General features: G+C 71.8%; 49 protein-coding genes and 1 pseudogene (1 of these 50 cut by a window edge). 20 read left to right on the top strand and 30 right to left on the bottom strand.

Annotated elements, in window-relative coordinates; genetic code table 11:
- The first annotated feature begins 325 nt into the window (after positions 1 to 325).
- Complete coding sequence (trpS, locus tag ACFYW7_RS14160) at positions 326 to 1327, top strand: tryptophan--tRNA ligase (protein ID WP_389501605.1); 1002 nt, start codon at positions 326 to 328, stop codon at positions 1325 to 1327.
- 127 nt (positions 1328 to 1454) lie between these two features.
- Here trpS and proC read toward each other — a convergent pair whose 3' ends face one another.
- From proC to ACFYW7_RS14145, 3 genes and pseudogenes are all read right to left on the bottom strand, one after another.
- Complete coding sequence (gene proC / locus ACFYW7_RS14155; RefSeq protein WP_389501603.1) at positions 1455 to 2264, bottom strand: pyrroline-5-carboxylate reductase; 810 nt, start codon at positions 2262 to 2264, stop codon at positions 1455 to 1457.
- A 119-nt stretch (positions 2265 to 2383) separates the two neighbouring features.
- Positions 2384 to 3349 carry an ABC transporter permease gene (locus ACFYW7_RS14150; protein ID WP_389501687.1) on the bottom strand — a complete coding sequence of 322 codons (966 nt, stop codon included), beginning with the start codon at positions 3347 to 3349 and terminating at the stop codon, positions 2384 to 2386.
- Positions 3350 to 3502: 153 nt separating this feature from the next.
- Positions 3503 to 4309: pseudogene (locus ACFYW7_RS14145) on the bottom strand (ABC transporter ATP-binding protein); the annotation flags it as partial.
- Positions 4310 to 4614: 305 nt separating this feature from the next.
- On the opposite strand from ACFYW7_RS14145, the gene ACFYW7_RS14140 reads away from it, so the two are divergent.
- Positions 4615 to 6036 carry a SulP family inorganic anion transporter gene (locus tag ACFYW7_RS14140; RefSeq protein ID WP_389501685.1) on the top strand — a complete coding sequence of 474 codons (1422 nt, stop codon included), beginning with the start codon at positions 4615 to 4617 and terminating at the stop codon, positions 6034 to 6036.
- Here ACFYW7_RS14140 and ACFYW7_RS14135 read toward each other — a convergent pair.
- The 5 genes from ACFYW7_RS14135 to ACFYW7_RS14115 all read right to left on the bottom strand — a co-directional run bounded on the left by ACFYW7_RS14135 (position 6000) and on the right by ACFYW7_RS14115 (position 8434).
- Positions 6000 to 6824, bottom strand: coding sequence for a class I SAM-dependent methyltransferase (locus tag ACFYW7_RS14135; protein ID WP_389501601.1), 825 nt, complete (start codon positions 6822 to 6824; stop codon positions 6000 to 6002). The genes ACFYW7_RS14140 and ACFYW7_RS14135 overlap by 37 nt on opposite strands.
- A 101-nt stretch (positions 6825 to 6925) precedes the next feature.
- Complete coding sequence (locus ACFYW7_RS14130; protein ID WP_389501599.1) at positions 6926 to 7051, bottom strand: hypothetical protein; 126 nt, start codon at positions 7049 to 7051, stop codon at positions 6926 to 6928.
- A gap of 85 nt (positions 7052 to 7136) precedes the next feature.
- Positions 7137 to 7643, bottom strand: a complete 507-nt coding sequence (locus ACFYW7_RS14125; protein ID WP_389501597.1) for an EamA/RhaT family transporter — start codon at positions 7641 to 7643, stop codon at positions 7137 to 7139.
- Between the two features lie 77 nt (positions 7644 to 7720).
- On the bottom strand, positions 7721 to 8005 hold the full coding sequence (locus ACFYW7_RS14120; RefSeq protein WP_389501683.1) for an SH3 domain-containing protein: 285 nt from the start codon (positions 8003 to 8005) through the stop codon (positions 7721 to 7723).
- Between the two features lie 108 nt (positions 8006 to 8113).
- On the bottom strand, positions 8114 to 8434 hold the full coding sequence (locus tag ACFYW7_RS14115) for a peptidase (protein ID WP_389501595.1): 321 nt from the start codon (positions 8432 to 8434) through the stop codon (positions 8114 to 8116).
- 134 nt (positions 8435 to 8568) lie between these two features.
- On the opposite strand from ACFYW7_RS14115, the gene ACFYW7_RS14110 reads away from it, so the two are divergent.
- The gene (locus ACFYW7_RS14110) at positions 8569 to 10734 is read left to right on the top strand and encodes a PQQ-binding-like beta-propeller repeat protein (protein ID WP_389501593.1); all 2166 of its coding nucleotides are present in this window, start codon (positions 8569 to 8571) and stop codon (positions 10732 to 10734) included.
- A gap of 77 nt (positions 10735 to 10811) precedes the next feature.
- Here the strand turns inward: ACFYW7_RS14110 and ilvD are convergent, their stop codons facing one another.
- The 4 genes from ilvD to ACFYW7_RS14090 all read right to left on the bottom strand — a co-directional run bounded on the left by ilvD (position 10812) and on the right by ACFYW7_RS14090 (position 15743).
- Entirely contained in the window at positions 10812 to 12665 is a 1854-nt protein-coding gene (ilvD, locus tag ACFYW7_RS14105) for a dihydroxy-acid dehydratase (protein ID WP_389501591.1), read from the bottom strand.
- A 192-nt stretch (positions 12666 to 12857) separates the two neighbouring features.
- The gene (locus ACFYW7_RS14100; protein WP_389501588.1) at positions 12858 to 13475 is read right to left on the bottom strand and encodes a TetR family transcriptional regulator; all 618 of its coding nucleotides are present in this window, start codon (positions 13473 to 13475) and stop codon (positions 12858 to 12860) included.
- Positions 13472 to 14296 (bottom strand): sugar phosphate isomerase/epimerase family protein, encoded by an 825-nt coding sequence (locus ACFYW7_RS14095; protein ID WP_389501585.1) that lies wholly within the window; start codon positions 14294 to 14296, stop codon positions 13472 to 13474. Before ACFYW7_RS14095 ends, ACFYW7_RS14100 begins: the two co-directional genes overlap by 4 nt.
- 514 nt (positions 14297 to 14810) lie before the next feature.
- A complete protein-coding gene (locus ACFYW7_RS14090; protein WP_389501583.1) occupies positions 14811 to 15743 on the bottom strand; it encodes a Ppx/GppA family phosphatase in 933 nt (310 codons plus the stop codon).
- Between the two features lie 125 nt (positions 15744 to 15868).
- Between ACFYW7_RS14090 and ACFYW7_RS14085 the strand changes: the two genes are divergently transcribed.
- Complete coding sequence (locus tag ACFYW7_RS14085; protein ID WP_389501581.1) at positions 15869 to 16708, top strand: hypothetical protein; 840 nt, start codon at positions 15869 to 15871, stop codon at positions 16706 to 16708.
- 90 nt (positions 16709 to 16798) lie between these two features.
- Here the strand turns inward: ACFYW7_RS14085 and ACFYW7_RS14080 are convergent, their stop codons facing one another.
- On the bottom strand, positions 16799 to 18604 hold the full coding sequence (locus ACFYW7_RS14080; RefSeq protein WP_389501579.1) for a hypothetical protein: 1806 nt from the start codon (positions 18602 to 18604) through the stop codon (positions 16799 to 16801).
- Between the two features lie 623 nt (positions 18605 to 19227).
- Between ACFYW7_RS14080 and radA the strand changes: the two genes are divergently transcribed.
- On the top strand, positions 19228 to 20637 hold the full coding sequence (radA, locus tag ACFYW7_RS14075; RefSeq protein ID WP_389501577.1) for a DNA repair protein RadA: 1410 nt from the start codon (positions 19228 to 19230) through the stop codon (positions 20635 to 20637).
- A 79-nt stretch (positions 20638 to 20716) separates the two neighbouring features.
- Positions 20717 to 21841 carry a DNA integrity scanning diadenylate cyclase DisA gene (gene disA, locus ACFYW7_RS14070; protein WP_389501575.1) on the top strand — a complete coding sequence of 375 codons (1125 nt, stop codon included), beginning with the start codon at positions 20717 to 20719 and terminating at the stop codon, positions 21839 to 21841.
- Between the two features lie 213 nt (positions 21842 to 22054).
- On the opposite strand, the gene ACFYW7_RS14065 is transcribed toward disA, so the two are convergent.
- Positions 22055 to 22906 (bottom strand): hypothetical protein, encoded by an 852-nt coding sequence (locus tag ACFYW7_RS14065; protein ID WP_389501573.1) that lies wholly within the window; start codon positions 22904 to 22906, stop codon positions 22055 to 22057.
- Between the two features lie 190 nt (positions 22907 to 23096).
- Between ACFYW7_RS14065 and ACFYW7_RS14060 the strand changes: the two genes are divergently transcribed.
- The 8 genes from ACFYW7_RS14060 (at position 23097) to ACFYW7_RS14025 (ending at position 30692) form a co-directional block, all read left to right on the top strand.
- Positions 23097 to 24014, top strand: a complete 918-nt coding sequence (locus ACFYW7_RS14060; RefSeq protein WP_389501571.1) for an A/G-specific adenine glycosylase — start codon at positions 23097 to 23099, stop codon at positions 24012 to 24014.
- A gap of 317 nt (positions 24015 to 24331) precedes the next feature.
- On the top strand, positions 24332 to 24883 hold the full coding sequence (locus tag ACFYW7_RS14055) for a SigE family RNA polymerase sigma factor (protein WP_389501569.1): 552 nt from the start codon (positions 24332 to 24334) through the stop codon (positions 24881 to 24883).
- Complete coding sequence (locus ACFYW7_RS14050) at positions 24871 to 25521, top strand: hypothetical protein (protein WP_389501567.1); 651 nt, start codon at positions 24871 to 24873, stop codon at positions 25519 to 25521. The genes ACFYW7_RS14055 and ACFYW7_RS14050 overlap by 13 nt, the downstream gene beginning before the upstream one ends.
- 19 nt (positions 25522 to 25540) lie before the next feature.
- Positions 25541 to 26248: a two-component system response regulator CseB gene (gene cseB / locus ACFYW7_RS14045; RefSeq protein ID WP_389501565.1), complete on the top strand. Its 708-nt coding sequence runs from the start codon at positions 25541 to 25543 to the stop codon at positions 26246 to 26248.
- Between the two features lie 7 nt (positions 26249 to 26255).
- Positions 26256 to 27776, top strand: coding sequence for a two-component system sensor histidine kinase CseC (gene cseC / locus ACFYW7_RS14040; RefSeq protein ID WP_389501563.1), 1521 nt, complete (start codon positions 26256 to 26258; stop codon positions 27774 to 27776).
- 320 nt (positions 27777 to 28096) lie between these two features.
- Positions 28097 to 28801 (top strand): VanZ family protein, encoded by a 705-nt coding sequence (locus ACFYW7_RS14035; protein WP_389501561.1) that lies wholly within the window; start codon positions 28097 to 28099, stop codon positions 28799 to 28801.
- Positions 28802 to 28882: 81 nt separating this feature from the next.
- On the top strand, positions 28883 to 29596 hold the full coding sequence (locus ACFYW7_RS14030) for a response regulator transcription factor (RefSeq protein ID WP_389501559.1): 714 nt from the start codon (positions 28883 to 28885) through the stop codon (positions 29594 to 29596).
- Complete coding sequence (locus tag ACFYW7_RS14025; protein WP_389501557.1) at positions 29589 to 30692, top strand: sensor histidine kinase; 1104 nt, start codon at positions 29589 to 29591, stop codon at positions 30690 to 30692. The genes ACFYW7_RS14030 and ACFYW7_RS14025 overlap by 8 nt, the downstream gene beginning before the upstream one ends.
- A 328-nt stretch (positions 30693 to 31020) precedes the next feature.
- On the opposite strand, the gene ACFYW7_RS14020 is transcribed toward ACFYW7_RS14025, so the two are convergent.
- Positions 31021 to 32616, bottom strand: a complete 1596-nt coding sequence (locus ACFYW7_RS14020; RefSeq protein ID WP_389501555.1) for an MDR family MFS transporter — start codon at positions 32614 to 32616, stop codon at positions 31021 to 31023.
- 178 nt (positions 32617 to 32794) lie between these two features.
- Here ACFYW7_RS14020 and ACFYW7_RS14015 point away from each other — a divergent pair, with 178 nt between their 5' ends.
- On the top strand, positions 32795 to 33388 hold the full coding sequence (locus ACFYW7_RS14015) for a TetR/AcrR family transcriptional regulator (RefSeq protein ID WP_389501553.1): 594 nt from the start codon (positions 32795 to 32797) through the stop codon (positions 33386 to 33388).
- A gap of 177 nt (positions 33389 to 33565) precedes the next feature.
- Here ACFYW7_RS14015 and ACFYW7_RS14010 read toward each other — a convergent pair whose 3' ends face one another.
- Positions 33566 to 34249: a M23 family metallopeptidase gene (locus ACFYW7_RS14010; protein WP_389501551.1), complete on the bottom strand. Its 684-nt coding sequence runs from the start codon at positions 34247 to 34249 to the stop codon at positions 33566 to 33568.
- Positions 34250 to 35082: 833 nt separating this feature from the next.
- Between ACFYW7_RS14010 and ACFYW7_RS14005 the strand changes: the two genes are divergently transcribed.
- A complete protein-coding gene (locus ACFYW7_RS14005; protein WP_389501548.1) occupies positions 35083 to 38214 on the top strand; it encodes an NACHT domain-containing protein in 3132 nt (1043 codons plus the stop codon).
- An 81-nt stretch (positions 38215 to 38295) separates the two neighbouring features.
- On the opposite strand, the gene ACFYW7_RS14000 is transcribed toward ACFYW7_RS14005, so the two are convergent.
- Complete coding sequence (locus ACFYW7_RS14000; RefSeq protein WP_389501545.1) at positions 38296 to 40824, bottom strand: ATP-dependent Clp protease ATP-binding subunit; 2529 nt, start codon at positions 40822 to 40824, stop codon at positions 38296 to 38298.
- 430 nt (positions 40825 to 41254) lie between these two features.
- Here ACFYW7_RS14000 and ACFYW7_RS13995 point away from each other — a divergent pair, with 430 nt between their 5' ends.
- Complete coding sequence (locus ACFYW7_RS13995) at positions 41255 to 41989, top strand: SCO3374 family protein (RefSeq protein ID WP_389501543.1); 735 nt, start codon at positions 41255 to 41257, stop codon at positions 41987 to 41989.
- On the opposite strand, the gene ACFYW7_RS13990 is transcribed toward ACFYW7_RS13995, so the two are convergent.
- The 11 genes from ACFYW7_RS13990 to ACFYW7_RS13940 all read right to left on the bottom strand — a co-directional run bounded on the left by ACFYW7_RS13990 (position 41968) and on the right by ACFYW7_RS13940 (position 50625).
- On the bottom strand, positions 41968 to 42303 hold the full coding sequence (locus ACFYW7_RS13990; protein WP_389501542.1) for an Lsr2 family protein: 336 nt from the start codon (positions 42301 to 42303) through the stop codon (positions 41968 to 41970). The genes ACFYW7_RS13995 and ACFYW7_RS13990 overlap by 22 nt on opposite strands.
- 227 nt (positions 42304 to 42530) lie before the next feature.
- Positions 42531 to 43100, bottom strand: coding sequence for an amino-acid N-acetyltransferase (locus ACFYW7_RS13985; RefSeq protein ID WP_389501540.1), 570 nt, complete (start codon positions 43098 to 43100; stop codon positions 42531 to 42533).
- 9 nt (positions 43101 to 43109) lie between these two features.
- Complete coding sequence (locus tag ACFYW7_RS13980; protein WP_389501681.1) at positions 43110 to 43526, bottom strand: BlaI/MecI/CopY family transcriptional regulator; 417 nt, start codon at positions 43524 to 43526, stop codon at positions 43110 to 43112.
- Between the two features lie 183 nt (positions 43527 to 43709).
- Entirely contained in the window at positions 43710 to 43895 is a 186-nt protein-coding gene (locus tag ACFYW7_RS13975) for a hypothetical protein (RefSeq protein WP_389501538.1), read from the bottom strand.
- Positions 43896 to 43908: 13 nt separating this feature from the next.
- Positions 43909 to 44502, bottom strand: coding sequence for a hypothetical protein (locus ACFYW7_RS13970; protein WP_389501679.1), 594 nt, complete (start codon positions 44500 to 44502; stop codon positions 43909 to 43911).
- Between the two features lie 371 nt (positions 44503 to 44873).
- Positions 44874 to 45671, bottom strand: a complete 798-nt coding sequence (locus ACFYW7_RS13965; protein ID WP_389501536.1) for a type III pantothenate kinase — start codon at positions 45669 to 45671, stop codon at positions 44874 to 44876.
- Positions 45672 to 45679: 8 nt separating this feature from the next.
- Entirely contained in the window at positions 45680 to 46657 is a 978-nt protein-coding gene (gene nadC / locus ACFYW7_RS13960; protein ID WP_389501677.1) for a carboxylating nicotinate-nucleotide diphosphorylase, read from the bottom strand.
- 5 nt (positions 46658 to 46662) lie between these two features.
- Positions 46663 to 48444 (bottom strand): L-aspartate oxidase, encoded by a 1782-nt coding sequence (locus ACFYW7_RS13955; RefSeq protein ID WP_389501534.1) that lies wholly within the window; start codon positions 48442 to 48444, stop codon positions 46663 to 46665.
- A complete protein-coding gene (panC, locus tag ACFYW7_RS13950; RefSeq protein ID WP_389501532.1) occupies positions 48441 to 49433 on the bottom strand; it encodes a pantoate--beta-alanine ligase in 993 nt (330 codons plus the stop codon). The genes ACFYW7_RS13955 and panC overlap by 4 nt, the downstream gene beginning before the upstream one ends.
- On the bottom strand, positions 49430 to 50368 hold the full coding sequence (locus ACFYW7_RS13945) for a Rossmann-like and DUF2520 domain-containing protein (protein ID WP_389501530.1): 939 nt from the start codon (positions 50366 to 50368) through the stop codon (positions 49430 to 49432). Before ACFYW7_RS13945 ends, panC begins: the two co-directional genes overlap by 4 nt.
- Before the next feature lie 104 nt (positions 50369 to 50472).
- Positions 50473 to 50625, bottom strand: a complete 153-nt coding sequence (locus ACFYW7_RS13940) for a phosphopantetheine-binding protein (RefSeq protein ID WP_389501528.1) — start codon at positions 50623 to 50625, stop codon at positions 50473 to 50475.
- Positions 50626 to 51068: 443 nt separating this feature from the next.
- On the opposite strand from ACFYW7_RS13940, the gene ACFYW7_RS13935 reads away from it, so the two are divergent.
- Complete coding sequence (locus ACFYW7_RS13935; RefSeq protein WP_389501526.1) at positions 51069 to 52586, top strand: hypothetical protein; 1518 nt, start codon at positions 51069 to 51071, stop codon at positions 52584 to 52586.
- A gap of 12 nt (positions 52587 to 52598) precedes the next feature.
- Positions 52599 to 53585: an aldo/keto reductase gene (locus ACFYW7_RS13930; RefSeq protein ID WP_389501524.1), complete on the top strand. Its 987-nt coding sequence runs from the start codon at positions 52599 to 52601 to the stop codon at positions 53583 to 53585.
- Positions 53586 to 53632: 47 nt separating this feature from the next.
- Here the strand turns inward: ACFYW7_RS13930 and ACFYW7_RS13925 are convergent, their stop codons facing one another.
- The gene (locus ACFYW7_RS13925; protein WP_389501522.1) at positions 53633 to 53851 is read right to left on the bottom strand and encodes a hypothetical protein; all 219 of its coding nucleotides are present in this window, start codon (positions 53849 to 53851) and stop codon (positions 53633 to 53635) included.
- A 184-nt stretch (positions 53852 to 54035) separates the two neighbouring features.
- Here ACFYW7_RS13925 and ACFYW7_RS13920 point away from each other — a divergent pair, with 184 nt between their 5' ends.
- Entirely contained in the window at positions 54036 to 55142 is a 1107-nt protein-coding gene (locus ACFYW7_RS13920; protein ID WP_389501520.1) for a DUF5937 family protein, read from the top strand.
- Between the two features lie 76 nt (positions 55143 to 55218).
- Here the strand turns inward: ACFYW7_RS13920 and ACFYW7_RS13915 are convergent, their stop codons facing one another.
- Positions 55219 to 55246: the 3' portion of a response regulator gene (locus tag ACFYW7_RS13915; protein WP_389501518.1), read on the bottom strand. 644 nt of this gene lie beyond the right edge of the window; the window shows 28 of its 672 coding nt (coding positions 645–672); its start codon lies off the right edge, out of view; it ends in the stop codon at positions 55219 to 55221.

Below are 55246 nucleotides of genomic sequence, written 5' to 3'. Positions count from 1 at the left end.
AAAACGAGCCGACGACGAGTCGTCGATCGTTGAATGGTGGTGCGGAATGGCTGCCCGGGGACCGACCGGAGTCGACGCTCACGTCGGACAACTCGGAGAACATTACGTACGGGAGGCAGTCGTGTCAACTCCGGCCCGGACAGGGCGCCTCGGGCGTACGGTGGGCGCATGACTACGCGTACGTGCACCCAGCAGTGGTGGGCCGCCTGACGGCGGCCGTGCTCACGTATGTACCCAACGGCCGCCGCTCTCGGCGGCCGTTCTTGTGTCTCCCTCCTGGGGAGCCGGCCGGTGGGTGCGGCGGCTTCGACCAGGAGGTGGAGAGATGACGAGGATCTTCAGCGGGGTCAAGCCGACCGGGCATCTGACGCTGGGGAACTATCTGGGGGCCGTGCGGCGCTGGGCCGATCTCGATCAGCACCGGGCCGACGCCCTGTTCTGCATCGTCGACCTGCACGCGCTGACCGTGGACCACGATCCCGGGCGGGTCCGCAGGCTCAGCCGACAGGCGGCGACCTTGTTGCTGGCGTCGGGGCTGGATCCGGAGCTGTGCACCGTGTTCGTCCAGAGTCATGTGGACGAACACGCGCGGCTGTCGTATCTGCTGGAGTGCGTCGCGACCGACGGCGAGATGCGGCGGATGATCCAGTACAAGGAGAAGGCCGCGCTGGAGCGGGCGCGCGGTGGGAGCGTCCGGCTGTCCCTGCTGACGTATCCCGTGCTGATGGCGGCCGACATCCTGGCGTACGGGAGCGACGAGGTGCCGGTCGGGGACGACCAGACGCAGCATGTCGAATTGACCCGGGATCTGGCCGTTCGGTTCAACCAGCGGTACGGGCACACGTTCGTCGTGCCCCGGGCCACCCGTCCTGAGGTCGCGGCGCGGGTCATGAACCTGCAGGAGCCGACATCGAAAATGGGGAAGAGCGACGACGTCGGACCAGGTGTCGTCTATTTGCTCGATGAGCCGGACACCGTACGGAAGAAGATCATGCGGGCCGTGACGGACAGCGGCCAGGACGTGGCGTACGACCCGGAGAACCGGCCCGGGATCTCGAATCTGCTGGAGATCCTCGCGGCGTGTGAGGGGGCGGACCCCGAAACCCTGAGTGGTGTCTACGAGTCGTACGGCGCTCTGAAGAAGGACACCGCCGACGCCGTGATCGAGCTCCTCAGACCCCTGCGGGAGAGGCACAAGCGGTTGTGCGCGGATCCGGCGTACGTGGAGGGGGTCCTGCGGGACGGCGCGGAGAGGGCCAGAGCGATGGCCCGGCCGAGGGTGGACGCGGCCTACGCGGCGATCGGCCTGCTGCCGCCGACCGGCTGAGTACTGAGGAGAGCTGAGTACCCAGGAGAGCTGAGCGCCGGGCCGAGCCGAAGGGCGAGTGGCCGCGGGCCCGGCGGGCCGCCGCCTCGGCACCGGGCAGGCCGGTGCCGAGGGTCGGGCGGTCCGGTCAGCTGTTGCCGGAGGCGAGTTCGCGGCTGCGGTCGCGGGCCGCCTCCAGGGCCGCGATGAGCGCGGCCCGTACGCCGTGGTTCTCCAGCTCCCGGATCGCGTTGATCGTGGTGCCCGCGGGTGACGTGACGTTCTCCCGGAGCTTCACGGGGTGTTCGCCACTGTCGCGGAGCATCACGGCGGCGCCGATCGCGGACTGGACGATCAGGTCGTGGGCCTTGTCGCGGGGCAGGCCGAGCAGGATGCCCGCGTCCGTCATGGCCTCGACCAGGTAGAAGAAGTACGCCGGTCCCGAACCGGAGAGCGCGGTGCAGGCGTCCTGCTGCGACTCGGGGACGAGGAGGGTCTTGCCGACGGAGCCGAAGAGTTCCTCGGCGAGCGCGATGTGCTCGGCGGTGGCGTGGCTGCCGGCGGAGATGACGGACATGGCCTCGTCCACGAGGGCGGGGGTGTTCGTCATGACCCGGACGACGGGGGTGCCGGTCGCCAGACGCTCCTCGAAGAACGAGGTGGGGATGCCCGCCGCGCCGCTGATGATCAGGCGGTCGGCGGGGATGTGCGGGGCGAGCTCGTCGAGGAGGGTGCCCATGTCCTGGGGCTTGACGGTGAGGATCAGCGTGTCGGCGGTCTTGGCCGCTTCCGCGTTGCTGACCGGGGTGACTCCGTACCGTTCCCGGAGTTCCTCGGCCCGCTCCGGGCGGCGGGCGGTCACCAGGAGGTCGGCGGGTGCCCAGCCGCCCCGGATCATCCCGCTGAGCAGGGCTTCGCCGATCTTGCCGGTGCCGAGGACTGCGACTTTCTGAGACATGGCTGCGGGTGCCCTCCGAGGGTTGGGTCGTCCGGGTTCATCCTCCCACCGGGGTCACCGCGCCGGGCGCGTTGTCCGATGGGCGGACGGCGTCCGGGGCGGCCACCCCGTCGCGGGTCCTACGGCGTACGGCGCCGCAGCGTCGCCGCCCCGAGTCCCAGGACCAGCACCGCGGTCCCGGCCACGATCAGCGCGTCCCGGACGAAGGTCGCGGTCATGTCCGTGTGTCTGAGGACCTCGTTCATGCCGTCGACCGCGTACGACATGGGGAGCACGTCGGAGATGGCCTCCAGGACGGGGTGCATGTCGGAGCGGGCGGTGAACAGGCCGCAGAGGAGGAGCTGCGGGAAGATCACCGCCGGCATGAACTGGACGGCCTGGAACTCGGACGCGGCGAAGGCGGAGACGAAGAGGCCGAGGGCCGTGCCGAGGAGCGCGTCGAGGAGGGCGACCAGCAGGAGGAGCCAGGGGGAGCCCGTGACGTCCAGGCCGAGGAACCAGACCGCGAGCCCGGTGGCCAGGGCCGACTGGACGACGGCGAGGGCACCGAAGGCGAGCGCGTAGCCGGCGATCAGGTCGCCTTTGCCGAGGGGCATCGCCAGGAGGCGTTCGAGGGTGCCGGAGGTGCGCTCGCGCAGGGTCGCGATGGAGGTCACCAGGAACATCGTGATCAGCGGGAAGATCCCCAGGAGGGACGCGCCGATGGAGTCGAAGGTGTGGGGGTTGCCGTCGAAGACATAACGGAGCAGGAGCAGCATCACGCACGGGATGACGATCATCAGGGCGATGGTGCGCGGGTCGTGGCGGAGCTGGCGCAGGACGCGGGTCGCGGTGGCCGTGGTGCGGGCGGCGTTCAGCGCGCTCGGGCGTGAGGCCGGTCGCGCCGGCCCGGACGCGGCACCGGGGCCGGCGGGAGCCGTCGCCGGGGTGGGGCTCGTGGGTGCGGTGGGGCTCATCGTGCGGTCCTCGCGGGGGTGGGCACCGGCGGACCGGGGGTGGCCATGGGCGGCGGGCCCGGACTCGGACTCGAGCCCGGATTCCGCCCCGGACTCGGACCCGGACCCGGATTCGGCGTCGACGGTCAGCGGCTCCGTGCCGGGGGTCGCGAGTACGGCGGCCGAGGCCAGGGGTGTGTCGTCCGATGCCCGGGGGGTCGTGGCCGCCGTCCGGTGGTCCGTCGTCGGCGGCCCGGGGTCGAGGATGGTGCGGGTCTGTCGCGGGGTCGTCGGGCCCGGCGCGGAGTCGGACCGGTGCGCGGCGGCGACCGCCTCGTCGACGAGGTGGAGGAACGCTGCTTCGACGGTGTCGGAGCCGGTCCGTTCGCGGAGGGCGTCGGGGGTGTCGTCGGCGAGGATCCCGCCTTCGCGCATCAGCAGGAGCCGATGGCAGCGCTCGGCCTCGTCCATGACGTGGGACGAGATCAGGAGGGTCGCGTCGCGCTCCTCTGCGATGGCGTGGAAGAGGCTCCACAGGTCGCGGCGCAGCACCGGGTCGAGACCGACGGTCGGTTCGTCGAGGACGAGGAGCTCCGGGGTGCCGAGCAGGGCGACGGCGAGGGAGACGCGGCTGCGCTGGCCGCCCGAGAGGTTGCCGGCGAGGGAGTTCGCGTGGGAGGCGAGGTCGACGTCCGCGATGACCCGGGTGACGTCGGCGTGGCGGCGTTCGGCGGCGGTGCGGCCGGGGTCGAGGATCGCGGCGAAGTAGTCGAGGTTCTGGCGGACGGTCAGGTCGTCGTAGACGGAGGGGGCCTGGGTGACGTACCCGACGCGGGAGCGGAGGGCGGCGTCGCCGGCGGGGAGGCAGAGGACTTCGAGGGTGCCGCCGACTCTGGCCTGGGTGCCGACGGTCGCGCGCATCAGGGTGGACTTGCCGCAGCCCGAGGGGCCGAGCAGGCCGGTGATCTGGCCGCGCGGGACGGTGAAGCCGAGGCCGTCGAGGACGGTGCGGGTGCCGCGGACGACCGTGAGGTCCTGGGCGCGGACGGCGGGCGGTGAAGAGGGCACGGGTGTTCCTGTGGGGTCGGGCGGACGGGAACGATTAATCATCACTCGATGAATATTCCTCCCGCGGGACACGCCGGTCAAGAGCCGTGGCGCGACGGCCGAGGGGCGGAGCTTCGGGCGGCGCAGGCGCGCGTCGGCGCGAACGGAAGGAGGCCGTCCGCGGTGCGGCTGAGCATGCGCTCCCGCGTTCGCGTGACGGTCGCCCGGAGGGGCTGTGCGATCAACCGGCTTACCTGACAATGGATTTCACTGTGCGATACGGCCCGTGCCGTACCGCCGGAGCCGTCGCGCCCTCCCCCGGCGCGGCGCCCACGCATCTCTCGCCGTCGTCCGGAGGTGCCGTTGTGATCCGCAAAGCCGATGTCCTGGCGTCCGTTGTCGTCTTTCTGGTGGCGTTGCCCCTGTGTGTCGGGGTCGCCATAGCGTCCGGGGTGCCCGCCGAACTGGGGCTGGTGACCGGGATCGTCGGTGGGCTGGTCGCCGGGGTGCTGCCCGGGAGCAGTCTGCAGGTGAGCGGGCCGGCGGCCGGGCTGACCGTGCTGGTGTACGAGGCCGTGCAGTCGTACGGGGTCCAGGTGCTGGGTGTGCTGGTGCTCGCGGCCGGGGTGGTGCAGCTCGGACTCGGGGTGTTACGGCTCGGGCGGTGGTTCCGGGCCGTGTCCGTGGCCGTCGTGCAGGGAATGCTCGCCGGGATCGGGCTCGTGCTGATCGCGGGTCAGGTCTACGCGATGGGCGACGCGGCCGCGCCCTCCGGCGGGCTCGGGAAGATCGCCGGGCTGGGTTCGCTGGCCGGAGCCGCCGATCCGGTGGCGCTGGCGATCGGCGTCGGCACCGTGGCCGTACTGCTGCTGTGGCCGCGTTGGCGGCGAGGGGCCCGGGTGGTGCCGGCTCCGCTGGTGGCGGTGGGGCTCGCCTCGGCCGCGACCGGCGTGTTCGATCTCGCGGTGCGTCGGGTCGAGGTGCGGGGGCTGTTCGACGCCGTGCGGCCGCCGTCCCTCGCGGACCTCGGCCGGCTCACGGAAGTGGGCGTGCTCGGGACCGTCCTGGCGTTCGCGCTGATCGCTTCGGCGGAGTCGTTGTTCAGTGCGGCGGCGGTGGACCGGCTGCATCGGGGGCCGCGCACCGACTACGACCGTGAGCTCATCGCGCAGGGTGCCGGGAACGCCGTGTGCGGGATCCTCGGGGCACTGCCGATGACCGCGGTGATCGTACGGAGCGCGGCGAACGTGCGGGCCGGGGCCCGGACGAAGGTGTCCCGGGTGCTGCACGGGGTGTGGCTGCTGCTCTTCACGGCGGTGGTGCCCGCGGTGCTGGGGATGATCCCGGTGGCGGCGCTCGCGGGGCTGCTGGTGCACGCGGGGTGCAAGCTCGTGCCGGTTCGGGAGATCCGGACGCTGTGGCGTGGGCATCGCGGTGAGGTGATCGTCCTCGGGGTGACCGCGGTGGCCATCGTGGTCGGGAACCTCTTCGAGGGGGTGCTGGTCGGGCTCGCGCTCGCCGTGGCGAAGACCGCCTGGGACATCAGTCATGTGCACGTGGAGACCGAGGACCGGGGCGGCGCGGAGCTGGTCGTACGGGTCGTCGGCAACGCCACGTTCCTGCGGCTGCCGAAACTGCTGGACGCCCTGGAGGCGTTGCCGCACGACCGTGACGTACGACTGGAGCTGGGCGGCCTGCGGCATGTCGACCACGCGTGTGCGGCGGCCTTCGAGGGATGGGCCGCCGGGCGCGATCAGGAACGGGTCGCCACCAGCAGGTCCACCACGTAGGTCTCCTCCACCGTGCCCTCCGGGAACGCCCGGAGCAGGTGCTCGCGCTCCTCGGCGAAGTACGCCCCCGCGGCCTCCTCGCCGAGGACCAGGAACGCCGAGTGGCTGCCGATGTTGGCGAGCCGCATGTCGATCGGGACGCGCCGGCTCCAGCGGACGTGGCGACGCTCGAAGGAGAGGCGGCCGCCGGGTTCGGCGGTGAGGGGACGCGAGCCCCCGGACCGGGCGGCGAGGGCGAGAGCGGCGCGGGCGCCGCTGCCGTTCCTCTCGACCACCTGGTCGATCCCGAAGAAGCGCTCGGCGCGCCGGGCCGACGCCTCGATCCACGGGACGTCGAGCGCCTCGGTGTTCCACCACAGGGCCAGCGCCCCGCCGGGACGCAGCACGCGCAGCGCCTCCGGCACGGAACGGCTCGGGTCGGTCCAGTGCCAGGACTGGGCATAGGTGACGAAGTCCGCGGAGGCGGTCGCGAGGGGCAGGGCTTCGCCGCTGCCCCGGACGATCGGGAGGTGGGGGTGGACGCGGCGGAACTCGGCGGCCATGCCCGGGCCGGGCTCCACGGCGAGGACGTCGGCGCCGCGGGCGTGGAGGAGTCCGGTCGCTATACCGGTGCCCGCGCCCACGTCGACGACCTCGGCGCCGGTCAGGGGGCGGTCCGCCAGTGCCTCGACGGCGTCGAAGAGCGCGGGCGGATAGGCGGGACGGTTCGCGGCGTACTGCGCTGCGGCCCCGTCGAAGGAACGGGCGCGGGCGGCCTGCGAGGCCGCGCGGAAAGGATGAGAGGCCATGACTTCATGATCGGGGTGCGGGGGGTGCCGCGGTAGGCCGCCTCGTGGCCGGCACGGCGCTCATCGCACGCGCGGTTCTGGCCGTACGCGCCTCGCTCGCCTCACTCGCCGTACTCGCGGCCCGCACGGCAGGCGCGGCGCTCGCCGTACTCGCCGCCCGCACCGGACTCGCGGCGGAGCCGGACGCCGTACCGTACCGGTGCTGTCCGGCCGATCAACGGCTTCATCGCGCTCGTGCGCCCCGGTCCCGGTCCCGGTCGCGGTCGCCGGGCGGCACGAGTGCGCCCGTCCCCGGGGCCCGGACGCGGCCGGTCAGGAACGGCGGCCCTTCTTCGACGGGTTGCCGGTGCGGCGGGTGGTGCGGCGGGCGTACTGCTCCTTCGCGCTCTCGTACTCCTCGCGGTGGAGCTTCTCGCCCGGGGCCTCGGACAGGGAGCGGAGGCAGTAGGCGAGGAGGGACCCGACGAAGCCGATGGTGAGCAGACCGCGCAGGGAGGCCTGGCGGCCGGGGTCGGGGCGCTTGGTGAAGGCCTCCGAGGTGTGGCGGAAGGCCAGGGCGCTGCACACCGCGAACATCACCACGACCATGACGGTCACGGGGGTCCCGATGTCCGCGATGGCCAGGCCCTGGTAGGCGAATCGGAGCACGAGGCAGGAGGCCGCCGCGGCGGCGAGCGAGCCCGCGGCCACGCCGATCCGGCGGCCGGTGTAGCCGCGGTCGTGCTCCACCCAGGTCGTCCCGAAGAAACGCAGGGGCTCGGGCCGGGGCCCCGCGGGGGTGCCGGTCACGGTTCCGGTGCTGGTCTTCTCGTCGCTCACCCGACGATTATCGCTCCGGTCACCGCGCCGGCGGCCGCCGCGGGTGCCCACGGGGGCGGCGCGTCGGCGGCGGACGGTCAGGAACACTCCGGTGCGACGTAGCCGTCGCTGCCGGTGTTCACGTAGGCGTCCGCGACGAACTGGCCGTTCGAGATGTTGTCCCAGATCTTCGAGGTCCCGTAGTAGCCGCTGACCGTTTCCCCGGGGCACTGGCAGTAGATCGGGACTCTCGAGCCGGCCGCCAGGGTGCGGACGATGCTGAAGTGGGTGCCCGGGCCGCTGCGGACGTTGATGACGGTGCCCGGTGCTATGGGATACGTACGCAGCGCGGCCGACGCCTGGGACGTGGCCCCCGCCACCATCAGAAGCGCGGCAGCGGCTCCTCCGATGAGCGTGGCCCGTCTGCCCGACACGATCTTCAAGGTGGTCCCTTTCGTTGACGTCAGGTTCTTGCCGTCAGTTTCTTGCCGTCAGGAGCAGCGCGGCGCGACGTAGCCGTCGCTGCCCGTCTTCACGTACGCGTCCGACACGAACTGCGAGTTGGCGATGTTGTCCCAGATCGTCGAGGTCCCGTACGGTCCGGTGACGGACTCTCCCGGGCACTGGCAGCGGATGGGGACACTCGTGCCGGCCGCCAGGGTGCGGACGATCGGGTAGTGAGTGCCCGGGCCGCTGCGGACGTTGACGTTGGTGCCCGGTGCCAGCGGATACGTGCGGAGCGCCTGGGCGGCCAGCGGCTCCGCGTCCGCCGCCTCCGTCGAACTGCCGATGGTGATGTCTTCCGTGGCCATATCGGCCTCCCCCGTTGAATGGTTCACGCCAAATTCAAGGTGCGCGCAGAGGCTAGCAAGCCGCCGGGGTTTCGTACGAAGGATCGACTAGGCTCTGCGCGTCGCGCATGCGGAGGAACCCACGGGGGTGAGTTATGCCGCCACAGCGCAGCAACGGTACGGACTCGGAAGCGGAACATCCGCGCTATGCCGGGCAGTACCTGCTGGAGGCCGAACTCGGCTCCGGTGGCATGGGGATCGTGCATCTGGCGCGGTCCGCCTCCGGGTTGCGGCTCGCCGTCAAGATCGTCCATTCCGCCTACGCCCAGGACCCCGAGTTCCGGGGGCGGTTCCGGCAGGAGGTCGCGGCCGCCCGGCTGGTCAGCGGCGCCTTCACCGCGCCCGTGGTGGACGCCGATCCCGAAGCCGAACACCCGTGGATGGCCACCCTGTTCATCCCCGGCCTGACGCTCGCCGAACACGTGAAGCGGAACGGCGCGCTGCCGTCGGCGCGGCTGCGTCACCTGATGGCCGGACTCGCCGAGGCCCTGCGGGACATCCACCGGGCCGGGGTCGTCCACCGGGACCTCAAGCCCAGCAACGTCCTTCTGGCCGACGACGGGCCGAAGGTGATCGACTTCGGGATCTCGCGCCCTTCGGACAGTGAACTGCGCACGGAGACGGGCAAGTTGATCGGCACTCCGCCGTTCATGGCTCCGGAACAGTTCAGCAGGCCACGGCATGTCGGGCCGGCCGCCGACGTGTTCGCCCTCGGGTCGGTGATCGTGCACGCGGCCACCGGGAGCGGGCCCTTCGACTCGGACAGTCCGTATCTGGTCGCCTATCAAGTCGTCCATGACGAGCCGGACTTGACAGGCGTACCGGAGGAGATGGTCGAGCTCGTCTCGCGCTGCCTGGCCAAGGAACCCGAGGACCGGCCCACCCCGGACGAGGTGATGACGGCGCTGCGTTCCGTCTCGGCGTCGTACGACACCCGGGCGTTCATTCCCGAACAGCGCTCCGGGGCAAGGGAGTCGGTGTCTCCCGCGCCCCGCAGGCCTCGGCCGGGACCCGAACGTCCGGAAGGCTCCGAGGACAGCACACACGCGGTCGCGCGCAAGCGGTCCGGGCCGCGTTGGCGACTGCCCGTGGCCCTGGTTCTGGCGGGACTCGCCGTGGCCGCCGGCGCGGTCGCCCGGTTCGACGGACCGAAGACCCCGGCGGCGCGGGAACGGACGACTCGATCGACGCCGGCCGGTGCCTTCGCGCCGTGGGACGTGAAACTGACCGCACGGGGCGTGAAGACCTCGGGCCAGCCGCGATGCACGCACGACGCCCACAGGCTGTACTGCGTGCGGCCCGGCCTGCTGGCGGCCGCGGTCGATCCCTCGGACGGCAGGGTGCTGTGGTCCCGCTCCGACCCCCTGGCGCGCAGTGCGGACGTGACGAGCGAACCGGCCCTGTCCGGCGGGCTGCTCCACGTCCTCGGCGGGGGCGGACACCGGACGATCGCCCTGGACCCCGCCACCGGGAAGACGCGCTGGGAGCGGGACACCACACGCTACGAGGGCGGGATCGCCCACATCGGTGGCGCCGTCCTGCTCACCGACCGGAACTCCGAGGTCACCGCGCTCGACGCGGCGACCGGCAAGAAACTGTGGCAGCACACCGTCCCGGGGCAGACGTCGCCGAGGTTCTCGTCCTACGGGGACGGAACCGCGTACGCCGTCACCGCCACCCCCACCCCCGACCGGACCCGGACCACCGTGTCCGCACTGGATCCCAGGACCGGTGCCGTGAGCTGGCGGCGGAGCATCGACGAGGCCCTGGTTCCCCTCCACGCACAGGACGGCACGATGTGGTTCACCTCGTCGGACGCCTACGCGGCGACGGACGCCGTCGTGCGCTACGACGTCGCCGACCGGACGGTGCGGCGCACCGCGCTGCGCTTCCCGCTTCCCGGAGCGCAGGCCGCCGTACACGGGGACACGGCCTATCTGCTGGCCGACGGAGGCGCACTCGTCGCCGTCGACACCAGGACCTCGACCCAGAAGTGGCGGGTGGAGACGTCCGTCTCCTGGGCCTCGGCTCCCGTCGTGGCCGGTGGCCGTCTCTACCTGAGTGCCGCGGACGGACGGCTGCTAGCGGTGGACGCCGACCGGGGCACGCTGCTCGGACAGACCCGAGCACGGCTGGGTGACAAGCGGGGTTCGCTGGCCGACGTGCTCCCCGCGCCCCTCGTCGCCCACGGCAAGATCTACGCCACCGCCCCCGACGGCTCGCTCTTCGCGGTCGACGCGAAGGATCCCTCCGCCTGGTGACGCGCGGAGGGGCCGCCCCGGCAGGAGCGGCCCCTCCGCGCGATCGCGTGCCCGGGGTGCGGCCGGGCGTGGCGGGTTCAGCCCAGCTTCGACACGTCCCGCACCGCGCCCTTGTCCGCGCTCGTCGCCATCGCGGCGTACGCGCGAAGCGCGGCCGAGACCTTGCGCTCGCGGTTCACGGGGGCGTAGACGCCGTTCAGGGCGGCGCGGCGGGTGGCCAACTCCTCGTCCGGGACGAGCAGTTCGACCGAGCGGTTCGGGATGTCGATGCGGATGCGGTCGCCGTCGCGGACGAGGGCGATCGTGCCGCCGGACGCGGCCTCCGGGGAGGCGTGACCGATCGAGAGGCCCGAAGTCCCGCCGGAGAAGCGGCCGTCGGTGATCAGGGCACAGGTCTTGCCGAGGCCGCGGCCCTTGAGGAAGGACGTCGGGTAGAGCATCTCCTGCATACCCGGGCCGCCCTTGGGGCCCTCGTAGCGGATGACCACGACGTCGCCGTGCGTGATCTCCTTCTTGAGGATCTTGTCGACGGCCTCGTCCTGGGACTCGCAGACGACCGCGGGCCCCTCGAAGGTCCAGATGGACTCGTCGACGCCGGCCGTCTTCACGACGCAGCCGTCGACCGCCAGGTTGCCCTTGAGGACCGCGAGGCCGCCGTCCTTGGAGTAGGCGTGCTCGCTGGAGCGGATGCAGCCGCCCTCGGCGTCCTCGTCCAGCGCCTCCCAGCGCTCGGACTGGGAGAAGGCCTCGGAGGAACGGACGCAGCCGGGGGCCGCGTGCCACAGCTCGATCGCCTCGGGGGACGGGGAGCCGGCCCGCACGTCCCAGGTCTTCAGCCAGTCGGAGAGGGACGGGCTGTGGACGGAGTGGACGTCCTCGTTGAGCAGGCCCGCGCGGTGCAGTTCGCCGAGGAGGGCGGGAATGCCGCCGGCGCGGTGCACGTCCTCCATGTAGTACGTGCGGTCCTTGGCGACGTTCGGGGCGACCTTGGCGAGGCACGGCACCCGGCGCGAGACCGCGTTGATCTCGTCGAGGCCGAAGGGGACTCCCGCCTCCTGGGCGGCGGCCAGCAGGTGCAGGATCGTGTTGGTGGAACCGCCCATGGCGATGTCGAGGGCCATGGCGTTCTCGAAGGCCGCGTGGGTCGCGATGTTGCGCGGCAGGACCGACTCGTCGTCCTGGTCGTAGTAGCGGCGCGTGATCTCGACGACCGTGCGGCCCGCGTCCTCGTACAGGCCCTTGCGGGCGGTGTGGGTGGCGAGGACCGAGCCGTTGCCCGGCAGGCTCAGGCCGATGGCCTCGGTCAGGCAGTTCATCGAGTTGGCGGTGAACATGCCGGAACAGGAGCCGCAGGTCGGACAGGCGTTCTCCTCGATACGGAGGATGTCCTCGTCCGAGATCTTGTCGTTCACGGCGTCGGAGATCGCGTCGACCAGGTCGAGGGTGCGGACCGTGCCGTCGACCAGGGTGGCGCGGCCGGACTCCATCGGGCCGCCGGAGACGAAGACCGTCGGGATGTTCAGGCGCAGGGCGGCCATCAGCATGCCGGGCGTGATCTTGTCGCAGTTCGAGATGCAGATCAGCGCGTCGGCGCAGTGCGCCTCGACCATGTACTCCACCGAGTCCGCGATCAGGTCGCGGGAGGGCAGCGAGTACAGCATGCCGCCGTGGCCCATCGCGATGCCGTCGTCGACCGCGATCGTGTTGAACTCGCGGGCGATGCCGCCGGCGGCCGTGATGGCCTCGCTGACGATCCGGCCGACGGGCTGGAGGTGGGTGTGGCCCGGCACGAACTCCGTGAAGGAGTTGGCGACCGCGATGATCGGCTTCCGGCCGATGTCCGCGCCGGGTACCCCGGAAGCGCGCATAAGGGCGCGTGCGCCCGCCATATTGCGGCCGTGGGTGACGGTGCGGGACCTCAGCTCGGGCATCGTCGCTCGCTCCTTCGGGGAGGTATGAGGAGAGTTATGACTGATGCCGAGCGTACGCCGGTGCTCCAGGATCCGGACAGGCCGTCCGGATTACGGGACGCTTATCTCGAAAAGCGATCGCTTCCGTGCGGCGTCCGCGCACGTCAGCGGCGTTCCCCCGAGAGGAACCGCCCCGTCCGCGGGGCGGCTCGCTCATGGGTTCGTGAGGTGTCCCTGCACCACGGGCGCCACCCTGGCCACGATGCGCTCCATGTCCACCGAGGCCAGCGGCTCGACCTTGATGACGTAGCGGAGCATCGCGATCCCGACCAACTGGGCCGCCGCCAGTTCCACGCGCAGCTCGCCGTCCGGGACGTCGAGCCGGTCCGCGACGCGGCGCATCACCTGCGCGACCACGAGCCGGCGGAAGACGGCCGCCGCGGTGTCGTTGTGCACGGCCGAGCGGACGATCGCCAGCAGCGGGGTACGGCTCGTGGGGTTCTCCCAGATGCCGAGGAAGAAGCGTGTCAGCCGTTCGCCGATGCCGTCGAGCGACCCCTTGAGCACCATCTCGGGCGCGTCGAGGGCGGGGGCGAAGGCGACCTCGATGGCCGCCTCGAAGACCTGTTCCTTGGTGCCGAAGTAGTGGTGGACGAGCGCGGAGTCCACACCGGCGGACTTGGCGATGCCGCGCACCGACGTCTTCTCGTACCCTCGCTCGGAGAACTCCTCGCGGGCCGCCTCCAGGATGCGGTCGCGGGTGGCGGGGCCCGCCTCCGTCTGCGTACGGCTGGGCCGTCCCCGGCCGCGGCGGGGGGCGGCGTCCGTCATCGGCGGGGCACCTTGACGGCGGAGGCGAGGTGCAGCCGGGTGAAGGCGAGGGCCTCCGCGAGGTCGGCCTCGCGCTCGGCGCTGGACATCGCGCGGCGGGTGTTGACCTCGATGACGACGTGGCCGTCGAAGCCGGACTGCGCGAGGCGGTCCAGAAGTTCGGCGCAGGGCTGGGTGCCGCGGCCCGGGACCAGGTGCTCGTCCTTGCTGGAGCCGTTGCCGTCGGCGAGGTGGACGTGTCCGAGCCGGTCGCCCATCCGGTCGATCATCTGCAGGGCGTCGGTGCGGGCGGTCGCGGTGTGGCTGAGGTCGATCGTGAAGTGCCGGTAGTCGTCCTTCGTCACGTCCCAGTCGGGGGCGTACGCGAGCATCTCGCGGTCGCGGTAGCGCCACGGGTACATGTTCTCGACGGCGAACCGCACGTCCGTCTCGTCGGCCATGCGCCAGATCCCATCGACGAAGTCACGGGCGTACTGACGCTGCCAGCGGAACGGGGGATGGACGACGACGGTGCTCGCGCCGAGCTTCTCGGCCGCCGCCCTGGCGCGCTGGAGCTTGATCCACGGGTCGGTGGACCAGACCCGCTGGGTGATCAGCAGACACGGGGCGTGGACAGCGAGGATCGGGACCCGGTGGTAGTCGCTGAGGCGCCGCAGCGCGTCGATGTCCTGGCTGACCGGGTCGGTCCACACCATGACCTCGACTCCGTCGTACCCGAGGCGTGCGGCGATCTCGAAGGCCGTCGCCGTCGACTCCGGATATACGGACGCCGTGGACAGCGCGACCTTCGCATCCGGGATCCGCACGACTGGTTCTGCCACGAGGGACAGCGTACGGGGTGCCTCCGGCGGTCGGGCGGGAGTGGCGAGCTTGGCCGGGGGGCCCGTTCGGCCCCGGCGGGGCTTTCCCCGGCCTGCCGCCCGGGGGCGTACAGGTCTGCCGGCCTGGGACGCTCCGGCCTCGGGCCCGAGGACGGGTTCGGCTCCCGGTGGTGGGGGTGGGGGCTCGGGGCGGGGCGCGCTTGTGATCGATGCCACGGCCCTGCCGGGCGTTCCGGGGGCCGTCGCCGTGGGGGCGGGGGGCCGTCGTCGGACTCCCCTTGCGGAGGGCTGGGCGCGCCGTTCCCCGCGCCCCTTCAGGACGTCTGCCGCTCAGGGCGTTCCGAGGCGCCGCGCGGGAGGGCCCCGTCGCCGTGGGGGCGGGGGCCGTCGGCGGACTCCCCCTTGTGCCTGGCTGGGCGCGCCGTTCCTCGCCCCCTTTCGGGGCGCCTGCCGCTCCAGGCGTTCCGAGGCGCCGCGCGGGAGCGTCCCGTCGGTCTCGTGGGCGCGGGTCCTGTCACTCCGAGGCCATCTGGTCCAGGCGGCGCAGGATGACGCCCTCGCGCAGGGCCCAGGGGCAGATCTCCAGGGTCTCCACACCGAAGAGGTCCATGGCGGCCTCGGCGACCAGCGCGCCGGCGAGGAGCTGGCCCGAGCGGCCCGGGGAGACGCCCGGCAGTGCGGCCCGTTCGTCGGCCGTCATGGCCGCGAGGCGCGGAACCCAGTCCTCCAGGGAACGGCGCTTGAGCTCGCGCTGGACGTACAGGCCGTCCGTGGAGCGTGCGGCTCCGGCGATCCGGGCGAGCTGCTTGAACGTCTTCGAGGTGGCGACCACGTGGTCCGGGGCGCCGAAACGGCTGAACTCACCGACCGTACGGGCGATCTGGGCCCGCACATGGCGGCGCAGCGCCCGGACGTCGGCCGGGTCCGCCGGGTCGGTGGGCAGCCAGCCCGCGGTCAGCCGGCCGGCGCCGAGCGGCAGCGACACCGCCGCGTCCGGCTCCTCGTCCATCCCGTACGCGATCTCCAGGGAACCGCCGCCGATGTCGAGGACGAGCAGCTTGCCCGCCGACCAGCCGAACCAGCGGCGGACCGCCAGGAAGGTGAGCCGGGCCTCCTCGGCGCCGGTCAGGACCTGCAGCTCGACGTCGGTCTCGGCGTACACCCGGGCGAGGACCTCGTCGGCGTTGCTCGCCTCGCGCACGGCCGAGGTCGCGAACGGCAGCATGGCCTCGACACCCTTGTCCTCGGCGGCCTCCAGGGCGTCCCGGACCGTTTCGATCAGCTTGTCGACGCCTTCGGAGCCGATCGCCCCGCTCTCGTCGAGCAGTTGGGCGAGCCGCAGATCGGCCTTGTGCGAATGCGCGGGCAGCGGGCGGGCGCCGGGGTGCGCGTCCACCACCAGCAGATGCACCGTGTTCGAACCCACGTCGAGGACACCGAGTCTCATGCCCGGAACGCTACTGCCCGCAGGGCCGTTCACGGGGGGCGGGGCGAAGGCCCACATCGAACGGTGATCTTCGGGCGCGGACCGGAGCGTCCCCGGAGCGGTCGGAAGCGACTTACCCTGGACGCGTGCCAAAGACGAAAAAGGCGAAACCCGACAAATCGGCCACGGGTCCTTCGCAGACGAAGGCCACGAAGTCGAGGAAGCCCGTGAAGAAGAGCGACGAGAAGGGGCTCGACTTCGCTCGCGCGTGGGTGGAGTTTCCCGATCCGGCCGATGCCGAGCAGGTCTTCCGGTGCGATCTGACATGGCTGACCTCTCGCTGGAACTGCATCTTCGGAAGCGGCTGCCAGGGCATCCAGGCGGGGCGCGCCGACGACGGCTGCTGCACGCTGGGGGCGCACTTCTCCGACGAGGACGACGAGAAGCGGGTGGCCGGGCACGTGGCGCGGCTCACGCCGGAGATCTGGCAGAACCACGACGTGGGCGTGGAGACGGGCTGGGTCTCGCAGGACGAGGACGGTGACCGCCAGACCCGTCCGTACCAGGGCTCCTGCATCTTCCAGAACCGTCCGGGCTTCGCGGGCGGCGCGGGCTGCTCGCTGCACATCCTGGCCGTCAAGGAGGGGCGCGAGCCTCTGGAGACCAAGCCGGACGTCTGCTGGCAGCTTCCGGTGCGCCGGACGTACGACTGGATCGACCGGCCGGACGACACCCGGGTCCTCCAGGTCTCCATCGGCGAGTACGACCGCCGCGGCTGGGGCCCGGGCGGCCACGACCTGCACTGGTGGTGCACGTCGGCGACCTCGGCACACGGGGCCGGCGACCCGGTGTACGTCTCGTACCGTCCGGAACTGATCGAGCTGATGGGCAAGGCGGGGTACGACCGCCTGGTCGAGCTGTGCGAGGAGCGGCTGGCCTCGCAGCTGCCGCTGCTGGCACCGCATCCCGCGGACCCGGTGGACTGACCCGGCCGACCTGGGCCGGCCCCGGCCCAATCTCGGACATCCCGACCCCAGTGTCACGGGGCCCGGGACCTATGACCACGGGCTCGGCGCCTACGAGGAGCCCGGGTCGTCGCTGTCGTCGGGCGGCGGGATCGAGCCGCCCGGGTCCGAGGAGTCCGAGTCGGTCGGGGTGGGCGTGGGCGACGGGGCCGTCGGAGTCGGGGACGGGTCCGTGTCGGGAGGGGTCTGGGTCGAAGGCCCCGAGGGGGTCGAGCCGGTCGGGGTGGGGGCGGGGGTGTGGCCGGCGGGACGGGACGGGCCCGCCTTCCCGTACCCCCCGATCGTGACCACCGCGCCCGCCGGCGCGATCGACACCCGCGCGCTCCAGTGGCCGGCCGGCTCGCGGAGATGATCGACGTACACCTTGACCGTCACCGATTCGCCCGGTTCGAGCGTCCCCGACGACTGGCTGAGGTAGAGCCAGGACGCACCGGTGCGCGCGGACCAGTGGACCGGCGAACTGCCGGACGCGGCGAGCGTGACCAGGGTCGTGTCGCCGTCGCCGGCCGCCGTCACCGACAGGTGGCCCGCGTTCTGTCCCGGGGTGCTCCCGGACGCGCTCACGACCTCCACGGACACGTCCGGCGAACGGCTGCCCTTGGTGAAGTGGGGGTCGGGTCCGGGGCTGGCGTTGCCGGCGTTCTCGTAGCCGCCGGTCCGCCCGTCGTCCAGGCCGTCGGGGTCCTGCGCCTCGCTCGTGCTGGCCGGGCGGCCGTCCATGCCCTCACCGGTCAGCGGGGCGCCCCGGTACGCGGCCCAGAGGGCGAGCACGGGTGCGGCGACGACGGTGGCGACGATCGTGGTGGTGACGGCGCGGGCGCGCAGCCGGTCCCTGCGGGCGGCGTGGTCCTTGGGGTCCATCGGGAAGCCGCGCCGGTCGAAGCGCGGAGCGCTGCCCCGCGCGCGGGGGGCGTGCCCCATGGCGACGCGCAGGGCCGCCTGCGGGGCCCGGAGGACGGGGAGCGCCGCGGGCGTGACGCTGGTGCCGGGCCAGGAGCCGGGAACGGCGCGCTCGGCGGTACGGCGGCAGCGCGGGCAGTCGTCGACGTGCCGGACCAGCTCGCCGCGCAGGGTGGTGCTCAGCACCAGCTGGTTGTCACCGGTGAGCCGGGCGACGCTGGGACAGGCGCCGGTCTCCACGACGGCGAGCGCCGCACGGGTGCGCTCGACCTCGCAGGCGGCGGAGGCCAGCAGCTCGCGCGCCGCGACGAGGTCCATGCCCAGGACGGCGGCCACCTCGTGGGCGGCGAGCTGGTGGCGTACGGCGAGTTCGAGCGCCTCCCGTTGCTCGGGGGTCGTGCCGGCGGCCTCCGGCCAGGCCAGCAGGCCGAGTTCGTGTCGGCGGTGGGTCTGGACCTCCTCGGTGACCGGGGCGACGCTCAGCGCCCCGGCCGCGCGCCGGTCCGCCGCGGCCCTGAGCGCGTCCTCGGAGCCGGCCTCCTCGCGGGGACCCTTGCCGGCGCCCCGGAGGTCGCCCCGCTGCGGCGAGTGCCGTCCGGTGGCGTGCGCGGCCTGCCGCCTGCGCCGTGCCTCGGTGAGCTTGCGCAGGCAGGACCAGCGGGCGAGCGCGTAGAGCCAGGCCCTGCGATCGGCGGCGGACTCCGGGCCGCGCGGGCCCCGCCGCTCGGCCAGCGCGAGGGCGTCCCCCAGGGCCGCGGTGGCCGCGTCGTGGTCGCACAGCACGGACAGGCAGTAGGTGAACAGGCCGTCCAGGTAAGGCTCGTAGCGCGCGGGGGGACGCTGGACCAGGGTGCGCGGGGTCGCACCACGGGGCGCGACCGCCCACTTGCGCGCGCCTCCGTGCGCCCGGTGCGCGCCGGTGGTGTGCGTGGAGGTCTCCGAACTGCTGCTCATCACCCGTGCGACCGTAGGTGCCCGAGGGTGGGCCCTTCCTGCACCTTGAGGACTTTTAATCCGTACGGGTGAAACGATCCCTCATAAGAGGACAGGAACCTCGGACCCCTGGCCTGGGCCGTCACCGGTGGCGATGGCAGTCGATGGCACTCGATGGCAGATCGGCCGCCGAGGACCGTACGGAAACCCGGTCGCGGGGGCGGAACGGGGGGCAGGGCGGGGGCCCGGCTGCGGGCCGACGACGGGAAGGTCCGGCGCACGGCCGCACGGACCGAGGCGTCACGGGACGGCCGTGCGGACAGAGGTGTCACGGCACGGGCCGCACGGGCCGCACGGACCGGGTGACGGAGCGCGGGGCCGTGGCGACCGGGTTCCAGGGGCCGGCCTCAGGACGCCCGGAGAGCTCGGCGCCCCCTGACATCAGCGGTTCGGCCGACTCGGCTCGGAGTGCGCGAACGGGCGGCCCGGAACGCGGCGCGGAGAGCGCGGGCGGGTGGCGGACGCCCGGAGGGGAAGGCGCGGGCGGGCGGCTCGGAGGGCGGGCGCGTCGGCGCGGGGGCGGGGGGATCGGCGCCGGTCGTACCGGTGCGTGCCGGGTTGTCGGTGGGGGCGGTTACGGTTCGTCCATGGCTGCCCGTACGAAAACCGCGAAGGACCGGCCGTCCTACCGCTGCACCGAGTGCGGCTGGCAGACGGCGAAGTGGCTCGGCCGCTGCCCCGAGTGCCAGGCCTGGGGGACGGTCGAGGAGTACGGCACGCCCGCTGTCCGCACGACGGCACCGGGACGCGTCACCACGTCCGCGGTGCCCATCGGGCAGGTCGACGGCCGGCAGGCGACCGCCCGCAGCACCGGCGTGCCCGAGCTGGACCGGGTCCTGGGCGGCGGTCTCGTGCCCGGAGCCGTCGTCCTCGTCGCCGGCGAACCGGGCGTCGGCAAATCCACCCTCCTCCTGGACGTGGCGGCCAAGTCGGCGAGCGACGAGCACCGCACGTTGTACGTGACGGGCGAGGAGTCGGCGAGCCAGGTGCGGCTCCGCGCGGACCGCATCAAGGCGATCGACGACCACCTCTACCTCGCGGCGGAGACCGACCTGGCGGCCGTCCTCGGCCATTTGGACGCGGTGAAGCCGTCGCTGCTCATCCTGGACTCCGTCCAGACCATCGCCTCCCCGGAGATCGACGGCGCGCCGGGGGGCATGGCGCAGGTCCGGGAGGTGGCGGGCGCGCTGATCCGGGCCTCCAAGGAGCGGGGCATGGCCACCCTGCTGGTGGGCCATGTCACCAAGGACGGCGCGATCGCCGGACCCCGGCTGCTCGAACACCTCGTGGACGTCGTGCTGTCGTTCGAGGGCGACCGGCACGCCCGCCTGAGGCTCGTCCGGGGCGTCAAGAACCGCTACGGGACGACGGACGAGGTCGGCTGCTTCGAGCTGCACGACGAGGGCATCACCGGCCTCACCGACCCCTCGGGGCTCTTCCTCACGCGTCGCACCGAGCCCGTGCCCGGCACCTGCCTGACCGTCACCCTCGAAGGCCGCCGGCCGCTGGTCGCCGAGGTCCAGGCGCTCACCGTGGACTCCCAGATCCCCTCCCCGCGCCGTACGACATCCGGTCTGGAGACCTCCCGTGTCTCGATGATGCTCGCCGTCCTGGAGCAGCGCGGACGGATCAGCGCTCTCGGGAAGCGGGACATCTACTCGGCGACGGTCGGCGGAGTGAAGCTCTCCGAGCCCGCCGCGGACCTCGCCATCGCGCTCGCCCTGGCGTCCGCGGCCAGCGACACCCCGCTGCCCAAGAACCTCGTGGCGATCGGCGAGGTCGGGCTCGCGGGCGAGGTCAGACGGGTCACGGGGGTCCAGCGCAGACTCTCCGAGGCACACCGTCTGGGCTTCACCCACGCGCTCGTACCGACCGATCCCGGCAAGGTCCCGGCCGGTATGAAGGTGCTGGAAGTGGCCGACATCGGCGCGGCGCTGAGCGTCCTTCCGCGCTCGCGTCGCAGAGAGGCCCCACGGGACGAGGAGCAGCGCCGGTAGACTTTGCCCTGGTCTCGCCCGCCCGTACGAACCGAGTGTGCGCGAAGCGGGCGTCCAGAACCTCGACCGGAGGAGTGCAGTGGCAGCCAACGACCGGGCAGCAGCTCCCGGAAAGTCCGGTGGGAGCTCCGGTGCCGATGGCCTGATGCGCGCCGCCCTGAGCGCCGTCGCGCCCGGCACGGCGCTGCGCGACGGGCTTGAACGGATTCTCCGCGGCAACACGGGCGGACTCATCGTGCTCGGCTCCGACAAGACCGTCGAAGCGATGTGCACGGGCGGGTTCGTCCTGGACGTCGAGTTCACCGCGACCCGTCTGCGTGAACTGTGCAAGCTCGACGGCGGCATCGTTCTCGACAAGGACATCACCAAGATTCTCCGGGCGGGCGTGCAGCTGGTGCCCGACCCGACGATCCATACGGAGGAGACGGGCACCCGGCACCGCACCGCGGACCGGGTGAGCAAGCAGGTCGGCTACCCGATCGTCTCGGTCTCCCAGTCGATGCGTCTGATCGCCCTGTACGTCGACGGTCAGCGCCGCGTCCTGGAGGACTCGGCCGCGATCCTCTCCCGGGCCAACCAGGCCCTCGCCACGCTGGAGCGCTACAAGCTCCGTCTGGACGAGGTCGCGGGCACGCTGTCGGCGCTGGAGATCGAGGACCTCGTCACCGTCCGGGACGTCTCCGCGGTCGCCCAGCGTCTGGAGATGGTGCGCCGTATCGCCACCGAGATCGCCGAGTACGTCGTCGAGCTGGGGACGGACGGGCGTCTGCTGACCCTCCAGCTCGACGAGCTGATCGCCGGCGTCGAGCCCGATCGCGAGCTGGTGGTCCGGGACTACGTGCCCGAGCCGACCGCCAAGCGTTCCCGCACGGTCGACGAGGCGCTCTTCGAGCTGGACGCGCTCAGCCACGCGGAGCTCCTCGAACTGTCCACGGTCGCGAAGGCCTTGGGCTACACCGGCTCCCCCGAGGCGCTCGACTCCGCGGTCTCCCCGCGCGGCTTCCGGCTTCTCGCCAAGGTCCCGCGGCTGCCCGGCGCGATCATCGACCGGCTCGTGGAGCACTTCGGCGGGCTCCAGAAGCTGCTCGCCGCGAGCGTGGACGATCTCCAGACGGTCGACGGCGTGGGCGAGGCACGGGCCCGCAGCGTCCGCGAGGGGCTGTCCCGGCTGGCGGAGTCCTCGATCCTGGAGCGCTACGTCTAGGACGGGTCGGTCCCCGGGGCTTTCCGCCCCCGTCCGGCTCGCTCCGCGGGTGCGGGGCCCGGTCCGTGGTCGGGAACGGCCGACGGGCGTACCGCCTCCGGGCACCGGACCCGGTACGCCCTCCGAGCCCGAGATCGAGCCCCGGACGAGCCTGATCCCGAGATCGAGCCCTGGCCGAAGGCCTTCGGCCCTCCGGCCAGGGCCGGCCGGTCCTCAGTCCTTGGAGAGGACGAACGACGTCTGCGCCTTCGCCAGGCCCGGCGCCTTGGCCTCGACCAGGTACGTTCCGGCGGGGGCGGAACCCGCCGGGGGCGTCGCGCACTCCGGGGCTCCGGGCTTGCGGTCCCACTTCACGGTGTAGGTGACCTGGCTGCCGGCCGGAACTCGGTACAGGGCGCCCGCCGTTGCCTTCGGGCAGTCGTCCGAGGCCCAGATGTCGTCGTCGTCGCCCGCCTGAGTGATCGTCAGAACAGTGTCCTTCGGGCCGAGATCGACCTTGCAGTCGCCGCCCGAGGAGTTCTTGACGAGGATCTCGATGGTGGGCCGCTCACCGGGGGCGTACGAGTTGCGCTCGCTCTTGAGCGTCAACTTCACACTGTTCGCGGTGCAGTTGGGGAGCGTGGAGCCGACCGGGAGCTGATCGCCCGAGCCGACCCCGATCCCGGAGCCGTCCCCGGCCCCTTCGCCGGAACCGCCGCCGGTGCTCGCGCCGGAACCCGTGGACCCGTCGTCCGAACCGTCGCCGGAGTCGTCACCGGAACCCCCGTCGCCCCCGCCGCCGGACCCCTCACCGTCGCCGCCGTCGTCAGCGGCGCCGCTCGACTCGTCGCGGCCGCCCGGGTGTTGACTGATCGCGGGACCCGAACCGGAAGGACCGGGAGTGATCGAGGACGCGGGGTTCTTGCCGTTCGACCCGCTGCCGTTGTTGTTGCCGGCCCCACCGCCGGTCCCGACCACCCAGACCGTCAGCAGCGCCAACAGCCCTAGTACGGACAGCAGAACGGCCCTCCGACGCCAGTAGATGGTGGAGGGGAGCGGCCCGACCGGATTGCGCAGAGATCCCACGGCGCAAACTGTACGAGAGATCCGCCCCGCCGTTCGCTCCACCCGCCGCCTCGATCCAACTTTTCCGGATCATCATTCCGGCGGGCGGCCTTTCCGGCGCCAGGACGGCCGCCCGGGACCGTCTTCACCACCGCCCGCCCCCGGCGTCGTGCCCGTATCCCCACCGTCGCATGGCAGGATCGACAGAGCCATGACTGCACCCACCAGACTCACCGAGCCCACCCGGAACGCTCCCGGCGAGAACCTCCACACCCCCGTCATCGCCTGGTTCGACGAGCACGCCCGCGATCTGCCCTGGCGGCATCCCGATGCCGGCCCCTGGGCCGTGATGGTCAGCGAGTTCATGCTCCAGCAGACCCCGGTCAACCGTGTACTGCCCGTGTACGAGCAGTGGCTGGCCCGCTGGCCGCGCCCCGCCGACCTGGCCAAGGACGCTCCCGGCGAGGCCGTCCGGGTCTGGGGACGGCTCGGTTACCCGCGCCGCGCCCTGCGCCTGCACGGCGCCGCGGTCGCCATAGCGGAACGGCACGGCGGCGACGTACCCACGGAGCACGCGCAGTTGCTGGCGCTGCCCGGTATCGGGGAGTACACGGCGGCGGCGGTCGCGTCGTTCGCTTACGGCCAGCGGCATCCCGTGCTGGACACGAACGTCCGCCGGGTCTTCGCCCGTGCCGTCACCGGTGTCCAGTACCCGCCGAACGCCACCACCGCCGCCGAGCGCAGGCTCGCCCGCGCCCTGCTGCCCGAGGACGAGAGCACGGCCTCGCGCTGGGCCGCCGCCTCGATGGAGCTCGGCGCGCTGGTCTGCACGGCGCGGAACGAGACGTGCCACCGCTGCCCGATCGCCGCGCAGTGCGCGTGGCGGCTGGCCGGCAAGCCGGAGCACGAGGGGCCGCCGCGCAAGGGCCAGACGTACGCGGGCACCGACCGTCAGGTGCGCGGCAAGTTGCTGGCCGTCCTGCGGGAGGCCCATGTGCCGGTTCCGCAGACCGCGCTGGACCGGGTGTGGGACGAGCCGGTCCAGCGGGCCCGGGCGCTCGACGGACTCGTCGCCGACGGACTGGTGGAGCCGCTCCCCGGCGGTCTGTACCGGCTCCCGACCGCATAGCCGTCCCACAGGGGCGGCACAGCGGCTGCACGGCCGCGGCACGGCTACGGCTCGGCCGCGGCACGACGGCGACCCCGAACCGGCGCCAAACCGGACGAACGTCCCCCGCGCTTTACCCCGCGCCTACAACCGTTACACAACCGACGGACAGCCGAGTGCTGGCCGCAGGCTGTCTCGGACAACCCCGTGACAACCCCTCCGTAGCTTCATTGCCGTACCGCAGGAAGGGCCGCAACCAGCGGCCGCGGAAAGGCGGTTCGCAGGCAAGGGACAACCGGCGGGGGTCAGGCCGGAAACGGGGATGGAGGCGGTTGGTCATGGCGCACGGTGAGGTGCTCGAATTCGAGGAGTACGTCCGCACCCGGCAGGACGCGCTGCTGCGCAGTGCCCGCCGCCTGGTCCCCGACCCGGTCGACGCCCAGGACCTGCTCCAGACCGCCCTCGTACGGACGTACGGCCGCTGGGACGGCATCGCCGACAAGCGGCTGGCCGACGCCTACCTGCGCCGTGTGATGATCAATACGCGCACCGAGTGGTGGCGCGCCCGCAAGCTCGAAGAGGTGCCCACCGAGCAGCTGCCGGACGCGAGCGTGGAGGACGCCACCGAGCAGCACGCGGACCGCGCGCTGCTGATGGACATCATGAAGGTGCTGGCACCCAAGCAGCGCAGTGTCGTGGTCCTGCGACACTGGGAGCAGATGTCCACGGAGGAGACGGCCGCCGCGCTCGGCATGTCGGCCGGAACGGTCAAGAGCACACTGCACCGGGCGCTGGCGCGGCTCCGCGAGGAGCTGGAGAGCCGGGACCACGAGGAGAGCGCCGCCCGCGCGCTCGAAGCGAGTAAGGAGCGGGAGCGTTGCGCGGCCTAGGAGTCCGGGCCAGAGGTGCCCTGAAGGCGGGGAGTTCGGCTGCGGCCGGGTTCACCGCCCTCGGCCTTTTCGTGACCGCGTGCGCCACCGGCGGCACCGGCGCCCGTGACGAGGGTCCGGCGGGCAGCGACACGGTCGCCAAGAGCGGTTCCACGCCGGTCGTCTCCGGCTCGCCCAGCCGGGCGCCCCGGCGGGTCGACGCGGTCAGGATCGTCAAGGCGGACCCGACGGTCAGCCAGGCCGTCAAGCGCGACCTGAAGCCGTGTGTCGCCGACGAGTACCCGGTCGACGTGTCGTACGGGAGCCTGACCGGCGGATCGTCGAACGACATAGTGATCAACGTGATGACCTGTGCCGACGCCGTGGGCATCGGCTCGTACGTCTATCGCGCGGAGAACGGCGGGTACCAGAATGTGTTCAGGGCCGAGGAGCCGCCGGTCTACGCCGAGATAGACCGGGGCGATCTGGTGGTCACCCAGCAGCTGTACGAGAAGGGCGACCCGGTGTCGTACCCCTCCAGCGAGGAAGTGATCACCTACGGCTGGTCCGCGACCCGCTTCGTCGAGCGGTCCCGGATCCACAACGACTACAGCAACGCGGTGGGCGGTGCGAGTTCGTCCGCCCCCGACGCGAACTGAGAGCGGACGGAACAGCCGGATGGCAGAGCAGACCCACGTCCTGTTCGTCGAGGACGACGACGTCATCCGCGAGGCCACACAACTCGCCCTGGAACGCGACGGCTTCGCGGTCACGGCCATGCCCGACGGGCTCTCGGGCCTGGAGGCGTTCCGCGCCGACCGCCCCGACATCGCCCTGCTGGACGTGATGGTCCCCGGACTCGACGGCGTCTCGCTGTGCCGCCGCATCCGCGACGAGTCGACCGTGCCGGTCATCATGCTGTCCGCGCGCGCGGACTCGATCGACGTCGTGCTCGGCCTGGAGGCCGGTGCCGACGACTACGTGACCAAGCCCTTCGACGGCGCCGTGCTGGTCGCCCGGATCCGCGCGGTGCTGCGCCGCTTCGGGCACGCGGGCGGCGGCCAGGGCGGGGCGGCCGAGGGGGCCGGGCCGGTGGACGGCGGGATGCTCGCCTTCGGTGACCTGGAGATCGACACCGAGGGCATGGAGGTGCGCAGGGACGGAGCGCAGGTGGCCCTGACGCCCACCGAGATGCGGCTGCTCCTGGAGTTCTCCGCCGCGCCCGGGACGGTCCTGAGCCGCGACAAGCTGCTCGAACGGGTGTGGGACTACGGCTGGGGCGGGGACACCCGGGTGGTCGACGTCCATGTGCAGCGGCTTCGTACGAAGATCGGCCAGGACCGCATCGAGACGGTCCGCGGCTTCGGCTACAAGTTGAAGGCCTGATTCGGGTATGCGGGGGATATTTCGGCGCTCGGCTCCGGGGAAGCCCACGGTCCCGGCACAGCCGCAGGCACAGGCGCACGGACAGGTTCCGGGGCAGGTGCGGGGGCGCGAATCGGTGGCGGGGAGACGTCCGGGCGCGGGCGGAGGCGGGCGCGGAGGCGGATGTGTCCTGCGGGGCAGAAGTCTCGGCATAGGCATCTACCGGGGAGCGGATTCGGGTACGAGCATCCGCACGGGCATCCGCTGGAAGCTCAGCACGGCGATCGCCCTGGTCGGCGCGCTGGTCGCGATCGCGCTGAGCCTGGTCGTGCACAACGCGGCCCGTGTCTCGATGCTGGACAACTCGCGCGATCTGGCCGACGAGCGCATCCAGCTCGCGCAGCGCATGTACGGGCCGGGCAGGCAGCCGCCGTTCGGTGCCAGGGTCGACGACCCCGCCATCCCGGCGGACCTGCTGGCGAAGGTCTCGGAGGGACGGCGGGCGACCTACGTCTCCGACACCGCGGGCGGCGTGCCGGACATCTGGGCCGCCGTACCGCTCAGGAACGGCCAGGTGCTGTCCTGGCACGAGCGGTTCACGGACCGCAACGCGGACGTGATGGAGGACCTCGACCGGGCGCTCATCATCGGCTCCATCGCGGTCGTCCTCGGCGGCAGCGCCCTCGGGGTGCTCATCGGCGGCCAGCTGTCGCGCCGGCTGCGCAAGGCGGCGGCCGCCGCGAACCGGGTCGCCAAGGGTGAGCCGGACGTCCGGGTCCGGGACGCCATCGGCGGTGTCGTGCTCGACGAGACCGACGACCTCGCGCGTGCCGTGGACGCCATGGCCGACGCGCTCCAGCAGCGCATCGAGGCCGAGCGCCGGGTGACCGCCGACATCGCCCACGAACTGCGCACCCCGGTGACCGGGCTGCTCACTGCGGCCGAGCTCCTGCCGCCCGGCCGCCCCACCGAGCTCGTACGGGACAGGGCGCAGGCCATGCGCACCCTCGTCGAGGACGTCCTGGAGGTCGCCCGGCTCGACGGCGCCTCCGAACGGGCCGAGCTCCAGGACCTCATGCTCGGCGAGTTCGTGACCCGGCGGGTGGCCGCCAAGGGCGCGGACGTCGAGGTGCGCGTCGTGCACGAGTCGGAGGTCACGACGGACCCGCGCCGGCTGGAGCGCGTCCTGCTCAACCTCCTGGCGAACGCGGCCCGGCACGGCAGGCCGCCGATCGAGGTGACCGTCGAGGGGCGCGTCATCCGCGTCCGCGACCACGGCCCCGGCTTCCCGGAGAAGCTGCTCGCCGAGGGGCCCAGCCGCTTCCGCACGGGCAGCACCGACCGCGCGGGGGACGGCCACGGGCTGGGCCTGACCATCGCCGAGGGCCAGGCCCGGGTGCTCGGCGCCCGGCTGACCTTCCGCAACGTACGGCCCGCCGGGGCCCCCGGCGACGTACCCGCCGAGGGCGCGGTGGCGGTCCTGTGGCTGCCGGAGCACGCGCCGACGAACACCGGGAGCTATCCGATCCTGCCTGCGTCCGCGAAGTAGCCGGGGGCGACCGGGCGCGGGGCAGCCGGAGGGGGCGGGCTGCCGGAAGCCGAGCCGGCCGCCCCCTCCCCCGCCGCGCCGGTCCGGGTCACATCGGGCCGGACCTCGCCGTACCGGGCCTCGCCGCACCTCGCCGGGCCGGGCCTGGCCTGGCCTGGCCAGGCCAGGCCGAGCCGAGCCGGACCCCCACCGGACCGCACCGCACAGGTCCGGGCCGCACCGGACCGCTCCGGTTCCTCGGTCTGCCGGGGCTCCGTGTATCGCGGGCGTATCGAAAACCGCATACGCCCCCGCAACGCCCCTCGGGCTCCAATGGCGGTATGAACGCCAACGCACCCCTGCCGGCACCGCCCGGCCGCACGCGCCGGATCGTGGTCCTCGTCCTGGCCGTCCTCGGCCTGGCGGGCGCCCTGTTCGTCCTGCGGCGGCCGCTGATGATGTCCGCCCCGAGGTGTGCGGCCGGGCGGTGGCACGGCTGCTACGACACCTTCAACGGTGTGGTGCTGATGACGCTGGTCGCGCTGCCGGCGGCCGCGCTGGTGGTGTGGGCGCTGGCCCGCCGCCGACGTGCCGCCGGGGTCTCCCCGGCCTGGCGGATGTCGCTGGCCGAGGTGGGCATGGTCCACGGGACGGTGCCGTTCCTGTGGATGACCATGATGCCGGGCGCCGCGCCCGGGGTCGCCCCCCGCCGGGTGAGTCTGGTGCCGCTGCGGGACCTGGTGACGATGGGGTCGGGCGGGATCGTCGGCAACCTGCTGGTCTTCGCGGCACTGGGGTTCTTCGCCCCCATGCGGTTCAGGGCGCTGACGTCCGTGCCGCGCATCCTGGCGCTCGGGGCGGGCTGCTCGGTCCTGGTCGAGGTCGCGCAGTACGTCCTGTGGCTGGACCGGGTGTCCTCCGTGGACGACGTCCTGGTCAACGCCGCCGGCGCCGTGCTGGCCGCGCTGGCGTCGCGCCGCTGGTGGCGCACCACGCCGGAGGCTCCGTCGGAGCTGCCCCGCCCCGCGCTGGAACCGGCGGGCTGAGCCCGTGTGTCCGGTGCGCACGGGTTCCCGCACGGGTCCTCGTGGCCGTCGACGGCCGGCCGCGCTGCTTAGGCTTCGGGCATGCGCGTACTGATCGTGGAGGACGAGCCCTACCTGGCCGAAGCCGTCCGTGACGGTCTGCGGCTGGAGGCGATCGCCGCGGACATCGCCGGTGACGGCGACTCCGCCCTGGAGCTGCTGAGCGTCAACTCCTACGACCTCGCGATCCTCGACCGCGACATCCCCGGCCCCTCCGGCGACGAGGTCGCCCGGCGCATCGTCGCCTCCGGCAGCGGCATGCCGATCCTCATGCTCACCGCCGCCGACCGGATCGACGACAAGGAGTCCGGGTTCGGGCTCGGCGCCGACGACTACCTCACCAAGCCCTTCGAGCTGCGGGAGCTCGTCATGCGGCTGCGGGCGCTCGACCGCAGGCGCGCGTACGCCAGGCCCCCGGTGCGCGAGATCGCGGGCCTGCGGCTGGACCCCTTCCGCCGGGAGGTCTTCCGCGACGGACGCTATGTCGCGCTCACCCGCAAGCAGTTCGCCGTGCTCGACGTCCTGGTCGGCGCCGAGGGCGGCGTCGTCAGCACCGAGGAGCTGCTGGAGCGGGCCTGGGACGAGAACGCCGACCCCTTCACCAACGCCGTCCGCATCACCGTCTCCGCGCTGCGCAAACGGCTCGGCGAACCATGGATCATCGCCACCGTGCCGGGTGTCGGCTACCGGATCGACACCGGGACGGTCCCCGAGACCGGTCTCGACCCCGACCACCCCGGCGGTACGCGTGGATAGGCGTCCGGGGCACAGCGCCCGGCTGAGGCTCACCCTCAGCTACGCCGGCTTCCTCTTCGTCGCCGGCACGCTCCTGCTGGTCGTCATGTGGGTGTTCGTGCTGCGCTGGCTGCCGACCAGCGACCCGAGATCCCTCCAGAACGCGTACGGCGCCGTGATCATCGTGGGGCCCAACCGCTCCGACCTGCTGCGCGGCTTCGCCCCCGCCGCGGCCGTCTCCCTGGCCTTCCTCCTGGTGTTCGGCCTCCTCGGCGGATGGGTCCTCGCCGGCCGGATGCTCTCGCCCCTCACCCGGATCACGGACGCGGTACGCACGGCCGGGAACGGGTCGCTGTCCCACCGGATCCGTATGAAGGGCCGCCAGGACGAATTCCGCGAACTCTCCGACGCGTTCGACTCGATGCTCGAACAGCTCGAGTCCCAGGTCACCGAGCAGCAGCGGTTCGCCGCGAACGCCTCCCACGAACTGCGCACCCCGCTGGCGATCTCGCGGACCCTCCTGGAGGTCGCCCGCCAGGACCCCACCCGGGACCGGGACGAACTCGTCGAACGCCTCCACGCCGTCAACTCCCGGGCGATCGACCTCACCGAGGCGCTCCTGCTGCTCAGCCGCAGCGACCGCGGAGACCTTCCCCGCGAGATCGTCGACCTCTCCCTCGTCGCCGAGGAGGCCGCCGAGACGCTGCTCCCCCTCGCCGAACTGCGCCGGATCACACTCGACGTCACCGGCGGGGCGGCCCGGACCAGCGGCTCCGCGGAACTCCTGCTGCGGATGGCGACGAACCTCGTCCAGAACGCCGTGGTCCACAACCTCCCCGACGGCGGCACGGTGACGGTCCACACCGGGACGGACGGCGGCACGAGCGTGCTGCGGGTCGAGAACACCGGCCGCCCGCTGCCGCCGGAACTGGTGCCGGCCCTCACCGAGCCGTTCCGGCGCGGGACGGAGCGCGTCCGCACCGACGAGCACGCCGGTGTCGGCCTCGGCCTGGCCATCGTGGCCGGCATCGTCCGCGCCCACGACGGGACCCTCGGCCTCGTCCCCCGGCCGGGCGGCGGTCTGCTCGTCACCGTCCGGCTTCCCGGCACGCCGTAGGCGCCGGGCCCCGAGCGGGCCGCCGGACCGTCGGCCGGAAGCCCGGTCGCCCCGGGCGGGTTCCGGCGTCCCCGGGGACCCCTGGGGTCCCCGGCCTCCCGCCCCCGGACGGCCCGGACGCCGCAGGCGGCCCCGTCGAGCCGCGGCTCCCGCGTCCGGCCCGCGTTCCGGCGGCGGCCAGCGGGACGCCCCACGGCACGCGGCCCGCGCCACGGACCGTAGTGGGGAACGGCGAAGGCCCCCGGGGCGGACGGCGCCGGGGGCCTTCGTATCAGGCGGTTCGGTGGTGCTCAGGGGAACACGGTGGAGCGGAAACGGGCGGTCGGGGTCAGACCGACTCGGCCTGCGCGCCGTCCCCGGCGGACTTCGGAGCGCCCGCGCCCTTCAGCGGGACCTCCTTGACGAAGACCGCCACGACCAGCGAGAGCACGGCCACCACGGAGCCGAGCAGGAACGCGCTGTGCGTGCCGGAGGACACCGCGTGCTGGTAGGCCTCCCGCGCCGCCGCGGGCAGCTTCGCCATGCTCGCCGCGTCGAGCTGCGCGGACGTCTCGGTCAGCTTGGAGCCGAGGGCCCCGGCCCGCTCGGCCATGACGTCCTGCACCCGGTTGTTGAACAGCGCGCCCATGATGGCGACACCGAACGACGAGCCGAGCGTACGGAAGAGGGTGGTGGACGAGGACGCGACGCCCATGTCCTTCATCTCCACGCTGTTCTGCGCCACGAGCATCGTGATCTGCATCAGGCAGCCCATGCCGGCGCCGAGCACCGCCATGTACAGCCCGGAGGTGAGCCGGGTCGTCTCGGTGTCCATCAGCGAGAGCAGGAACAGACCTGCGACCATCAGCACGCTGCCGACGAGCGGGAAGATCTTGTAGCGGCCGCTGTTGGTGGTGACACGGCCGGCCACCATCGAGACGGTGAGCATCGAACCGAGCATCGGCAGGAGCAGCAGACCGGAGTTCGTGGCGGACGCGCCCTGCACGGACTGCTGGTACAGCGGCAGGAAGAGCACGGCGCCGAACATCACGAAGCCGGTGATGAAGCCGATGATCGACATCAGCGTGAAGTTGCGGCTGCGGAAGATGTGCAGCGGGATGATCGGCGCGGCGGCCTTGGTCTGCCAGAACACGAAGCCGACGAGGGAGGCGACGCCGATCCCGGTCAGCTCCATGATCCGCGCGGAGCCCCAGGCGTACTCGGTGCCACCCCAGGTGGTGACGAGGACGATCGAACAGATACCGAGCGTCAGCAGCCCGGCACCCAGGTAGTCGATCTTCGCCTCGACGCGCTTCTTCGGCAGGTGCAGGACGGCGGTCACCGCGATGAGGGCGATGGCGCCGAGCGGCAGGTTGATGTAGAAGGACCAGCGCCAGCCCCAGTGGTCGGTGATGCTGCCGCCGACCAGCGGGCCGAGGATCATGGCGAAGGCCATCACGCCGGCCATCATGCCCTGGTACTTGCCGCGCTCGCGGGGCGGGATGAGGTCACCGATGATCGCCATGACGCCGACCATGAGACCGCCGGCGCCCAGGCCCTGAATGGCGCGGAAGCCGATGAGCTGACCCATGTCCTGGGCCATGCCGCTGAGCATGGACCCGATCAGGAAGATCACGATCGAGGCCAGGAAGACGCCCTTGCGTCCGTACAGGTCGCCGAGCTTGCCCCAGATCGGGGTGGAGGCCGCGGTGGCGAGGGTGTAGCCGGTGACCACCCAGGACAGGTGCTTCAGGCCGCCCAGTTCGCCGACGATCGTCGGCATCGCCGTACCGACGATCATGTTGTCGAGCATCGCGAGCATCATCGCGGTCATGAGCGCGAACAGGACGACCCGTACGCTGCGCTGCTGCTTCCCCTCCTGGGGCGCCGGTTCGCTCCCGGCCTGCCCGTCGGCCGGTACGACCGTTTTCGTCGTGTCCGCCATCGTTTCCACTCCCCTAGGTGTCACTGCCACCGCTCGGCTACTTACTTGCCGACCGGCAAGCTGACTATACTCACGGAAAGTAGCCCCGTAACTAGCCGGGCGTCAAGTTGGTGTAAAGGTTCACCGACCGGACGACAGGTAAGTTCCCAGGCGGCGCGGAAGCGCGAGGAGTACGAGGATGGGCGGCACGATGGACGGCACGAAGCGGCAGCGCCGGGGCGACACACGGCAGCGCATCCAGGACGTGGCCCTCGAACTCTTCTCCGAGCACGGCTACGAGAAGACCTCGCTGCGCGAGATCGCCGAGCACCTCGACGTCACCAAGGCGGCGCTCTACTACCACTTCAAGACCAAGGAAGAGATCCTCATCAGCATCTTCGAGGATCTGACGAGGCCGCTCGACGAACTGATCGAGTGGGGCAAGGGCCAGCCGCACACCCTGGAGACCAAGCAGGAGGTGCTGCGCCGCTACAGCAACGCCCTCGGCGGCGCGTCCCCGCTCTTCCGTTTCATGCAGGAGAACCAGGCGACGGTGCGCGAGCTGAGCATCGGCGAGACCTTCAAGGACCGGATGATCAGCATGCTGGAGATCATCAAGGAACCCGAGTCGCCGCTGACCGACCAGGTCCGCTGCATCAGCGCGCTCTTCACGATGCACGCCGGCATGTTCGTCCTCAAGGACGTCGAGGGCGACCCCGAGGACAAGCGCAAGGCCGTCCTGGAGGTCGCGATCGACCTGGTGACCCAGGCCCACGAGGGCAGGGCTTCGTAGGACGTCCCGGCGGGACGCGCCGCACGCCCGGGCCGCTCCCGCCGTACGCGCGGGCACGGACACGGCACGATCCGGCACGCACGAAGGCGGAGCCTCGCGGCGTCGTCTCGCGACGCCGGGCTCCGCCTCGGGCCGCCCCCGCGGGGGCTCCGCGCCGGATCACCGGCGCGGGATGGATCAGACCTTGACGCCCTTGGAGTTCAGGAAGGCGACCGGGTTGACGGCCGAACCGTAGTTCGGGGTCGTGCGGATCTCGAAGTGCAGGTGCGGGCCACTGGAGTTACCGGTGTTGCCGGACAGGGCTATGTGCTGACCGGTGGCGACGACCTGGCCTATCCTCACGTCGACGCGCGACAGGTGGGCGTACTGCGAGTACGTGCCGTTGGCGTGCTTGATGACGACGGCGTTGCCGTACGCCGGACCGTCACCGGCGCCGTTGCCGCCCGCCTTCACGACCGTACCGCCGTGGGCGGCGACGACGTCGGTGCCGATCGGCACGGCGTAGTCCTGGCCGGAGTGCTTGTGGGACCACATGCCGCCGGCCTGGTTGAAGGAGGCGGACAGCGTGTACTTCTTCACCGGGTCGACCCAGGAGGCGGCCGTCTTCTTGGCGGCGGTCTTCTTCGCGGCCGCCACCTTCACGGCGGTGGCCTTCTTCACGGCGGCGGCCTTGGCCTGAGCGGCGGCCTGCGTCTGTACGGCGTTGGCCGCGGTGACGGTTCCGCTGTTGAGGCCGGTTTCGGCGGCGGTCGCGACCCCTGCGCCCAGTGCGACCGTGGCTCCCATGCCGACGGCCAGGACGGCCGCTCGGGTGCGGACCTTGGACGTAAGGGACTTGCGGGACGTGACGCGCTTCGACATGAATACCTCGCGGAGACGGGGACGGGGGGCTGAACAACCTCTCGGTGCGGTGTCGGCCACCGAGCGGGCCATTCATTGGTAACCCGCACCCCCAGGCACACTCAAACCCCCCTTCTACGACGCAAACTAGTAGTTCATCGCGAAACTTGATGAACCTTGACATCACGGACATCAGGCGAGGGATCTTGTCGCTTTTGCGCGAGAATCCAGGTTTAAGCCCACTTCGGACCAGTGCATCCCTTGCTAAACCTGCCTTCCGGGCCGCAGCCCCCACGGCCCGCCGTTCGACCCTCGAGCCCTGGGCCAAAGGTCCCTTATGTCCGTTCCGGGCGTGCCACTATCCGCCCTAGTAGGGGCAAAAACGCCTGTGCCCCATGTCACCGGGGGACCGGATCCGAGACCCCCGGAATGTGACGCGGGCTACGCTGCGGCCCCTGGCCGCAAGGCTTTTGAGAGACCCTCCGGCCCTTCACGGCCGACCCCGGCCGCCCGAACCCGCGCACCGCCTCCCCGACCCGCCCCACGCGGGGTGCGCCAGGCCCTCACAGCGCCCCGGATCAGCCCCGGATCCCCCCGGAGCGCGCCCTTTCGACGGCCGTACGGCACCTGCCCGGTGCCCAGGCCCCGGCCGGGCGCCGACACCGGTGCCGGTGCGGTCCGGACCGGCTCTCCGAGAGAAAGGGCCGCGTATCGCCCGGTGACCGGTGACCGTCCAGGGCGCCCGGCGACCCGGTGACCGCCCCGGGCGGCCTTGTCGCCGCGCTCGACTGCGGGGAGCGGGCGCCGGACCATACGGTTGCCCCACAGGCTCATCGCTCTCCCGGGGGATCGTCATGGACCCAGTAGCCATCGGCACGCGCCTGGCCTCAAGCGTGGCCGCGCCGCTCGTCAGGAAACTCTTCGTGACGGAGGGTCCGGGGGCCGGACTCGTCGACCGGCCCGTCCGCATATCGGCGTTCGTCTCGTTCAAGGGCGAGAAACAGGTCGTGGGCGAGAAGGAACTGGCCGTTCTTTCGGCCGAGTTGGTCAGCCGGGCGCTACGGACCGAAGAACGTCCGGTCACCGCGGGTGAGGAGCGGGCCGTCGCCCACGCCCTCGCCACGACCCTGCGCTCCCTGGGCGACCTCACCATGACGGACGTCCAGGCGGTGGAACTCGGCCACCGGGCGCTCGCCCTGCACCTGCGCGCGGCCGGCGGGAACCCCGACCGCGACCTGTCCTTCGACGCGACGCTGCTCTACGAGGGCCTGCTCGACTCGGCCTGCCTCCACATCCTGCACTTCTTCACGCAGCGCTCGACCTTTGTCCCCCGCACCCTCGTGGAACAGAGCCGCAGACAGCGCGAACTCATCGCCAAGATGGACGAGTTGATCGCGCGGACCCCCATGACGGGCGGCACCGACCAGGCCTTCGAGGAGCGCTACCTCGCCCATGTCGCCACCCGGCACAGCCACCTCACCATCTACGGCATCGACCTCGTCGACTCCCCGGAACGCTGGCCGCTGGACGCCGCCTACCTCAGCCTCCAGGCCGTACGCCCCACGGAGGACGAGGAGACCGCCTCCCCCGACGGCGTGCTCATCGCGTCGGCCGGCACCTCCCTGCCCGCCGAACAGGCCCTGACGGAGCAGGACCTGGTCCTGCTGCGCGGCGTGGCCGGTTCCGGCAAGACCACCCTGGTGCAGTGGCTGGCGGTGACCGCGGCACGCGGCGAACGGGGAGACCGCGTCCCCTTCGTCCTCCCGCTGCGCACCCTCGTCCGCCGCCCGGACGGCCTGCCAGCCCCCGACGCCTTCCTCGCCGCCGTCCGGATCCCGTTCCACGCGGTCCAACCGGACGGCTGGACCGACCGCGTCCTCGGCCACGGCCGGGGCCTGCTGCTCGTCGACGGCCTCGACGAGATCCCCGAACGCGACCGCGAGGGCACCCGCCGCTGGCTGCGCGAGCTCCTCTGCGCCTACCCCGGCAACCAGTGGCTGGTCACCTCCCGGCCCTCCGCGGTACGGGAGGACTGGCTCGCGCCCGAAGGATTCACCGAGCTCGTCCTGTCCCCGATGACCGCCGACGACGTGACCGCGTTCGTCCGCCGCTGGCATGCCGCGGCCCGCCTGGACGCCTCGGACACGGACCGCCTCGACGGCTACGAGCGTTCCCTCCTCGACGCCGTCCGCACCAAGCCGGACCTCGGCCGGCTGGCCACCAACCACCTGATGTGCGGCCTGATCTGCGCGCTCCACCGCGACCGGCGGGGCTATCTGCCCTACGGCAGACAGGAGTTGTACGACGCCGCGCTCTCCATGCTACTGTCGCGCCGCGACGAGGAACGGGACATGTTCGGGCGGGAGCGCGGGCAGGACGGCATCCACCTCACCGAACTCCCGCAGATCCAGCTCCTCCAGCGGCTGGCCTACTGGCTCATCCGCAACAGCCGGGTGGAGATGGACCGTGACCGCGCCGAACGGATCGTCGCCGACGTGCTGCCCTCCCTCCCGGCCGCCGCCCACCAGGGCGACGCCTCACAGATACTGCGTCACCTCGTCCTCCGCAGCGGTCTCCTGCGTGAACCCGCCCCCGGCACGGTCGAGTTCGTCCACCGCACCTTCCAGGACTACCTGGGCGCCAAGGCCGCGGTGGAGGACGGGGACTTCGGGCTGCTGGTGCGCAACGCCGGGGAGTCCCAGTGGGCGGACGTGGTCCGGATGGCCGTCGCCCATGCCCGCCCACGGGAACGGGCCGAGTTGCTGGGAGCCATGACCGAGTCCGCGGCACGGCTCGAAGGAGCGCCCGCGACCCGCGTACGGCTACTCGCCCTCGCCTCGCTGGAACACGCCACGCAGCTCGCGCCCGAGGTGCGGGCGGCGGTGGAGGGCGAGGCTGCCGCGCTCATCCCGCCGCGGACGTCCGAGGAGGCCCGCGCCCTGGCCGAGGCCGGCCCCCTCGTCCTGGAGCTGCTCCCCGGGCCCGAGGGGCTGACCGAGACCGAGGCCCGGGGCGTGGTGGTCACCGCCTCCCTGGTCGGCACCGACGCGGCCGTCCCGGTGCTGGCCCGCTTCCGCTCGCACCCGTCCCTGCCCGTACGGGCGCAGCTCAGCTGGGGCTGGCACCGGTTCGACACGGAGAGGTACGCCTCCGAGGTCGTCGCCCATCTCGCCCCGGACGGCCTGTACTTCACCGCGCACTCGACCGAGCAGCTCCGCGTGCTGCGCGAGCTGGGCGGCCGGCCCCGACTCCAGCTCGTCGGGGACCTCGGCTCGGCGGAGCTGCGTTCGGCCCTGCCACCCGACCAGGTGACACATCTGGCGCTGCGGTACAACAGGCGTCTGCGCGACCTGGACTTCCTGACGGCTCAAGGGCGGCTGGAGCAGCTCAACCTCGATCAGGGCACGGAGGTCGAGGACGTCACGCCCCTCACCGAGCTGCCGCTGCGGAGGCTGTCCCTGATGTCCGCCCCGGGACGGGCTCCGGTCCCCGGTGGTCTGACGCGGCTGACCTCGCTGCGCGAGCTGAACGTCGGGGACCTGCTCACGGGCCGGTCGCTCAGTGAGGCCCTCCCCCTGGACTCGCCCCTGGAAGTCGTCTCCTTCGGAGCGGACGTACTCCGTGACACCGGGATGCGGGGGCTGAGCCACTGGCAGTCCCTGCGCACCCTGTGGCTGAGCCGCATGCCCGGCGCGCTCACCCGGGCCGACTGGTCCGAGGTCACCGCGCTGCCGGAGCTGAGGGAACTGCGGATCCACCGGGCCGCGCTGGAGGCTCTCGATGCGGCGCCGCCGCTGCCGACGGTGGAGCACCTGGAGCTCAGGAAACCGGCGGGGAACGAGGACCTGTCCGTGCTCCGGTCCGTGCTGCCGAACCTGCGGACGGTCAATTTCGTCCTCGATTCGGAGACGGCCGTCGCTCCGGAGCATCTCTCGGATCAATTGCCCGGCGATCACACGACGACGAGGACCCACAACATTCTTTGACCGCTCCCTCACCGGGAAAGGAAAAGGGGCTGCCCCGGGACCGAAGTCCCGGGGCAGCCCCTTTTCAGGCGGACCCGGAGGTCACGCCTCCTTGCTCAGGTTGGGACCGGCACCGCCGGCGGCCTGCTCGATCGGCGGGACGTCGGGGAGCGCCGACTTCTCCTCGCCGCGGAAGGTGAAGGCCTTGGCCTCGCCCTCGCCGTCCGTGTCGACGACCACGATGTGGCCGGGACGCAGCTCACCGAAGAGGATCTTCTCGGAGAGGATGTCCTCGATCTCGCGCTGGATGGTCCGGCGCAGCGGCCGGGCACCCAGGACGGGGTCGTAGCCCTTCTTCGCGAGGAGGGACTTGGCGCTCGGGCTGAGCTCGATGCCCATGTCCCGGTCCTTCAGACGCTCGTCCACCTTCGCGACCATGAGGTCGACGATCTGGATGATGTCTTCCTCGGTCAGCTGGTGGAAGACCACCGTGTCGTCGACACGGTTCAGGAACTCGGGGCGGAAGTGCTGCTTCAGCTCCTCGTTGACCTTGGCCTTCATCCGGTCGTAGTTGCTCTTGACGTCACCCACGGCCGCGAAGCCGAGGTTGAAGCCCTTGGAGATGTCCCGGGTGCCGAGGTTGGTCGTCATGATGATGACCGTGTTCTTGAAGTCCACGACCCGGCCCTGGGAGTCGGTCAGGCGACCGTCCTCCAGGATCTGCAGCAGCGAGTTGAAGATGTCCGGGTGGGCCTTCTCGACCTCGTCGAAGAGGACGACGGAGAACGGCTTGCGGCGGACCTTCTCGGTCAGCTGGCCGCCCTCTTCGTAGCCCACGTATCCGGGGGGCGAGCCGAAGAGGCGCGAGACCGTGTGCTTCTCGCTGAACTCCGACATGTCGAGGGAGATCAGCGCGTCCTCGTCACCGAAGAGGAACTCCGCGAGGGTCTTCGACAGCTCCGTCTTACCGACACCCGAGGGGCCGGCGAAGATGAAGGAACCACCAGGACGCTTCGGGTCCTTCAGACCCGCTCGCGTACGACGGATCGCCTGCGAGAGCGCCTTGATGGCGTCCTTCTGGCCGATGACCCGCTTGTGGAGCTCGTCCTCCATGCGCAGCAGACGCGAGGACTCCTCCTCGGTCAGCTTGAAGACCGGGATGCCCGTGGCGGTCGCCAGGACCTCGGCGATCAGCTCGCCGTCGACCTCGGCGACGACGTCCATGTCGCCGGCCTTCCACTCCTTCTCGCGCTTGGCCTTCGCCGCCAGCAGCTGCTTCTCCTTGTCGCGGAGAGAGGCCGCCTTCTCGAAGTCCTGGGAGTCGATGGCCGACTCCTTGTCGCGGCGCACGCCCGCGATCTTCTCGTCGAACTCGCGGAGGTCCGGCGGTGCGGTCATCCGGCGGATGCGCATCCGGGAGCCCGCCTCGTCGATCAGGTCGATCGCCTTGTCGGGGAGGAAGCGGTCCGAGATGTACCGGTCGGCGAGCGTCGCCGCCTGCACCAGGGCCTCGTCCGTGATGGAGACACGGTGGTGGGCCTCGTACCGGTCGCGCAGCCCCTTGAGGATCTCGATCGTGTGGGGGAGGGAAGGCTCCGCCACCTGGATCGGCTGGAAGCGGCGCTCGAGGGCCGCGTCCTTCTCGAGGTGCTTGCGGTACTCGTCCAGCGTGGTGGCACCGATGGTCTGGAGCTCACCGCGGGCCAGCATCGGCTTCAGGATCGAGGCCGCGTCGATGGCGCCCTCGGCGGCACCCGCGCCGACGAGCGTGTGGAGCTCGTCGATGAACAGGATGATGTCGCCGCGGGTGCGGATCTCCTTGAGGACCTTCTTCAGCCGCTCCTCGAAGTCACCGCGGTAGCGGGAGCCGGCGACCAGGGCGCCGAGGTCGAGGGTGTAGAGGTGCTTGTCCTTCAGCGTCTCGGGCACCTCGCCCTTGACGATCGCCTGGGCGAGACCCTCGACGACGGCGGTCTTGCCGACGCCGGGCTCACCGATCAGCACCGGGTTGTTCTTGGTGCGGCGGGACAGCACCTGCATGACCCGCTCGATCTCCTTCTCGCGCCCGATGACCGGGTCGAGCTTGGACTCACGAGCGGCCTGGGTGAGGTTCCGGCCGAACTGGTCGAGGACCAGGGACGTCGAGGGGGTGCCCTCGGCGGGACCACCGGCGGTGGCGGTCTCCTTGCCCTGCTGGTACCCGGAGAGCAGCTGGATGACCTGCTGCCGCACCCGGTTGAGGTCTGCGCCCAGCTTGACCAGGACCTGGGCGGCGACGCCCTCGCCCTCACGGATCAGGCCGAGCAGGATGTGCTCCGTGCCGATGTAGTTGTGGCCCAGCTGAAGGGCCTCGCGGAGCGACAGCTCCAGGACCTTCTTGGCACGGGGGGTGAAGGGGATGTGACCGGAGGGGGCCTGCTGGCCCTGCCCGATGATCTCCTCCACCTGCTGGCGGACCGCCTCGAGCGAAATCCCGAGGCTCTCCAGGGCCTTAGCGGCGACACCCTCACCCTCGTGGATCAGGCCCAGGAGGATGTGCTCGGTGCCGATGTAGTTGTGGTTGAGCATCCGGGCTTCTTCCTGAGCCAGGACGACAACCCGCCGCGCGCGGTCGGTGAACCTCTCGAACATCGTTAATCGCTCCTCAGAGCGGTCAGGCAGTAAGGGGACGCTCCCCTCCCTGTCCTTCCGCAGCTTAGTCCCGCAAGCGGGGACCGCTCATTCCAACTGCCGACACCGTCCTTGGCCTCCTGACCCCGAACGCCGACATCTGCTCCAACCTGATGGTGCGAGACGATGTTCCCGCAGGCCAGGCAGATACCCTCTCCCGCTGTACGCCGATGGCGAACGTGAGATGCCCGAGCCGTGCGTGTCGCCCCTCCCACTAGGGATGTCTTACCCGTACGTACTGACAGTCCATGCCGCGCGCACCGGTTCACTCCGCTACGGGCGAACATCCTTGCCCGGCGAAAAGCCTCCGCACGCCCGTATTCCGGAAACTCTGCGCGCTCACGGAAACGCCCAGCGTAACTCCGGGGCACTCGCGACGGTTGCTCCTTGCATGGTTGCCACCGTTCCTCTCCCCCGCCGGCCGTTCGATCCGGGAGATCCGGTCGATCCGGTGCTTCATTGGTACGAGAACGAACTGGGCTGGGCCGCAGTGCCCGGGTCCCCGGTGCGGCTTCTCACGGGGGTGCGCTTCGACGTCCTGGAAGTGCCGGCGGAAGCGGGATTCGCGGCGCTGCGGCATCTGGGGCCCGCTTCTCCGGTGTCCTTGCACGGGGAGCGGATGCGGCTGCTGGTGGCCGCGGGGAGTGCGGAGGAGCTGCCGGGGCTGCTCGACTGGCTGGAGTGGGGCGCTCTCGCGCTGGATCTCACGGCGATCGGCGAGGGCGGGAGCGTCGAGGCTCCCCCGCCGCCCGTTCCCGGCGTCCCGGAGGATTCCGGCTTCGTGGTTCCGGCGTCGCGGGCCACGCGCGCTCCGCTGCCGGGCGGATCCGGGGACGAGGCCGGGAGTCGGCCCGGGGGCCTGTCCCGAGCCCTCCTCGCGAACCGGCCGACAGCCGGTCCGGAAGCCCGGAGGGGCCCGGGAGGGGCCGCCCGCTGGCTGCGGCTCCCGGAGCCCGGCCGCGAGGTGGAAACGGCACTGCCGACGCTGTCGGCGCTGGGCGGCGGGGCCGTCGGCGGGGGCGGTGGGGGCGCCCCCGATCTCGTACGACTCGTGCAGACGATGGCCACGGAGTGCCACCGGGTGAGGCTGCGCCGGGCGTGCGCTCAGCCGTTGGCCTTCTCGTAGGCCTCACGAATGGACGCCGGAACGCGGCCACGGTCGTTGACGTCGTAGCCGTTCTCCTTGGCCCAAGCGCGGATCTGCGCGGTGTCCTGGCTGCCACCGGAAGCGACGCGGGCCTTTCCGCGTCCGCCCGAAGCACGGCCACCGGTACGACGACCGCTCTTCGCGTAGGGCTCGAGAAGGCCACGGAGCTTGTCCGCATTGGCTGTCGTGAGATCGATTTCGTACGTCTTGCCGTCCAGCGCGAACGTCACGGTCTCGTCCGCCTCGCCGCCGTCGAGGTCGTCGACAAGAAGGACCTGAACCTTCTGTGCCACTGGATTTCCTTTCATCGATAACTTCAGGGCAAGGAGGACCCGCGGCGTCCGCCGTTTCGCCGTCCCTTGTTATATGCAGTACTGCAGTACGTCGGAAAGCAAACCGCTTTTGCCGGAAAAACACAAACCCCTGGCAGAGACTCCCTGGACACCGCCTGCCCGGAAACGTGCGCGTTTCGGACATAGGGAACGTGGGCAACGCACTCCGCGGGAATAGCCGGTGGCGATCACAGATGCAGAAGCATCCGGCTGTTGCCCAAGGTGTTCGGTTTCACCCGTTCGAGACCGAGGAACTCTGCCACACCCTCGTCATAGGAACGCAGGAGCTCGGCGTAGACATCGGTGTCGACGGGTGTCTCGCCGATCTCCACGAAGCCGTGCTTCGCGAAGAAGCCGACTTCGAAGGTCAGGCAGAAAACCCGTCGAACGCCGAGCCATCGAGCGGTCTGCAGCAACTTCTCCAGCAACTGATGACCGACACCGAGGCCCTTGACCACGGGGTTCACCGCGAGAGTGCGGACTTCCGCGAGGTCTTCCCACATCACGTGCAGCGCACCGCAGCCGACGACCTCGGCGTTGTCGTCGCGTTCCGCGACCCAGAACTCCTGGATGTCCTCGTAAAGAGTGACCGTGGCTTTGTCGAGCAGGATGCGGCGGCGCACGTTCGCGTCAAGGAGTCGGCGCACGGCCGCGACATCGCTGGTCCTGGCACGCCGGACGGTGATGGCTTTCGCGGTGACTTCGGGAAGCCGCGCCGGAAGCCCTGACGGAACCTCCGCGGGATGCTCTGCTGCCATGAGCGGACGCTATCGCTCGGAGCCGTCCCCGTCGGCGGCGGGGTTCTCCTCGGAGCGCCCGGGCGCGGGAGGCCTTTCGGCCGCCGGGGAACCCTGCGGTCCGGGCCCTTGCACCATGCGTACCGCGTCGCTGAGCGCGACCCGTTGTTCCTCGCTCATCATCCCGAAGAAGGCGACGAGAGCCGCCGCCGGGTTGTCGCTCTGCGACCAGGCGTCGTTCATGAGTGCCGCCGAGTAGGCGGCACGCGTGGAGACCGCCTCATATCGATAGGCCCGGCCTTCCGCCTCACGACGGACCCAGCCCTTCTGATGGAGATTGTCCAGAACGGTCATCACCGTGGTGTACGCGATGGACCGTTCCTGTTGAAGGTCTTCCAGGACTTCCCGAACGGTCACCGGGCGGTTCCACTTCCACACCCGCGTCATGACCGCGTCTTCGAGTTCTCCCAATGGGCGAGGCACAGTTCAGAACAATAGTGGGAGAGGAGCAACAAAAAGGGCGTACGACTCGAAGGACGCGGGAAACCCGTGGAACGTCCGAGTCGTACGCCGATGGGGCGCGGTCCGCCGGGGCGGCCGCGCGCCCGGTGGTACGGGACCGCCGAGGGCTCAGGCCCCGGCGTCCTTGGGGCTCGAGGCCTGGTGGGTGCCCTGCGCGCGGGCGAGGGCGGCGTCGACGACCGCGTCCTCCTTGGCCTTGTTGGCGCCGCCCTGGCTCTTCACGATGGTCACGATGAGCCCGATGAAGAACACGGCCATCACGACGGGGGGCACGAGCGCGGAGACGTAGTCCATGCCCCCAGGGTAGCTAGCCCGCCGCGAGCTGCTGCGGCGGGTTCGCCGGTGGGGACGCGGTCTTGCGCCTCGGCGGGAAGACCTCGCCGGGGGTGGGGATGGGCCGGTCCGGGCGCGGCGTTCCGGCCGGCGGCTGGGACTGCGGCTTCGCCTCGGGTTTCTTGTCCTCCTCCGCGGCCCGGCCCCCGGGCAGGGCCAGCAGCCGGGTGCGGGACGACGGGACCGAGGCGACCGAGCGGCCCGCGAGCCGGCTGCGCACGTCCTGTTCGGCGAGGCTCCGGCAGCGGTCCAGGAGGGCGGCCGCGGCGGGGTTGCCGCGCAGCGCGCGGAGCGCCGCGAGGTCGTCGGGGTTCGGCCGGTAGCCGGTCGCGAGGACCTCCTCCAGGAGGACGAGGTAACCGGCGGCGGTCCCCGGCAGCGCGGCGCGGTAGCGGGCCAGGTCGGCCACCAGGAAGGCCCGGAGCCTGGCTCCCTCGCGGGCCGCCTCGTCGAGGGACTCGGCGAGGCGGAGGCAGTCCTGGACGTCCTCGGCAGAGGCGGAACTGGGGTGCAGGGCGAGGGCGAGGGCACGGCGGAGCACACGCAGCTCCTCCGCACCGAACGCCATGCCGCCATGGGATCCGTAGGGCGTGGGCATGCGGCGACGATACGCGCTAATAAGACAAAATCCGCAGAACTGTACAAATGTGGCGCGTCCTGTTTCGCGGAACCGGGAACCGAGACCCCGGAACCGAGACCCGGACCGGGACGCGGGTCATGGTCACGGATCACGGATCACGGATCACGGATCACGGATCACGGATCACGGATCACGGAAGTAATTTCCGTCCCGGATTCCTCAAGGCCGTCCTCAAGGCCGTCCTCAAGGCCGCGGGAGCCGTCCTTCGCCCCGCCGAAATCAGTCGCCGGCCGACGCCGAAGGGGCCCCGCTCTCGCGGGGCCCCTTCGGTACCGGTCCGGCGGTCGCGCGGGCGGAGCTCACATGCGCGAGACGTTCCGCTCGTAGACCAGGCGCAGTCCGATCAGCGTCAGCCACGGCTCGTGCTCGTCGATCACCGAGGACTCGCCGAGGACCATCGGGGCCAGTCCGCCCGTGGCGATGACGGTGACGTCCTCGGGGTCGTCGGCGAGCTCGCGCGCCATACGCGTCACGACCCCGTCGACCTGGCCCGCGAACCCGTAGATGATGCCGGACTGCATCGCCTCGACGGTGTTCTTGCCGATCACCGCGCGCGGCCGGGCCACCTCGATCTTGCGCAGCTGCGCGCCCTTGACGCCGAGCGCGTCGACGGAGATCTCGATGCCGGGAGCGATGACGCCACCGATGTACTCGCCCCGCGCGCTGACCGCGTCGAACGTGGTCGCCGTGCCGAAGTCGACGACGATCGCCGGTCCCCCGTAGAGCTCGACGGCCGCGACGGAGTTGATGATCCGGTCGGCGCCCACCTCCTTGGGGTTGTCCGTGAGGATCGGCACGCCCGTCTTGACGCCGGGTTCCACGAGGACGGCGGGGACATCGCCGTAGTAGCGCCGCGTCACCTCGCGCAGTTCGTGCAGCACGGACGGGACGGTGGCGCAGATCGCGATGCCGTCGATGCCGTCGCCGAGTTCCTCGCCGAGCAGCGGGTGCATGCCCATGAGTCCCTGGAGGAGCACGGCGAGTTCGTCGGCGGTCCGGCGCGAGTCCGTGGAGATGCGCCAGTGCTCGACGATCTCCTCCCCGTCGAACAGGCCGAGGACCGTGTGGGTGTTGCCTACGTCGATGGTCAGCAGCATGGCCGGGGTTACTCCGCCGCTCGCAGGTCGAGGCCGATGTCCAGGATCGGGGAGGAGTGCGTGAGCGCGCCCACCGCCAGGAAGTCGACGCCCGTCCGCGCGTACGCCGCGGCGTTGTCCAGGGTGAGCCGCCCGGACGCCTCCAGGAAGGCCCGGCCCTCGACGATCGCCACCGCCTCCTCGCACTCGGCGGGCGTGAAGTTGTCCAGAAGGATCAGGTCGGCGCCCGCGTCCACGACGTCGCGCAGCTGGTCCAGGGTGTCGACCTCGACCTCGACCGGGACCTCCGGGAACATCTCCCGTACGGCCTTGAAGGCCTGGGCCACGCCGCCGGCGGCGACCACGTGGTTGTCCTTGACCAGCGCCGCGTCGGAGAGCGACATGCGGTGGTTCACGCCGCCGCCGCAGCGCACCGCGAACTTCTCCAGCGAGCGCAGGCCGGGCGTCGTCTTGCGGGTGTCCCGCACACGGGCCTCGGTGCCCTCCAGGGCGTCCGCCCACGCGCGCGTGGCGGTCGCGATGCCGGACAGGCGGCACAGGAGGTTGAGCGCGCTGCGTTCGGCCGTCAGCAGGTCACGGGTGCGCGTGGTGACGCTCAGCAGCTTCTGGCCGGGCTCGACGCGGTCGCCGTCGTCGACGTGCCGCTCGACCTCGAACTCGTCCGTGCAGACCACGGACAGGACGGCCTCGGCGACCCGCAGACCCGCGACGACGCCCGCGTCCCGGGCGGTGAAGTCGGCGGTGGACACGGCGTCCTCGGGGATCGTCGCGACCGTGGTCACGTCCACCCCGTGGGCGAGGTCCTCCTGGATCGCCACGTTCGCGACGTCCTCGACCTCCAGGGGGTCGAGACCGGCGTCGGCGAGCAGCTGGGCGAGCGCGGGGTCGAGGCCGCACTCCATGTACTCCTCGTCCGATTCGGCGCCGCAGCCGCAGCCGTCGCCGCAGCCGCCGCTCTGGGCGAGGGGAAGGTCGTGGGTGCTCACTTCGGTCACTGCTCCTGGGGACGGGACGGGGGACGGGACCCGGGCGCCGCTTGGGGCTGCCGGGACGTCGGGGGGAAGTCTGCGGTATCGGTGGTGCGAACGGCGAGTGTCCGGTCGGGATTCAGCCGTACGACGATGTGGCGACGCCAGTCCTCGTCGTCCCGGTCGGCGTGGTCCTCGCGCCAGTGGCAGCCCCGGGTCTCCTCGCGGAGGCGGGCGGCGGCGACCAGGACGCGGGCGACGCACATGAGGTTGGTGGCCTCCCAGGTGTCGACGCCGGGCTCGGAGGTCTTGCCGTTCTCGTCGAGGGCGTCGCGCGCGTCGGAGTGCAGCCGCTGGAGCTGGTCGGCCGCCGTCGCGAGGGACTCGGCGGAGCGCAGCACGCCGGCACCGGTGGTCATGATCCGCTGGATCGCGAGCCGGGTCTCGGGGGCGAGCAGCGGGTGCGCGGGCGTCTCGGGGTGCGGCACCGGTTCGGGCACGCGCGCGTGGAGGCCGTCCTCGGCGTGCCTCGCCGCGATGTCGGCGGCGATCCGCTCGGCGTAGACCAGGCCTTCCAGGAGTGAGTTGGAGGCCAGCCGGTTGGCTCCGTGGACGCCCGTGCAGGCGACCTCGCCGCACGCGTACAGGCCGGGGACGGTGGTGCGGCCCCGCGCGTCGGTCCGTACGCCTCCGGAGGCGTAGTGGGCGGCCGGAGCGACCGGGACGGGCTCGGTCACCGGATCGATGCCGTGCGTCCGGCAGGAGGCCAGGATGGTCGGGAAGCGCTGCTCCCACATCGCGGCGCCGAAGTGCCGGGCGTCGAGGAACATGTGCTCGGCGTCCTGCTCCTGCATCCGGCGCGTGATGCCCTTGGCGACGATGTCCCGGGGCGCCAGCTCGGCCAGCTCGTGCTGTCCCACCATGAAGCGCACGCCGTCGGCGTCGACCAGGTGGGCGCCCTCGCCGCGTACCGCCTCGGAGACCAGCGGCTGCTGGCCCTCCGCGTCCGGCCCGAGGAACAGCACGGTCGGGTGGAACTGCACGAATTCGAGGTCGGAGACCTCTGCGCCCGCGCGCAGGGCGAGGGCCACGCCGTCGCCCGTGGACACGGAGGGGTTGGTGGTCGCGGAGTAGACCTGGCCCATGCCGCCGGTCGCGAGGACCACGGCGGGGGCGTGGACGGCTCCCACGCCGTCGTGCTGGCCCTCTCCCATGACGTGCAGGGTCACGCCCGCGGTGCGGCCGTCGGCGTCCGTGAGGAGGTCGAGGACGAGCGCGTTCTCGACCGTGCGCAGGCCGCGCGCGCGGACCGCCTCGACGAGGGCCCGGGAGATCTCGGCGCCCGTCGCGTCGCCGCCCGCGTGCGCGATGCGGCGGCGGTGGTGGCCGCCCTCGCGGGTGAGTTCGAGGCCGCCCTCGGAGGACTCGTCGAAGTGGGCTCCGGTCGCGATGAGCCGGCGGACGGCGTCGGGGCCCTCCGTGACGAGGATGCGCACGGCCTCCTCGTCGCACAGGCCCGCGCCCGCGACCAGCGTGTCGTCGAGGTGCTGCTCGGGGGTGTCGCCCTCGCCGAGGGCCGCGGCGATACCGCCCTGCGCCCAGCGGGTGGAGCCGTCGTCCAGGCGCGCCTTGGTGACGACGACGGTCCGCAGGCCCGCGGCCTCGCAGCGCAGGGCCGCGGTGAGGCCGGCGACGCCGGAGCCGACGACCACGACGTCCGCGGTGAGGGCCCAGCCGGGCGCGGGGGCGTGCAGGCGTATGCCGGTGCCCGTGGCTGTTTCTGAACCTGTGCCTTGGCCGGTCACGAGGCGGCTCCGAAGATGAGGGGGATGTTGTCGATCAGCCGGGTCGTCCCGACCCGGGCGGCGACGGCGAGGATCGCCTCGCCGGTGAAGTCGTCCTGGATCTCCGTGAAGTCGTCGGGGTCGACGAGCGCGAGATAGTCCAGGACCAGCGGCGGCCGCACGCGGGCCGCCTCGTCGAGGAGCAGCCGGGCCGCCGCGCGGACACCCGCGGGCCCGCCGGGAACGGCCTTCGCGACGGCGTGCGCGTCGGCCGCGGCCCGGGACTCGCCGATGGCGCTGAGGGCTTCGGCCCGCGCGCGCGTGGCGGGCACCTCGAGCGCGCGGGCGCGCAGCGCCTCCTGTGCGGCGTGCCGGTCGCGGCCCGCGAACAGCGCCTGCGAGAGAGCGAGGGCGGTGCGCCGCTCCTCGGCCGAGAGGAAGCGGTTGCGGCTGGAGAGGGCGAGGCCGTCCGCCTCGCGCACGGTGGGGACACCGGCGATCTCCACGCCGAAGTTCAGGTCGCGCGCCATGCGCCGGATCAGGGCCAGCTGCTGGGCGTCCTTCTGGCCGAACAGCGCCACGTCGGGCCGGGTGAGGTGCAGCAGCTTGGCGACGACGGTGAGCATGCCGTCGAAGTGGCCGGGCCGCACCGAGCCCTCCAGGCGCTCGCCCATCGGTCCCGCGGAGATCCGCACCTGGGGCTCGCCGCCGGGGTAGACCTCGTCCACGGCGGGGGCGAACACGACGTCCGCGCCCGCCAGTGCGGCGATCTTCAGGTCGGCGTCGAGGGTGCGCGGGTAGCGGTCGAGGTCCTCGCCCTGCCCGAACTGGAGCGGGTTCACGAAGACCGTGACGACGACTTCGCCCCCGTCCCCGGCGATCTCGCGGGCGGTGCGGATCAGGGTGGCGTGGCCCTCGTGCAGGGCGCCCATGGTCATCACGACGGCCCGGCGGCCGGCGCGGACACGCGCGCGCAGTTCCTCGGCGGTGCGCAGCAGGGCGGTGGTCATCGGGCGTCTCCCTCGGTCCCCTGGGTGCCGTCCGTCCCGTTGGCGAGTACCCCCAGGAGGTCCTCGGCGAGTTCCGGCTTGAGAAGCCCGTGGGCGAGCGCCCGGTCGGCGGTCGCGCGGGCCATCGCCAGGTACCCGGCGACGGTCCCCGGAGCGTGCTCGCGCAGCTCGGCGACGTGTGCGGCGACCGTGCCCGCGTCCCCGCGCGCGACGGGTCCGGTCAGGGCCGCGTCGCCCGACCTGAGCGCGTTGTCCAGGGCGGCGCCGAGCAGCGGGCCCAGCATCCGGTCGGGTGCCTCCACGCCGGCGGTGCGCAGCAGTTCCATCGACTGGGCGACCAGGGTCACCAGGTGGTTGGCGCCGAGCGCGAGGGCCGCGTGGTAGAGCGGCCGGGACTCCTCGGCGATCCACTCGGGCTCGCCACCCATCTCGATCACCAGGGCCTCGGCGGCCAGTCGCAGCTGTTCGGGCGCGGTGACGCCGAAGGAGCATCCGGCGAGCCGCTGGACGTCCACCGGGGTGCCCGTGAAGGTCATCGCGGGGTGCAGCGCGAGCGGCAGCGCGCCCGCCCTGCGCGCCGGGTCGAGCACCCGTGCCCCGTACCGCCCGGAGGTGTGCACCAGCAGTTGTCCCGGACGGACCGACCCCGTCTCGGCGAGACCCTCGACGAGACCGGGCAGGGCGTCGTCCGGAACGGTCAGCAGCACCAGTTCGGCGCGCTCCAGGACCTGTGCCGGGGACACCATCGGCACGTCGGGAAGGAGCTGCGCCGCGCGCCGCCTGGAGGCGTCGGAGACGCCGGAGACGGCCACCGGGCGATGTCCGGCGAGCTGGAGCGCCGCCGCGAGCGCGGGACCGACGCGACCGGCGCCGACGACACCGACGGTGAGCCGCGCGGGGCGGTCCTTCGGGTCCGGCTGTTGGAATGTACTCACTCGACGGGGGCCTTCCCGTTCCAGTCCGCGCGGGGTACCGGACGATTTCTCGTCATGTTAACGCGATTGGAGTCGAGGGCGTTCTGGGAAGGCCGGACCGTCGTTCAGGGTGAGGTGGTGAGAGCCCGGATCGTCGGGGTCCGGTAGAGGTCGCGCAGCGGCACGGAGGCGAGGCCGCGGGCGCGCGGGGCGGCGCTGACGCGGACGGCGAACAGGGAGTTCCCGCCGAGTTCGAAGAAGTCGTCGTCGAGTCCCACGGGGTGCCGAGGACCGTCTCCCGGATCTCCAGGAGGGCCGCGGTGAGACCGGTGTCACTCCCGCCGTCCGCGCCGGGTTCGCCGTGCGGTCCGCAGGGGCGGGAGGGTCCCGGTCCGGACCGTGCGGGCGCCGTCGAACGTACCGGGGGCGGGCAGCCGTGCCGCGTCGAGTTTGCCGTTGGTGGTCAGCGGGAGGCGCCGAATCTCAAATTTAGACAATGGAACCGCGAACGCGAGCAACACGATCGAGAAAGAACAATCCCCGCACCGCGCATTCGCCACAGCACGCAGAAGGGGGAAGGCGATCGAGGCCGGACGGGCACCATCGACAAGGACTGGATGACCGTAGGGTGCCGATGACCAGCACGCCAAGAGTCACCGGAGGCAGGCTGAAACAACCCCTCTGACCTGCCGATCAGCCTCTGCGCATTGCTTTTGACCACGTGGCTCAAATCAATTCAAGCCAACGGAACATGTCCAATTCATTGCGTGCTCGTGATGGTCGTGCTTCCATTTTTCAATCATTCGGATTCAGACGGCATCGATCCTGTACGTTGTCTCGTGGCCTCTCCCGTCCCGCCGAACTCGGGAAGGGGGTTCTGCTGCCGGACGAAAGGACAATCGCCTTGAAAGTCCACGACGCCGCGACACCCGGCGCCGCGATTTCCGGATGCCCGGCGCACCAGGGGACGACGGCCGGTCCCGTCGGCCCCTGGCTGTACAGCGGCGGTGACGCGCACGCCGTACGGCGGCGGATGCGCGGACAGGAGACCCTGACGCGCCAGGAGGCGGACGGCAAGCGCGGCTTCTGGAACATCGTCGGCTTCGACGACGCCGAGCACGTCCTGCGCGACACCGAGACCTTCACCTCGGAACGCGGCACCATGCCCGACCCCCTGGGCACCGACGACCCGGCGGGCGGCAAGCAGCTCGCGGTCACCGACCCGCCGCGCCACACCGAGATGCGGACCCGCCCGAAGAAGGCGCTCGCGGTGAAGGCCGTCGAGCGGCGGAAGGACATGGTCAGGCCACTGGTCCTCGACCCGACCGCACCGCTCGGCGACGGCGGCACCGTCGACTTCGCCGAGGCCATGCCGGCGATGCCGATGTCCGTGACCGGCACGATGATGGGCCTGCCCGCCGCGGACCGGCCCTGGCTCAGCCGCCTGACGACCATCCGCATCGCCGCGGACGCCCCGGAGCACCAGGACCCGGGCGGCAGGGCCGCCACCCTGGAACGCGCCCACCGCGACCTGTTCGCCTGCTTCCAGGACCTGCTGCGCTTACGCCGCCAGAACCTCGGCGACGACCTGCCGAGCGTGCTGATCTCCACGGAGTTCGAGGGCCGCCCCATGGATCCCGGCGAGATCGTGGCGAACTGCCACAGCCCGCTGCTCGGCGCGAACGTCACCACCCCGCACTCCCCGAACCACGTGATGGCGGAGTTCATCGACAAGGGCGTACTGGAGGGCTGGGCCGCGCACCCGGAGGCCAGCACCACGGCCACCGAGGAGGCACTGCGCCGGGCCTCGCCCGTGAACCTTCGGCATCCGCCGCAAGCCGAACAAGCACGTGGCCTTCGGTATCGGCCCGCACCACCGCATCGGCCACAGCGTCGCCCGGATCACGCTGCGCATCCTCTTCGAGGAACTCCTCACCCGCTTCGAGGACTTCAGGCCGGCCGGCAAGCCCGAACGCCTCGCCTCGAACTTCGTCTCCGGCTGGAAGCACGTGCCCATCACGGCCCGGCCCCGGGCCGGCGCCCCCATGGCCCGGGCCTGGGCCATGCCCACCACGGGGAGTTCCAGCTGCGCGTATTCGGCGGGGCCACTTCTTTCTCGTTCCCCGTCTCGATGCCATTGTGGAAACCTGCGCCGCGACCCTCGACGCGACAGAGGACCGGCAAGCATCCGGCCGGAATCGATGATTCCGGCCTCAGCCATGAAGTTCCGAAGCTCTGAAGAGGACTCTCCATGAAATACCGCGTCATCGGCAGCGACCCGGCCACCCGCCGCGAGGTGAGTGTCCTGAGCCTCGGTTCCATGCTCTTCGGGACGGTGACCGACGAAGCGACGTCCTTCGCCATTCTCGACCGCTTCGTCGAGGCGGGCGGGACATTCATCGACTCTTCGAATAACTATGCGTTCTGGGTCGACGGAACACAGGGCGGGGAAAGCGAAGAACTGCTCGGCCGCTGGATCCGCAGCCGGGGCATCGGTGACGAGATCACCTTCGCCACCAAACTCGGCGCCCGCCCGAACGCCCCGGCCACGGGATTCAGCCGCGACGTGGAGGGACTTTCGGCCAAGACGATCCGGGAATCCGCCGAGCGCAGCAGGGAACGGCTCGGCATCGAGCGCATCCACCTCCTGTACGCGCACATCATGGACGAGAACACGCCCCTGGAGGAGACCGTCACCGGCTTCGCCGACGTCGTGGCCGACGGCTTAGCGGGCCTGCTCGGCGCGAGCAACCACTGGGCCTGGCGGGTGGAGGCCGCCCGCAACCTCGCCAAGGCCGCCGGACTGCCCGGCTACGAGGTCCTCCAGCACCACCACAGCTACCTTCGCCAGCGCACCGACATCCCGAGCCTGCGCTCGCCCGACGGCAACCAGGGTCTGGTGAGCGCCGACCTGCTCAGCTACGTACGGGCCGACCCGTCCCTGACCCAGGTCGCCTACTCCCCGCTGCTGTCCGGGGCGTACGTGCGCGACGACAAGCCGCTCGGCGCCGGCTTCGACCACGCGGCCACGCCCGAGCGCCTGCGGGCCGTGCGCGAGGTGGCCGGGGAGACCGGCGCGAGCGTCAACCAGGTGGTGCTGTCCTGGCTGATGGGCGGCGACGTCCCGATCCTGCCGCTGGTCGGCGCGTCCTCGGTCGAGCAGCTCGACGACAGCCTGGCCGCCGTCGACCTCGCGCTGACCCCGGAGCAGCGCGCCAAGCTCGACGGCGTGAACTGACCGCTTCCCGGTGACGGCTCACCGGGCCGTCACTCACCGGCTGATACTCACCGTGCCGCGGCGCGGCGTCCGCGCCGCAGCACGCGGCCCAGGAAGCCCCGGATCCGGCCCTTGGCGGGGCGTCCGGCCAGGACCGCCCGGAACTGCCGGTACTCGCGCACCTCGCGCGCGACCCGCCAGTCGTCCCGTCCGGGTGCGGGAGGATCCGCCTCGCCGTGCTGACGGGCCCGGTAGGTGTCGAGGAAGTACTGCTGCGTGACGCTCATGACGGATCGCCTCCCGGACGGCCGGGACGGACGGGGGCGATCCGCGGGCCTGGGCCGCTCGCACCCCGGCGCGAAATGCCCCGGTCGTCCCAGGTTGCGCCTGATCGTGGCGGCTGTCGCCCCGATTGACGGCCGCCGTCAATCGACGGCGGCCGTTGTCGGTGGCGGGGGCCATCATGGGGACATGAGTGTGCACATCGACGTCAGCGGGCTGCGACCGGACCGGATCGCCGTCGTGCCGTCGCCGCTGGCCGAGCTGGGGATGGCACTGCACACACTGGCGGAGCCCGCGCACCACCCGGGCCTCCAGGGCTGGGCGACGGGCGTGACCACCCGGCTCGATCCCCACCTCGCGGACCGGATGTGCGAGGCGGACTTCCTGTGGCGCACGACGTTCTCGGACCTGTTCCTGCCGTGCGCGGGAATCCCCGGCGGGGCCGCGCTGCCGGGCGCGACGCTCGCCGAGGACCTGGACCTGCTGGACAAGCTCTCGGACGAACAGTTCGTGGACGCGGCGCTGGAGTTCACCGGCGCGCTGTCCTACGGCTCCGAGGGGCCGCACGCCCTCTCCGACCCCGAGCTGCGCCGCCGGGCCGTGGACCTGGCCGCCTCGCGCGGGCCGCAGCAGACGCGGTTCACCGAGCGGCTGCTGGTGGACCCGCTGGGCGTACGGGCCTGGCTGAGGCAGTTCCTGGAGGACTGCGACGAGGCCTTCTTCGCGGAGACCTGGTCGCGGCTGCGCCACCCGCTCGCCGCCGAGGCCCGGCACAAGACGGACCTGCTCCGCCACAAGGGCCTGGCCGAGGCGCTGGCCTCCGTCTCCTCCGCGCTGACGCTCGACGAGGCTGCGGGGCGCATCACCATCGACAAGCTGACCGAGGGCCGCACGGTGACGGCGGACGGCGGGCTGCTCCTCGTGCCCACCAGCCTCGGCCGCCCGCACCTGATGGTCCTGCACAGGTACCGGTGGCAGCCGGTGCTGCACTACCCCGTCAGCTCCCCCGAGCTCGCCGCCCCGCCCTCCGTCGAGCAGCTCACCCTGCGGATGACCGCGCTGTCCCACCCGGTCCGGATGCGCATCTGCCGTCATCTGGCCAGGAGCGCGTACACGACCGGCGAGCTGGCCCAGGCTCACGGCATGACCGCGCCGGAGATATCCCGGCACCTGAGCGTCCTCAAGAAGGCGGGCCTGATCACCACGCGGCGCCGCGGGCGGTACGTGCTGCACCAGCTCGACGTCGGCGTGGTGGCCCGGCTGGGCAGCGATTTCCTGGAGGGCATCCTGCGCTGAGGACCGTCCCGCGGTCCTGTCCCGGTCGCGCCCCGGACGTCGGCGCTCCCCCGCGGCGCGCCGACCGGGCGCCGGGTCAGCCGAGGCCGCCCGCGCGGACGAGC

Origin of the sequence: Streptomyces sp. NPDC002580 (genome assembly GCF_042889485.1) — a bacterium.
Taxonomy (GTDB): Bacteria; Actinomycetota; Actinomycetes; order Streptomycetales; family Streptomycetaceae; genus Streptomyces.
Note: the sequence above shows the minus strand (reverse complement) of the source record. Positions and strands in the feature narration are given on the sequence as shown.

Excerpts from the sequence above, each read along its gene's own strand:
- ACFYW7_RS13980 (WP_389501681.1), bottom strand. The coding sequence starts at position 43,526 with ATGACGCGGGTGTGGAAGTGGAACCGCCCGGTGACCGTTCGGGAAGTC.
- ACFYW7_RS13970 (WP_389501679.1), bottom strand. The coding sequence starts at position 44,502 with ATGGCGTTCGGTGCGGAGGAGCTGCGTGTGCTCCGCCGTGCCCTCGCC.
- ACFYW7_RS14000 (WP_389501545.1), bottom strand. The coding sequence starts at position 40,824 with ATGTTCGAGAGGTTCACCGACCGCGCGCGGCGGGTTGTCGTCCTGGCT.
- ACFYW7_RS14035 (WP_389501561.1), top strand. The coding sequence starts at position 28,097 with ATGAACGCCAACGCACCCCTGCCGGCACCGCCCGGCCGCACGCGCCGG.
- ilvD (WP_389501591.1), bottom strand. The coding sequence starts at position 12,665 with ATGCCCGAGCTGAGGTCCCGCACCGTCACCCACGGCCGCAATATGGCG.
- ACFYW7_RS14090 (WP_389501583.1), bottom strand. The coding sequence starts at position 15,743 with ATGAGACTCGGTGTCCTCGACGTGGGTTCGAACACGGTGCATCTGCTG.
- ACFYW7_RS13985 (WP_389501540.1), bottom strand. The coding sequence starts at position 43,100 with ATGGCAGCAGAGCATCCCGCGGAGGTTCCGTCAGGGCTTCCGGCGCGG.
- cseB (WP_389501565.1), top strand. The coding sequence starts at position 25,541 with ATGGCAGAGCAGACCCACGTCCTGTTCGTCGAGGACGACGACGTCATC.
- ACFYW7_RS14020 (WP_389501555.1), bottom strand. The coding sequence starts at position 32,616 with ATGGCGGACACGACGAAAACGGTCGTACCGGCCGACGGGCAGGCCGGG.
- ACFYW7_RS14010 (WP_389501551.1), bottom strand. The coding sequence starts at position 34,249 with ATGTCGAAGCGCGTCACGTCCCGCAAGTCCCTTACGTCCAAGGTCCGC.
- ACFYW7_RS14100 (WP_389501588.1), bottom strand. The coding sequence starts at position 13,475 with ATGACGGACGCCGCCCCCCGCCGCGGCCGGGGACGGCCCAGCCGTACG.
- ACFYW7_RS13930 (WP_389501524.1), top strand. The coding sequence starts at position 52,599 with ATGAAATACCGCGTCATCGGCAGCGACCCGGCCACCCGCCGCGAGGTG.
- ACFYW7_RS13965 (WP_389501536.1), bottom strand. The coding sequence starts at position 45,671 with ATGCTGCTGACCATCGACGTAGGCAACACCCACACGGTCCTCGGCCTG.
- ACFYW7_RS14055 (WP_389501569.1), top strand. The coding sequence starts at position 24,332 with ATGGCGCACGGTGAGGTGCTCGAATTCGAGGAGTACGTCCGCACCCGG.
- trpS (WP_389501605.1), top strand. The coding sequence starts at position 326 with ATGACGAGGATCTTCAGCGGGGTCAAGCCGACCGGGCATCTGACGCTG.
- ACFYW7_RS14135 (WP_389501601.1), bottom strand. The coding sequence starts at position 6,824 with ATGGCCTCTCATCCTTTCCGCGCGGCCTCGCAGGCCGCCCGCGCCCGT.
- ACFYW7_RS14130 (WP_389501599.1), bottom strand. The coding sequence starts at position 7,051 with ATGAAGCCGTTGATCGGCCGGACAGCACCGGTACGGTACGGCGTCCGG.
- ACFYW7_RS14120 (WP_389501683.1), bottom strand. The coding sequence starts at position 8,005 with ATGGTGGCGGGGGCCACGTCCCAGGCGTCGGCCGCGCTGCGTACGTAT.
- ACFYW7_RS13925 (WP_389501522.1), bottom strand. The coding sequence starts at position 53,851 with ATGAGCGTCACGCAGCAGTACTTCCTCGACACCTACCGGGCCCGTCAG.
- ACFYW7_RS14030 (WP_389501559.1), top strand. The coding sequence starts at position 28,883 with ATGCGCGTACTGATCGTGGAGGACGAGCCCTACCTGGCCGAAGCCGTC.
- ACFYW7_RS13975 (WP_389501538.1), bottom strand. The coding sequence starts at position 43,895 with ATGGACTACGTCTCCGCGCTCGTGCCCCCCGTCGTGATGGCCGTGTTC.
- ACFYW7_RS14005 (WP_389501548.1), top strand. The coding sequence starts at position 35,083 with ATGGACCCAGTAGCCATCGGCACGCGCCTGGCCTCAAGCGTGGCCGCG.
- ACFYW7_RS14060 (WP_389501571.1), top strand. The coding sequence starts at position 23,097 with ATGACTGCACCCACCAGACTCACCGAGCCCACCCGGAACGCTCCCGGC.
- radA (WP_389501577.1), top strand. The coding sequence starts at position 19,228 with ATGGCTGCCCGTACGAAAACCGCGAAGGACCGGCCGTCCTACCGCTGC.
- proC (WP_389501603.1), bottom strand. The coding sequence starts at position 2,264 with ATGTCTCAGAAAGTCGCAGTCCTCGGCACCGGCAAGATCGGCGAAGCC.
- cseC (WP_389501563.1), top strand. The coding sequence starts at position 26,256 with ATGCGGGGGATATTTCGGCGCTCGGCTCCGGGGAAGCCCACGGTCCCG.
- ACFYW7_RS13920 (WP_389501520.1), top strand. The coding sequence starts at position 54,036 with ATGAGTGTGCACATCGACGTCAGCGGGCTGCGACCGGACCGGATCGCC.
- ACFYW7_RS14115 (WP_389501595.1), bottom strand. The coding sequence starts at position 8,434 with ATGGCCACGGAAGACATCACCATCGGCAGTTCGACGGAGGCGGCGGAC.
- ACFYW7_RS14015 (WP_389501553.1), top strand. The coding sequence starts at position 32,795 with ATGGGCGGCACGATGGACGGCACGAAGCGGCAGCGCCGGGGCGACACA.
- ACFYW7_RS13995 (WP_389501543.1), top strand. The coding sequence starts at position 41,255 with ATGGTTGCCACCGTTCCTCTCCCCCGCCGGCCGTTCGATCCGGGAGAT.
- ACFYW7_RS14110 (WP_389501593.1), top strand. The coding sequence starts at position 8,569 with ATGCCGCCACAGCGCAGCAACGGTACGGACTCGGAAGCGGAACATCCG.
- panC (WP_389501532.1), bottom strand. The coding sequence starts at position 49,433 with ATGACCACCGCCCTGCTGCGCACCGCCGAGGAACTGCGCGCGCGTGTC.